A 57176-nucleotide genomic window follows, 5' to 3' on the forward strand; every position below is an offset into this window, starting at 1 on the left:
GCGGCGCGGAGCGCTTCGCCATAACGACAAGCTATCTCTGACGTAACTTTGTGTTGCCAGTCTTTGCGCTGACGGGCAACTTTGGCTTTGAGTTGCGCTTCCCACCGGTGGATTTTCTTCCACCTTCTGGAAGCCTTGACGCCCTTTTTAGGGGCACGCTTTCTGCGCTTCAGTCTGGCGACTCTGCGAATCTTCTCCTCACTCCGCTGGGTAAAGCGGGGATTAGTAATCTCCCGAAACTCCGCCCCATCAAACAGGGTCAGGGCGGTCTCTGTACCCAAGTCATAGGCAACGATGGACTCATATCGCAAATCCGACTGCGACCCAAACTTAGGCTCTGGTATGGCAACCTCAACCGTCAACGAAGCGAACCACTGCCGCCGGGACGGCTTGTAGACGATAGTCAGCGTTGTTGGCACGCCCCAATGCTTGGCTTGACCGCGCATTTTCAGGGTCATGCCCAAGTCATTGAGTGTGACCGTGCCATGCTTCCCCGTGCTGTTGACCTTCCACCCCGACCGGGCAGGATACGTCCAGCCCGAATACCGGCGAATGGACTTGAACCTCGGCTTCCTACTCAGTCCTCGAAAGAACCGTTGGTAAGCATAATCCACCCGCTTGACGGTGGCTTGCAGGGCTTGGGAGTTCAGTTGGGCAAACTCCCCCCACACCTGCTTGAATTCGGGGAGTAGGTTCTGCTGTTCCAGGTAGGTCACCGTTCGGCGGTGGAGGTGGTACTCGGTTTCCCGATGGGCAATGCAAGCATTGTAAAGATAACAATGCAGACGACGAGCCTCGAACAAAGCCTTTTCCTGGGCTTTGCTGGGATACAGTCGAAAGGTCTGCCTTCTGGTTGCCATGTGCGTTATCCTACCCCCACCTGTCCTAGTTCTGAGTGCTCCACAAATCCAGTGGCGCTATCCATCCCCACCCTACAGAGGGTGGGGAATTCCGCGCGTTTTGTTAACTTTCGAGCGCAGAGATTTTGAGCTGGCGGGGAACCCTTTGGGATTGGAAGGGTCAAAATGGATGCTCGCGAAGCGGGCCGTAGGTCGCTGGGGATCCGGCATCTGTTAAGGTGCTTGAAGGGTGGGTTCTTCTGCACAAGCATTCTTCGTGAGGTTGGGCTCATGTCTCCCGTGCTGTGGCAAGCGATTGGGTACGCCTGTGGGATCTCGCTGGGGATCCTGGGGTTGATTGTCCTTGTCAACGTTCTCGTGGAATGGCTGGATCGGCGAGAGACCCCGGCGAAGCCGACCGAGTCGCCAGAACCCTGCAGCACAACGGAGGGATCCCCGTCGGCATGAGTGACAGGGTTCGCGTTCACGTCTGGATACGGGGGCGGGTTCAGGGCGTGGGGTTTCGAGCCCACACCGAAGCGATGGCTCTCCATGCGGGTGTTCAAGGGTGGGTGCGCAATTTGCGGGATGGTCGTGTAGAGGCTGTTTTTGAAGGATCCCCTGCTGTGGTGGAGGCGATGCTGCGCTGGTGCCAACAGGGCAGCCCCGGTTCGGTTGTGGAGGCCATTGAGCAACGTTCCGAGCCGCCGGAAGGTCTACCCACTTTTGAGATTCGCCCTACCGTTTGAGGAAGTTTCGCTGTTCTGAGGATCTGCTTCAAGCTGGGCTGCTCCGGCCTCGTCCTGGGTTCTGGGCTGCCGTCCCCAGAAACTGTCTGTGAGCTGGGATCCCTGCAAGGTCACACTAGAATGGTTACACCGCCAGTTTTTCCTATCCCATGACTGTTGCTGCCCCCGCCAAAGTGCAATACGAAGCTGTGATTGGGTTGGAAGTTCACTGCCAGCTCAGCACCCGCTCCAAGATCTTTTCCAGCAGCGCGACAGCCTTTGGCGCTCCCCCCAACACCCAGATTGACCCCATCTGCATGGGCCTGCCCGGCACCCTGCCGGTGCTCAACGAAAAGGTGCTGGAGTACGCGGTCAAAGCGGGTTTGGCCTTGAATTGCACCATTGCCCCCTACAGCAAGTTCGACCGCAAGCAGTACTTTTACCCCGACTTGCCCAAAAACTACCAAATCTCCCAATACGACCTGCCAATTGCCACCCACGGCTGGATTGAGATCCAGCTCAGCGACGGTCGCACCAAGCGCATCGGCATCACCCGTCTGCACATGGAAGAAGACGCGGGCAAGCTGGTCCACGCTGGCAGCGACCGCCTATCGGGATCCAGCTACTCTTTGGTGGATTTCAACCGGGCGGGGGTTCCCCTCATCGAGATCGTCAGCGAGCCGGACATCCGCAGCGGGGAAGAGGCAGCCGAGTATGTGCAAGAGCTGCGCCGCATCCTGCGCTATGCCGGGCTGTGCGATGGCAACCTGCAGGAGGGATCCCTGCGCTGTGATGTGAACATCTCGGTGCGTCCGCTGGGATCCCAGACCTTTGGCACGAAGGTGGAAATTAAAAACATGAACTCCTTCAACGCCATCCAACGGGCCATCGAGTACGAGTTCAACCGCCAAGTCAAGGCTGTGGAGGCAGGCGAGCGGATCGTGCAAGAGACCCGCCTTTGGGAAGAAAACAGCCAGCGCACCATCAGCATGCGCAAGAAAGAGGGATCCAGCGACTATCGGTATTTCCCGGAGCCGGATCTGCCGCCCATTCGCGTTACCGAAGCGCAAAAGGCCCGCTGGAGGGCAGAGCTGCCGGAATTGCCCGGTGTGAAGCGGCGACGTTACCAGGAGGTGTACGGCCTCTCGGTGTACGATGCCCGCTACCTCAGCGACGAGCGCAATACTGCCGAGTACTTTGAAGCCGTGATCGCCGCCGGTGCCGACCCGAAAGCAGCCGCCAACTGGATGATGAGCGACATCGCCAGCTACCTCAACACCCACAAGCTGGACTATCCCGACATTGCCCTGAAGCCGGAAACCCTGGCCGAGCTGATTGGCCTCATCGAGCAGGGCACCATCTCCAGCAAAATCGCCAAGGAGATCCTGCCGGAACTGCTGGAAAAAGGGGGATCGGCCCGCGCCCTGGTGGAAGCTAAGGGCATGACCCAAATCTCGGATAGCGCTCTGCTGGGGCAGATGATCGCCGAGGTGCTGGCAGAAAACCCCGAGCAACTGCAGCAGTATCGGGGGGGCAAAACCAAGCTCTTCGGCTACTTTGTCGGGCAATTGATGAAAAAAACTCAGGGACGGGCAGATCCAAAGCTGGCCAACGACCTGCTCAAGCAACACCTCGACGGCTAGCTCCAAGCATCTGTGAGGGAATAGCCCAACTCCTGCATCATGCGCCGCAGCAGGGGCAAACTCAGCCCGATCACATTGCCGGGGCACCCCTCGATCCGCTCCACAAACAGGCTGCCGCGGCCATCGATGGCAAAACAGCCAGCACAATTGAGCGGCTCACCGGTGGCCACATAGGCGCGGATTTCCTCGTCGCTGGGCTTGGCAAAAAACACCCGCGTCACCGCATAGTGGGTGAGGCGGCGGTTCTGCTTCGTGTCAATTAAGGCATGGCCTGTGTAGAGCTCTCCCACTTCGCCCCGCATTTGCCGCAGGCGCCGTTCCGCCTCTAGGGCATTGGGCGGCTTACCTAGGATCTCGCCATTTAGGTAGAGCACAGAGTCGGCCCCCACGACCAAGACGGGCTCCCGTTGCTGGGCCGCCACCACTTCGGCTTTCGCCGAGGCCAGCTTCTGCACCAGCTCCACGGGATCTGAGCTTTTGATTTGGCTTTCGTCAAAATAGCTGGGCTGAACGCGAAAAGGGATCCCGGCAGCCTTTAACAATTGGCGGCGGGCAGGGGATTGCGAGGCCAGTACGATAGGAGGCAACATCGACTCAACACCTAATTAACACCCAAAGCCTGGACGTTTGCTTAGGGGAAGTTCGCTCTGTGAGCTAGTTTCCATTAGCTTAGTTAGTATGCGCCTGATGGGCGTTGAAAGGAAACTCTCTCGATATCTTCCCAGCTGGATCCCGTTTGTGACCACTCTCCCCACCCAAGCTGATCTCGATCTTGCCCATTCTGGGATCCTCCAGCGCTATTGGGGGGATCAAGACACTCCGGAAAGCCGCTGGGTGAACTTGCTGGTGGCGGCGCTGGTTTTCTGTTCGTCCACCTTCTTTGTGGTGGAAACCTATCCCGTTCCCCCTGAGGTGCGTCTTGGGCTGGAGCGGGTGGATCGCCTCATTCTCGGCCTGTTTGTGGTGGAATATCTGCTCCGCCTGGCGGCGGCCCCGCAAAAGCTGCGCTACGTCTTCAGCCTCTATTCACTCATCGATTTGCTGGCCATTTTGCCCTTTTTTGCCGGGCTAACCGATATTCGCTTCATCCGCCTCTTGCGCTGGTTTCGCATCCTGCGGCTGCTGCGCTTGGTGGAGGGCAAAACCCTGTTTGGGCAAGTGATCTCCGCCGATAGCCGCATTTTGCTGCGCATTTTCTTCACCCTCTTTGCCATTGTTTTCGTCTACTCTGGGCTGATCTACCAGGTAGAACATCCAGTGAATCCTGGCGCTTTTGCCACCTTTTTGGATGCTTTCTACTTTTCCGTCGTTACCATGACCACGGTGGGGTTTGGGGATCTCACCCCCAGTTCTGAGCTGGGTCGGTTGCTGACGGTGCTGATGATCCTGACGGGGATCGCTCTAATTCCCTGGCAAGTGGGGGAGCTGATCAAACAATTGGTGAAAAGCGGCAACTCGGTGCAATGGGCCTGCCCAGGGTGCGGTTTGTCCCAACACGATGGGGATGCCCAATTCTGCAAGCGCTGCGGCACACTGCTCTATCCAAGGGATTGAGGCTGTTGGCCAATTTGGGGCAAAGACAGGATAGGCTAGGACGGGTTGCAGGAGGATCTGCGATGTTGGCCCACCCCGAGCTAACCATCCCCGGCAAGCTGAACGTGAAGGCGGGCGTGGCGATGCTAGTTGCCGCCATTGTCCTCGGCTGGATCCTCAGCCAAGTTCAGCCGTTGCCGCTCGCCCCCCAGGAGGCTTCGGGGATCCCTGCCGAGCCCCTCCTCTGGCAGGAGGTGCCCAAACAAAAGTACGCCTGGCACATTTGCTACGCCTTTTTGGGCAACATGGGGTTGATCAACATCGGCGGCGGACTGGCCCTGGTGGTGCTGGGATCCCGCTTTACGGCTGGGCAAATGCTCTCGCAAATTCTCCTGTTGGGGGGAATGCTGCACCCGGCTTCTTGGGCTTTGGTGGCCCTGACGGGGCTGGAAGGGTGGGGCTGGCTGGGTAATGCCGGAGCCGCAGCGGTGGCGGTGGTGGTGATGGTGTTGTTTGTTTACCTGGTCTTGGCCACCTGCCGTTCCCTACAAGCCGTCCGAAGGCTGACCCAATCCCGAACCTGCCGTTAGCCCCAGTTGGGGAAAGCTGAGAAATCGTTTAAGATCGTTAACGGCAACACTCTAAACAACCGGACGGTGCTCTGCATGGCGGTGCAAGAGGAGGTTTTTTTTGAGGGCGGCCCCCACAGTGGCGATTTGGTGTTGAACTCCTTCATTGGGGCTACACTTGTCGGCTTGCCTCTGTTTGTGGGGGCACTGGTGCGTAAGCTGTGGGTACACTATCGGATTACCAATCGTCGCATCACCGTGATTGGGGGATGGGGCGGCAAGGAGCGCTCAGATGTAATCTACGGCGAGATTGCCAAGGTGGTTATGGTGCCCCGTGGCTTGGGCGTGTGGGGAGACATGGTGCTCACCCTCAAGGACGGCAGTCGCCTGGAGATGCGGGCCCTGCCTCGCTTCCGCGAGATCTACAACTACATCAATGAGCGGATCGACGAGAAAGCCAAGCAGGTGAGCGGCCCAATTGGCAAAAAGCGCCGCTCTGCCAAGTCCTGACAGTGCCTGAGCCTTGGGGATCCCTTCCTGTGGCTGTCCCCACTCTTCCCAGCCGGGATCCCGCTTGGCCTGAGCGCCTGGCCCTGGTGCACGAGTACCTGATCTGGCCGGGGGGATCGGAAAAGGTTCTGCAGGAGCTGGTGGCTTTTGCCCCCCAGGCCCCCCTTTACGTCAGTCTCTTCTCCGCTCACACCCTGCCGCCGAGCTGGCAGGAGCTGACAATTCACACCTCCTTTTTGCAAGGCTGGGCCAAGTGGCTGGGGGTGTTGCGCCCTGACTACCACGCCCGCCTCAAGTATCTGCTGCCCTGGATGCCGTTGGCCTACGAGAGCTTCGACCTCTCCGGCTATGACTGTGTGATCTCCAGCAGCCACGCCTTTGCCAAAGGGATCCTGACGGGAGCCTCTACCCTGCACCTGAGCTACATCCACAGCCCCACCCGTTACCTCTGGGAGAACCGGGAGCTGTATCTGCAGCGAGAAGGGCTGGGGAGAAGCGGGCCTGTTGGCGCAATTGGCCAATGGCTGCTGCACCGCTTGCGCCAATGGGATTTTCTGGCAGCTCAACGTCCAGATCTGTTGATCGCCAACTCCCAGCACATTCGCCGCCGCATTGCCAAGCTCTATCGCCGCGAGGCTGTGGTCATTTATCCGCCCGTTCCGCTGCAGGGGTTGGAGCCGGTGGCGGATCCCAGCGCCGATTATGACCTGGTGGCAGGCCGACTGGTGCCCTACAAACGGGTGGATCTGGCGATTGCCGCCTGTGAACGGCTGGGTCGTCGGCTGCTGGTTGTGGGCGAAGGGCCGGAGCTGGCTCGGCTCAAGCGACTGGCGGGGCCGCAGGTGGAGTTTTTGCCCCATCAGCCCCCCGATCGTTTCCGGGAACTGCTAGCCAATTGCCGGCTGCTGCTGTTCCCCTGGGAGGAGGATTTTGGCCTAGTGGCAGTGGAGGCCCAGGCCTGCGGTCGCCCCGTGGTTGCCCTCAACCGGGGAGGTGCCCAAGAGACGGTCATCCACGGCCAAACCGGCATCCTCATTCCCGAGGCCAGTGTGGAAGCGCTGGTGGAAGGGCTGCGGCAGGCGGATCGACAGGAATGGGATCCGCAGCGGATTCGGGCCCATGCTCTGCAATTTGCCCCAGAGCGGTTTCATGCCCAGCTGGGAGCCCTGTTGCGCTGGGCTTGGCCTCGTTTTCAAGCTGGAGAACGGTTGGATCCCCGAGAATGGAGCGCTCAGTAGGGCCGCCGCTGCACAAAAGTCGGCAACTCAATCCGGTTGCGACTGCCCGTTTCCCCTCCTGCCCGTGAAGCGGCCAAAGCGGAGCGTTTCAGGAGCCTTTCTGTCCGTTGGCGCCAGCCGAGCGGGGCACTTTCTTCCCGCTCGTCCAGGGTGAGCGGCGGGATCCCTGGGGTGGGTGTTCTCCAGGTGGTGGCCGGGGAAGGAGCAGACTCGTCAGCCGCGGCAGGAATCCGTTCCTGGGCCCGATGATTCGACCTGGGCTCGACAACCGCTGGCTGAGGGGAAGCGGAGGCCGACTGACGCAGTGTGGCCAGTTGCTCTTCCAGTTCTTGATTGCGCTGCTGCAGCAGGGCCACTTCCTTTTCTTGGGTTTGCGCGTAGGCGTGGGCCTGCACACACTCGGTTTTCAAAGCCATCACCTGCTGCTGCAACTTCTCGATTTGCTTTTGGCTGACCAGATGATGGGCCTCGGCCAGTTCTCGCCTCCGCCGGGCTGCTTCCAGGCTTTCTCGGGTGTCCTGCACCTGCTGCTGAACTTCCTGCCACTGGGCAAGGGTGGGACGCTGGGCCAACTCTTGCATGAGCTGATCCCGCTCGGCTCGCAAAGCACCAAGCTCGCGGGTCAAAGCCTGCACCTGCTCCTCCAGGGCAAGGATTCGCTGCGCCTGTGAGGACTCTGTTTCCCTGAGGTGGGCGGCCTGGGCTGCTTCCGCTTCCAGCTTGGCAATCTGTTGGGCTTGCTCGGCTTGCTGCCGCTGACTCTGCTGCAGCTCTTCCAGCAAGGTGGCCCGCTCGGCCTTGGCAAAAGAGGCCTGTTGGCGCAGATGATCCAGCTCCGCCTGCAAGCGTGCCCATTGCTCTGGGGTAGGACGCTCTTCCAGTTCGCGAATACGTTGCCGGGCGGTGTTCAGGTCAGCTTCCATGTGTGCCTTTTCGGTTTCCAGATGGGTCTTCAAACGCTGCCATTCGGCTTCCGCTTGGCGGTGGGCAGCCTCTAGCTCCGCCCGTAGGGTTTCCAGTTCTTGTGCAGAAGGTCGAGCAGCCAACTCTTGGATTTGCGCTTGCAATTGTGCTTTTTCCTCCTCTAGCTGCTGTACACGGAGCTGCAGTTGGGCTTGCAAAAGCTGCACCTGCGGCAACTTGACGGCGTATTCTCCCAATTGGTTGGCCTGCTGTTTCAGCTCCAGGAGCTCCTGCTGCAGTTGGTAAAATCGGGCCGGATCGACGCGCCGCTGCAATTCCGCCTTGAGGGTTTCAATTTCCGTCTGACTGGTTTGCAACTGCTGCTGCAGAATGTGGTAGTGCTCCAGCGTTGGACGGCGCTCCATTTCCCACAGGAGATTCTGCAGTTCTTCGATGTGCTGTTGCTGAAGCTGAAAAGCCTCTGGGGTAGGGCGCTGGGCCAGCCGCGCTTTCTCCTCTTGACACGCTTGCAAAGCTTGATCCCGCTCTTGAATCTGGGCCTGTGCTTCCAGCAGTTGATGTTCCAGGCGATGGATGCACTCAATCTGCTGCAATGACAGCGCTTCCGATTCGGCGAGGGATCGCTCTAGGTTGCGCACCCGCGCCCGCAAGGCTTTTAGCTCCTCTTCCCCTTCCATATCCAGGCTGCTCGACAGGTTATGGGCCTTACTGTAGCAGATGGTCTGGATGAAAATCCAGCTCGCCACTATCTGTAGTGTAAATTTTTAGCTTTTCCCAGAACCAACACTAACTCTGTTGCCCCCGCCCTCTATACTGAGAAGGTGAGTTTTCAGATGAACCCTGTGATGAAGCTGGGATCCAAATCCTGGGGATGGGCGCTGGGCCTGCTGGGCGTGGCCTTGGTCGGTTGTGGTGCCGATGCGCTGACGGCCAGTACTCCGCCGCCGCCTTTGATCACCAGCAGCGATATCCCTTCTGTGGTACATCGGAACGGCTTTTTGGAGCTGGGGGTTTCGGTATCGGTGCCGGGCCGGATCCCGGCGGAGCTGGCGTTTCAGGTGTCGTGGTCGGGGATTGAGGTGCAGACGCTATCGGCAGCCCAGGTGAATTGTGTGTCGGGAGAGGTGTTCTGTACAACCCGCTTCCGCATTCGCCCTCCCCTGAGCTTGGTGCCCGGCTCCTACCTGCTCAGCTTGCGGGTCTTCGACCGGTTGGGTCAAAGCGCTGTGGTGACCGGGACGGTGCTGCTCAGGGATCCCTGAGGTCGCCCTATCCTTGCCCAGCCTTGAGAAAGCGGTGCGGTTCCCGTTCCCATAAGCATTGCGTAGTAGTAGGTAGCAGTATGAGGTGCCGTAGGCATAGCACCTCTGCCCAAGCTTTGAATGGGTAAGGGATCCCTTCAGCGGGGGGGAAACACTTTTTGGCGAACGTCGTCGGCGAAAGCTTCCACCGCTTCTCGGATCGCCTGTCTCAAATTGGTATAGGCCTTGGCAAAAGGGGGGAGCCGCTCGCTCAGCCCCAGCAGGTCGTGGGTGACCAAAATCTGCCCATCGCAGGCCGGCCCGGCTCCAATGCCCAGGGTTGGGATCCCCACCTGGGCTGAGATTTGGGCAGCCAATTCCGCCGGCATGTGCTCCAGAACCAGGGCAAATGCCCCTGCTTGTTCCAGGCTGAGGGCCTCTTGTCGCAGACGCTCCGCCTCCGGAGTGGTTTTTCCCTGCTGGCGATAGCCTCCCAGTTGATGTTTGGCCTGCGGAGTGAGGCCGATATGACCCAAAACCGGGATCCCCCGCTGCACCAGAAAGGCCACCGTTTCCACCATGTCAGGGTAACCCCCTTCCAGCTTGACCCCGTTGACTCCTGCCTCCTTCATCAACCGCCCTGCTGAGAGGAGAGCTTGTTCTTTGTGGACTTGATAAGTCAAGAAGGGCAAGTCGGCCACCAAAAAGGCCCGTTCTACCCCGCGGCGCACCGCCTGGGCGTGATGGAGCATCTGTTCCAGCGTCAGGGGCAGGGTGCTGGTATACCCCAAGTGGGTCATGGCCAAGCTGTCGCCCACCAGGATCAAGTCGATCCCAGCCTGATCCAAAATCTGAGCGGTGGCGTAGTCGGCAGCCGTGAGGGCCACCAAAGGTTGACCCGCCTGTTTGGCCTGGCGAAAGTGGTGAATGGATAAAGCAGCCATATCTCCATGATCTCATCTGGGCGTTCCCGCCAGCGGTGCGGAGCACTTTCCCATCAACCGCATCCCGTGGGGGAAGCAAGCTTGGCTTTGAGGCTGGGAAGAAGCAGGAGACTCGGTTTGCCGTTAAGATGGTAAAGCCCCACAGCAGACTGGAAGGGTGACAGAGTGGTTGATTGTGACGCTCTCGAAAAGCGTTGTGACTGCAAGGTCACCGTGGGTTCGAATCCCACCCCTTCCGTCTTCAGGCATACAGTTTTAGAACGCCTTGCCCAGCTAGGGCCTCTGGGATTTTTGGGGATCCCACCCAAGCCCTTCGCATCAGCGGTGCGGTTCCCCCATAACACTTTGGCATGGAGCCAAGGTCAAGGTTGGATGGGGTTCTTGGCCTTTCTTCTAGAGTCTTATGTTCACCGCTCCTGCTCTCTCTGCCCAACTGCATCCGCTCATTCAGGGCTTATCTGAGGCAATCCTGAACGTTTGGGGATCTACCCTCACCCTAGCCCCCTATCCTCTGCCTGAAGATCTGGGCTACGTGGAAGGCCGCCTAGAGGGTGAGAAATTGCAAATTGAAAACCGCTGCTACCAAGGGGATCCCTTTCGCAAACTGCACCTGGAGCTGGCCCAGGCCGGGCAAAGCCTGGACATTCTCCATTGCGTTATGTTTCCGCAGCCGCAGTACCCGCTGCCGCTGTTCGGTTGCGACATTGTGGTCGGTCGCGGACAGGTGAGCGCCGCCATTGTCGATCTCTCGCCGGTGACCCCCAGCTTGCCCGATCTCTATATCCAAGAGCTGGAAGCGTTGGGATCCCATCTGGCCCCTTTCCAGCATCGGCGCCGGTTGCCGGAGTGGGGCACGATTTTTTCTCCCTACTGCCTGTTCGTCCGTCCTGCCGACGAAGCAGAGGCCGACCGCTTTTTGCACTTTGCCCGCCGTTACTTGGAAATTCACTGTCGGTTGGCGCAACAGATTCCCCCGCAGACGGATCCCGACCAAATTTTGGCCCACTACCAGGGGCAGCAGCGCTATTGCAGCCAGCAACAGCAGAACGACCGCACCCGCCGCGTTTTGGAAAAAGCCTTCGGTCCCGCCTGGGCAGAGCGCTACATGAACACCGTCCTTTTCGATTTGCCTCCCAGTCCTGTGCAGATCTAGACGGGATCCCCTTGCAGCCGCTGCTGGATGCTCAACGCCAATTTTTGCCCTAAGAACTCCGGCATGGTTGGAGTTGAATCCGGCCCTAGCAAGTAAAAAATGAAGCGCGTTTGCTTGCGGCGGAGCATCAAATTGAGGTTAACAACGGTCAAATCCTCCTGCGCAAGAACCGTCATCACCCGGTAGAACACGCCCGGCTGGTTGTCCACATCCACCAAAAGTGTGGGCAAATGAAACACCGGGTCAAAATAAAAAGAAACCTGCACGTCTTTTAGTCCGGCCTTGAGATCAAACTCCAGCGCCAAGGTTTCATGAACGCGAAACACACCCGCCAGGCATTCGTGAATAGCCCGTTCTAGGCTGAGCTTGGTTTGGGAAGAAAGGCTGTGGCCATCGCGGGAGACAATGGTGCGGATAAACACCAGGTGCGGTGAGTAGATCTGCCCATAGAGATGAATGCCATGCACCGAGAGATTAAAAGCAGTGAACACCCCAAACAGATCGCTGAGCAGAGAAGGTCGGTTGCGGTAGGCCAGGCAAACCACCGTCTTGCGACCTTCGTCCTGCATCTGTACCACCGCCTTGCGGGTTTGGTAGAGGGCGTAGGCCAAGCGCAGATTTTGGGCCTGCACCTCGCTGCTGACAAACTGGCTGTAAAAAGGCGGAAAGCTCTGGTTAAAACGCCGCATCAGAGCGGATCGCGTCAGCGGGACGGAGTTCTTGCGGGTGCTGACTTTGAGCGGCTGAAGATCTTCATGGGCAGCCCTTTCCCCTCTGGTAATCCCCCAAGGAGCTACCTTCGGCTGCTGCCCTGACTGCTCAATTGACATCGACCTCGCCACCTGCGTTGCTCCTTCTCCATCGTTGCTCAGTACGCCCTAGCCAAACCCCATCTATCCGCAAAATCACTGAGGCTCGGAACGAATGTCAACGCTGCATCCAATTCTTGTTCAATGCTTTTGGACTTAATCTATCTCACAGGGCTGAGCTGGTCATCCAAAGAGCCGCTGAGGGTCATCCCCCAATTAGGGGGGCTCCCCCCCTTTTTTCGCTGCTGAACCGACGCTGTGAGCCTTTCAATCCCAGAATAGCCAGAATAAGCCTAAACTATGAATTGAGCAGAGCGCTGCAATTTTTGATATAAAGTGCCGCATTGAGTGCTGGCCGGCTGGGTGACATGAAGCGCTATCTTGTTGGCCATCACTTTGGTTTTTCCCTAGGTTTGTGAAGGGATCCCTGTGAGCAGAACTGTTGCCAATCCCACTCCGTTTTCGCCCGCACAAGCGCTGGACCCCGCTGGTGCTTGGTGGGATCTCAGTCTCATCGCCTCCCCTGCCCAAGAAGACCTGATCTTTTGGCGGCTGGAGAATTTTGGCTGTCGGGGCATGACCAGCCAAGCCTATGGCGAAGATCAGATTTGCATTCACGCCTATTTGCCTTGGCCTCACGTCAGCCTCTTGGATTTGGCAGCCCTCTCCCTGCGCCTGCAGCAAGATGCCCTCATTGCCGGTCAGCGGGTTCCGAAGCTGCGCTGGGAACGCATAGAGGCGGAAGATTGGAGCAGCAGTTGGAAGCAGCACTGGCAGCCCCAACCCATCGGGGATAAGTTGCTCATTTGTCCGGCCTGGCTGGAGCCGCCCCCTCACCCCGGTCGTCACCTGTTGCGGCTGGATCCCGGTATGGCCTTCGGCACGGGCACTCACCCCACCACGCAGCTCTGTCTGGAGTCGCTGGAGATGCGCCTGGAGGGCGGCGGGGGTGCCGAGGGAGTGACTGTGGCCGATGTGGGCTGTGGATCCGGGATTCTGTCGTTGGCGGCGGCCCTGCTGGGGGCGAAGCGGGTGTTTGCGGTGGACATCGACCCCCTGGCGGTGCAAGCCACGATGCACAACCGCGATCTCAACGGCCTGACGGATCGCATTGTGGTGGCTCAGGGCAGCCTGGAGCAGATTCCCGAAATGGTGGATGGGCTGGTGTGCAACATCCTGGCAGATGTGATCCTGGATATGATCCCGGAGTTTCGGCTGGTGGTGAAGGAGGGGGGATGGCTGATCCTCAGCGGCATCCTCATCGAGCAGGCCAAGTTGGTGGCGGAGATGCTGGAGGCCAACGAATGGGTGGTGGCAGCCCTCTGGCGACGGGGGGAATGGTGTTGTCTGAACGCACGCATGACCTGAACGCTTTGCCCCGATTGGCGATTGACCCGGCGCAGCGGGATCCCAGCGGTGTTCTCCATTTAACTGGTCTGCAACAGCACTACTTGCAGCGGGTGCGCCGCCTCAGGCCAGGGGATCTCTTTTTGGTTTTGGACGGCTCAGGCAAGCTGTGGGCGGCCCGTTGGCAAGCCCAGGGATCCCAAATTGTGGGCGAGGTGGAGGTGCTGCCGCGGGAATTGCCTGTTTCTTTGCATCTGGGCTTGGCGGTGGTCAAAGGGCAGGGGTTTGACGAGGTGCTCCGCCAGGTTACCGAGCTGGGGGCGGCGCGCATTACTCCCCTGCTGACGGAGCGCACCGTGTTGGAACCGGGATCTGGGCGGCAGGAACGCTGGCAAAAAATTGTGCGGGAGGCCGCAGAACAATGTGAGCGGTTGCGCTGGCCTCAGGTCGATCCCCCCACCCCTTGGACAAGTTGGCTGGCGGAGCTGCAAGCCGTTCGCGCTACTCGGACGGAGTCCTTCTGGTGGGGTATAGCCGTGGCGCGCGAGAACGCCCCCCTGCTGGTGCAGGCCCTGCCAAAGCTCAGGGATCCCGTCTTGGCCATAGCCATCGGCCCAGAGGGGGGCTGGACCGTTGCCGAACGTCGGCAGGCTGAGGAATATGGGGGAGTGTCCGTCTCCCTTGGCCCTACCATCTTGCGAGCTACCACCGCCGCTGTTGTTGCCACCAGCCAAATTGCCGCCACCTACTCCTGGTTGGACTCGAGCTTGGATCGGGGTCATTTGGCTCCGCTAGCGACGGGGAGTGTTGTCGCCGATAATCAATAACTAGGCCGTTTGCGTCAGCGGGACGGAGTCCTTTGACGAGAACAGCCATTGGCATAGCAGGCGGCCAGGCCCACCCCAGGGAGGGAGAACGAGAATGGAGATGATCCAGGCGGTGCGGGGCACCCGAGATATTCTGCCGCAGGAGGTGCGGCTCTGGCAGCAGGTGGAAGCCAGCGCCCGAGAGATCCTGGGACGGGCCAACTACCAAGAAATTCGCACCCCCATCCTGGAGTTGACGGAACTCTTTGCCCGCAGCATTGGCAGCGCCACCGACGTGGTGGGCAAGGAGATGTACTCCTTCAGCACCCGTGGCGAGCAAGAGGTGAGCCTGCGTCCCGAGAACACGGCGGGCGTGGTGCGGGCCTACATTCAGCACGGGCTGCAAATGGCTGGAGATGTGCAACGCCTCTGGTATTGTGGGCCGATGTTTCGCTATGAGCGTCCTCAGGCGGGGCGGCAACGCCAGTTCCATCAGTTGGGGGTAGAGCTGCTGGGCAGCCGGGATCCCCGCGCCGATGCGGAAGTCATCGCCTTGGCCTGGGAGCTGTTGCAGGCGGTGGGGGCGGAGAACCTGAGCTTGCGGCTCAACTCCTTGGGGGATCCGCAGGACCGGCGGGCCTATCGCCAGGCCCTGGTGGACTACCTCACCCCCTTGCGGGAAAAGCTGGATCCCGACTCCCAAGAGCGCCTCACCCGCAACCCGCTGCGCATTCTAGACAGCAAGGATCCCCGCACCCGCGAGATTGCCGAGGGGGCCCCCAAGCTGCCGGATTACCTCAGCCCAGAATCGCGGGCTTTCTTCGAGCAGGTGCAAGATCACCTGCAGATGTTGGACATTCCCTACCAGTTGGATCCCTACTTGGTGCGGGGCCTGGACTACTACACCGACACCGCCTTTGAGATCGTCTCACCTGACTTGGGATCCCAGAGTACCGTCTGTGGGGGCGGTCGCTACGACGGCTTGGTGGAAGAGCTGGGCGGGCCTTCAACCCCAGCGGTGGGCTGGGCCATCGGCATGGAGCGGCTGGTGCTGCTGTTGCAAAAGAAGCAAGGGGAGATCCCGCCAACATCGGTCGAGGTTTACGTGATCTCCCGTGGGGCGAAGGCTGAGGCCCAATCCCTCCGGATCGCTCAAGCGCTGCGCCGAGCCGGTTTCTGCACCGAGCTGGATCTGAGCGGCAGCGCCTTTGGCAAGCAGTTCAAACGGGCCAGCCGCAGCGGCGCAACTTGGGCTGTTGTGCTAGGGGATGCGGAAGCTGCAGCCGGAGAGGTACAGCTTAAGCACCTGCCTACAGGGCAACAGCAAACCCTTTTGCAAGCCGATCTGGTTAAGTATCTGGCATCCCATTCGGGTCAGCAGTGCGGAGCACCTAAGGTGATGGAGCCATGTTGAATTTTTGGGTTCGGCGCGACGGCCAAGAAGACTGGCAGCCGGTACCAGCCGAGGGCGCAGTTCTGGAAGAAGATACCTACACCATTGTTGCCCGTTCGCCTCAGCCCCACTTCACCATCACGGTGGAAGTCCGGCAGCGTCCTCTGTCGTCGCAGAATCAGGGCCCTGACACCGCCCCGACTCCCCCACAAGTCCAAACCCGTTCTGTGCGCACCAACGATGAAGGGATCGGCATTATTTTGCCTGCCAGCCGCCTCACCCCTGGGTTTTGGGAATTGCACTGCCGAGATGCCGACTTGATCGCAGAACTGTTCGGTGAAACCGAGTTGGACAATTGTCTCCGTTTTCAGGTTGTGCCTGCCCCTCTGGAGCCGGAACGAGGGATCCCTGCCCCGGTGGCTGAAGAGGCCGGGTTTGAGCCCCCCCAGAAAAAAGAGGTCGCCATCCCGCCAGAGCTGTTTTCCCTAATGCACAGTGAATTGGAGGGATCCCCGGAGGAGGTGCTGGTGTTGACGGGGCGGATCGGCTGCAGCGGCGAGCTGCGGGTACAGGTTTGGCCAGAAGGGGAGGAGAGGCCGCTTTTCCAGGGACAACGGCAAATTCAACTCCCGGCGGGGGCGCGGACGGCGGTGTTCAGCATCCCCATCACCCTGCCCAGCCAAGTGTGGGCCCGTCCTTTACGGGGAGAACTGGCCCTTACTCCCTCCTCCTGGTGGGATCCAGAGCCGTCGCCTCAGACCCTGACCATCCCCTTTTCCATTCGCTGTCGCAGCCAAGAGGCAGGACTTCTTGGCGCAGGGATCCCCCTCCCGCAGCAGCAAGAGGAAGAGAGGCTGGCCGATGCTGCCAGTCCTGCCTCGACCGCAACCCTGCTCTCTCCCGAACGAACCTTGCAAAAGCTGCTGCGCATCTGGCAGCACAGTGCTCCTGCTGGAGGGGATCCCGGCTCGACTCAGCCGGCAGAGCCCTCTGCTAAGGCCGCACCCGAACCTAACCCCCAGCCTGCGGCGCCGATTTCCCCTCTTCCCTCACCCCCCCAAGCTGAGCCAATGGGCGAGGATGCCGCCCTGCCAGCCCCAGCAGGGAGCCCGGCCACCCCACCTCCGCCTGCATTCGCCCTGCCTGCCACCAGCAAGGACACCAAAAACTCGCCCCCGCCGCCAGAAGTGTGCCCGGCGCCACAACTGCTGGTGCCTGAGCAATTGCGAGCGGGCGACAATTTCGATGTGGTGCTGCGTTTGCCGGCCTTGGCCCCTGCCTCCGCCGCCGGCGCCGCCTCCCAGCCACCTTATTGGATCAAGTTTTGGGTCAAGCATGGCCGCACCCGCTCGTTGGTGGATGGCCCCCGCTGGTTGCTGGACTTCTCCCGCGACGATCAGGGGCAGTGGCAAGCTTTAACCCGCATGACCATTCCCCCAGGCGTCCCCGAGCTGATCTTTGAAGCTTGGGCCGTCAGCCCGGATCGCCAGCAGCAGAGCGACCGAGTTACAGAGCACCGCTCTATCTTGCCTTAGGGATCCCTCGCTCTTGAGTCCTGTTTAGTCTTGGACGGAGCGCACCATCAGCACTGGGCAGCCGATGTGCACCCGCACATAGTCGGAGATGGAACGCCCCAGCAGCCGATCCAGGTCGGGGATGCTGCGGGCAATGCTGGGCCGGCGATCCGGGGATCCCATCACCAGCAGATCGGCCTTGCTTTCTTCAGCCAGGCGGACAATCTCCGTAGCCGGATCCCCGACAGCCGTCAACACCTGGTGGCCGATTTGCCGGTTTTTGAGGATGTCGATTGCCCGATCTAGAGCCTCATCTCTACCTGGGTTGTCGGCATCCAACTGCACAGAGGCCAGGAAGATCTGGGCCCCTTGAATGCCGGAGATCAAGTCAAGGGCCGTGGCAAAGGCGGCCTGGGCAGCGGGGGAGTTGTTGAGGGCCACCATGACATGGCTGGGGTATTTGACGTAGGCGTCGTCTTTGACCAGCAGCATTGGGCAGGAGGCGAGCTGGAACACATATTGGCTCACCGAGTTCTGCAAAATGGCCATGATGCGGTTGCGCCCCCGGGATCCCATCACAATCAGCGGATTGGGCAGGGACTCGGCCACCTGCAGCACCACCACCTTGGGATCCCCTTCCACCAGTTGCGTGCTGATCTTTAGCCCTGGGCGGGGGGGGAAAGTCTGCAGGGTTTGGGCCAGCAGTTCCTGCCCCTTTTGCCAGGCAGCCCGCATCTCCTCGGCAGAGGTCTGGGAAGGCACCGCATGCAGCAATGTCACGTGGCACTGGGCAAAGGCCGGCAGAGACAGAAGGGTATGCACCATTTGCTCAGTGGGGCCGCTGCCATCGATGGCGGCAATGAGGTTCTCAAATCGAGACATGGGATCCGTTCTCCGGGCCGTAGTTTGCCAAGACTCATCCTAGATCTGCCCCTGCGGATCCCTGTTACCGTAGGGGATATCCTGCAACATTTTGTTGGGTTTCAGTAACTTAGCCACACATAGCCGGTAAAGCCGCCGCCGGCATTGGTGTTGCGACCGGCCAGGAACTGAAACCCCCCCAAGCCCAGCGTTAACCCTCCCTCCAGCCGCCAGTTGAGCTGGCCCGAAAGCTTGAGGTTGTCGTAGTCGGGATCCTGAACGGCCAAATCCCCGAACAACAAAGGCGCGCCGTTGCCCAACGTAAAATCCCCATCCAGGGCCAGGATGGCCTGCAGCTCAGGAGTCAGGTCTGCCCCGAAGGTCAGGTTGGCCTTGACCCGATCCCCGGGATAGCCCAAGTAATCTCGGAACGTGAGGCAGGAGTCGAAAAAGGCGGGCAGGGATCCCAACTGGGTATTGGCCGCCACCCCAACTTTGAGATCGTAGCCGAAAACACCGTACCCCAAGGGCAGGGGGATGTCTCGGGTGGCGTATCCCGGCGGGATCAAGGCCGTTAGCTGAGCCGAGAAGAAGGGATCCCCGTTCCCCCAAGTATGGCGCAGGCCCAGTTCCAGATCCCGCAGGCCCTGGTTGCGCTGGGTAACGGTGTCAGCCCCGCTGGCAAAGCGGTTTTCCAGGAAAACGTAGCTGGTGTTGAGGTTGAGAGTGAGCTGATCGCTAAGGCCAGTCTCGGCGAAAAGGTTGAGGCGGGTTTCCCCATATTCTGAGAGAGCAGGCCCCAGTTGCCCCCCCTGGTCAAAGCGGGTGCGAGGCCGATAGACCTCCGGCTGCAGCGAAAAGAAAGTCTTGCCGGCACCGCGGGGAAAACCGCATCCTGCCCAGGCCGGCAGCTCCGGCGGCATTGCACTAACCACTAGACTCGCCAGCAGGCTTGCCCTTAGAAATCTCAGCTTCTCCATGGCAGGGATCCCGGCAGCTTCAGGGGGATTGTATCCCTAGGATCAAGATTTGGGTCAAGATCCGGGACAAAACCAGCTCTAGAACGACTGCTAACTGGCGGTGGCAGCCGGTAGGCCCACCTGTGCCCGGAATTGCCGCGCTGCCGTCAGCGCCCCATAGGGATCCCCTTTGTAGAGGCCGTAGTGCATGAGGGAAAAGCGCCGCAGCCCCAGTTGAGACACTTCCTGCAGCCACTCCGGCTGGCTCATGAGCTGAAAGTCTGTATGGACGGTGTCGGCCCGTCCGCCGCTGGGGTGCTTGTCCTTAATCGATGGCTCGTAGTGGGCCAACATCAGGTTGGAGTGGATGGGGGAAAACAGGCGGCAACAGAGGCGGATCTGCTCCGGGTTACCGGGATCCGGGCCGTTCAGCTCTGGGTTAAACTCCCCTGGCCGCCGCTGGCGCATCGACTGGAAGGCGATCCCGTCCATCCGGCTCATCGTCTCGGCAAAGGGCTCCACCATGCTGCGCCCCGACCCGCGCTGGGGATCGTCGAAGGTGGCAATCCACCCGCCCCAACAGAGGGCCACTTCGGCCTCTGGCAAACGCTCCTTGATGGCCTGGCGAGCTCTTAGGACGTTGCGCATGAGAGCCTGGTAGTAGGGGGCAGTGTCGGCGTTGTAGGTATCGGCAGGGATCCGCCAATAGGAAAACTCCGTGGCCAGGCTCCAATAGGTAGGGCGGCCTTGGGGGTTGGCTTGAGCGATATAGCCGGCCAATTCGGCTACATCCTGGACAAACTGCTTGGAGATGTGGTAGTCGCCGCAGGGGCGGTGGGTGTCGTCTTCCCAGGTGATGATGTGGAGGGTATAGCCCCGCTCAAACCACTGCCGCAAAAGCCCGGCCTGGTGCCAGTTGCGCCAAAAGGAGAGATCCCCCTGGCGGTGATCAAAGCTGTTCAGCCAGCCGCTCAGGAAATGGGGATCCCACCCCTGCGCCACTGCCGCCACCTGCGGATCCGACTCGATTTCCCAGAGGAAGCGACCGGGATCCTCGCCAATGCCCACCTGCCAGCGGGCCAGCAGCTCTGACAAGTTCATGCTTCCCGTCTCAGCATTTTCCGGGCTGCGACTCCCCTGCTGACTCAAAAACTCCTGGCCACAGCCGGCAACCCCATAGGCAGCCAGCAGCGCTCCGCCCGCTTGCAGCACCTGTCGCCGCTGCCAGGATCGTCTCCTTTTCATCTCCTCTCCTCCTGCGGTTCCTCTTGGTGTTGGCGAGCCCACAGCCGCACTTGGGGGGAGCTATAAACCTCCCTGAAGCCCGGCAGCCCCTCAAAATTGAGCTCAGGCCAAAATTGCAGGATGCGATCGGCGCTCCGCAAGGGATCCGCCAGCCCCGCTACCAAGAGGTAGTCCACCCTTTCCTGGGGATGCTGAAGGGCCAGGGCAAACTCGTACTGGTGAGGAGTAAGGAAAGAGCGGGGATCCCTTGCCCAAAAGATAGCCTCAAAGTGGATGTCGTCGTCCACCAGCACTTTTTGTCCGGGCAACAGGTGGCGATAGAGATACTGCCCAACCTGGCGCTTTTCCTGCCGCAGCCTCCGCCAGTCTTCTAGGGCTTGCCCAGCAGAGGTTACTTCATACAGGTTTTGGGCAGCTTCCAACTCGCCACTAAGGGGCACTACCCCTGCCACCAGCCGCTCCCAGAGATCCCGCTCCTCGGCCACCAGGGGCATGAGGAAACCCGGCTCTTGGCTCACCCCATAACCGGCAGTGAGGCAGTTCAACCCCAAGAGGGCAGTGATCAACAGGCGCTTAGCCCAGCCAGGGCCGGCTCCGCGACACAAGTAGGCGCCCATCAGCAAAGGCAGCGGCACCCAGAAAAGGCCAAAGCGGCTCAGCTCTCGCAAAAACAGCCCCTGCCCTAGAGAAGCCAGCAGGATGACCAGCGGCATCCCCCAGACCAGAGCCCATACCCAGCGACCCGGGCCTCGGCCCAGCAGGGATCCCAGCCCCAACAGCAGATAGGCAGGGGCCAGCACCGCCAGCCATTTCCCAGCCTCCAGCACCCCCCGCCAGCCACCCGCCTGCTGCAAGTCTTCCCACAATTGCGGCAGCCGCAGACCGCTGCCCACCTGGTAGGTGAAAGCCCAGGGATCCCCTGCCGACAGCCAGTTCACGTACAGCCAGCTCAACATCAGGGCCAGGCTGATAAACCCTGCCACCAGCAGCGAAGCCAGCCGAAAACCCCAGGACTGTTTGCGAAAAGCCAACAGCAGCACCCCTGCCACCCAGGGCAGCAGCCACCCACTTTCCCAGCGCAGCACCATCAGGGGCCCCAGCGCCAGCCCAACGAGCAGCAGCCTCAGGGTAATAGGCAGCTCATCCCCTGCCGCCACTGACTTCCCCGCTGCTCGTTTCTCGTCAGCCAGGGGAAACAACAAGGCCATGTTTACCCCCAGCAAAAGCGAGGTGGCTGTCCAAACAGGGCTGCGCAGCAGCATCAAGATCAAAGTCGGCTGCACCACCATCAACAAACCCCACAGCCAGCGCCATCCCACCTCCACCGGCAAACGGCGCAACTGCCGCCACGTCCAGCCCAGCAGCAAAGAGCCCAAGATGGTTTGCAGCAACAGCGGGGATCGTCCCAGAATGGCCGTAGCCAGCACCAGCAAGGGAGGAAAGGTGGTGCCCACAATGGGCAGGCGCGGATCCGGCCCCAAAACCGCCACGGATCCCTTGTAGCCGAGAAACTGCATCTCCAAGCTCACCCAGCCCCAGCCCTCCTTCAGACCCCAAAGAAGAATGGCCAGCAGCAGAAACAGGATCCCGGTAGACCCGAAGAGCCGCAAGAAAGCCCTGAGCTTGGTGAGAAACATGGGTTACTTCAGTAGCTTCAAGAATTTAGAATTAATTGGAGATTAATTGGAGGGTAACTGGTTAAATCGCCAATCGAGCCTCAAGAGCTATTTAGTGTTAATGAGAACATGTCTCAAGTAGGGCGTGGGGATGGGCTGACGTGTCTAGGCACTGGACACAGGGATAGACTAGCATTCCCTGGCCTGAGAGACTTTATCTACGAGTTTTGGCGTAGGCCAATTCAGCCATATTGTCGATGAGGAGGTCTCGGACGCTGAGAGAGAATGAGGGTGACTTTGCAAGGACATGATCTTATGTTGCAGGCTGTGCGGGGCGTGAATGATGCAGCAGTTCCAGCGCTTGAGCTGGTACCCTCTCAAGCAGAAACCCGTCCCTGGGGATCCTTCTGGGTTTTGGATGAAGGCCCGATGTACAAGATCAAGCGCATCGAGGTGAAGCCTGGCCATCGGCTCAGCCTGCAGATGCACTACCACCGCAGCGAGCACTGGATCGTGGTCAGGGGCACAGCGAAGGTTACCCGTGGAGAAGAGGTGATGCTGCTGAGCTCCAACGAGTCCACCTACATTCCCCCCTGCACCAAGCACCGCCTGGAAAACCCCGGCACCCTTCCCTTGGTGTTGATCGAGGTGCAAAACGGGGAATACCTCGGGGAAGACGACATCGTGCGCTTTGAGGACGACTACGCCCGCCAGTAGAGGGATCCCCTGGGCATCCGAATCCACGATTTGTGCGTACAGACCCCGAAAGCTTACAGATTTCTGCATGTTGGGCAAACTTGGGTCAGGTGGGCCAAGGGGCTTGCCTGCCTCAAACAAGTTAGGGATCAACAAGAGGGGGTCAAGGTGACGCAGAAGGCAAGGCAGTGGGCTTTGTGGGTTGCCGGTTTGCTTTGGTGTTGCGGGCCGACGGCTGTCCAGGCAGCGGAAACCATCTCTCTGCAAAGGTTGGGCTACGACCGCTCGGTGCTGCTGCAGGGATCCAACCCGCGCCTGGATGTTACTGTCCCTGCCCCCCTCAACGGCCTTGACCCTGAGGCCAGCTTTGTGCAGTTGCGCCTGGATCCCTCGCCGGTGTTGAAACCTACGTCCACGGTGCGGGTGCTGATCAATGACGAGCTGGCGGGTATCTTCCTGGTGCAAGATCTGCGGCAGGAGCCGGTGGTGCGGGTGCCCATCCCCAGCTTGGCCGCTGGCGAGCGCTTTATCACCTTGTCGGTGCAGCCTTTTTTGAGCATTACCGACGACATCTGTGCCGACTTGAATACCGGCAACCTGCTGCTGACGGTGGGGCGGGACAGTTTCTTTGAGCTGGCGCCCCTCGTTCCTGATGCCACGGTGGCCGGTTTTCTGGGCCGGCTGTATCCTCAGGTTACTTTGGTAGTGCCGGCCAATCCTTCCTCTGAGACGGCGGAAGCAGCTCTGTGGCTGTACAGCCTCCTTTCTCACCTGTTTCCGCAAACGCCCATCCTGTGGAGCAACCGTCCGAAGCAGGGGGCACAGGTGATCTTAGAGCCGGCCAATTTCACCCCCCACTTGCAGCATCAAATTACCCCAGAGGGATCCCGCCTGCGAGTGGCCGCCCGCCGGGAAGCTATTCTTGCTCTCTATGAAGAATGGAAGCGGGCGGGGCTGGTCAGCCGCGGCATCCAGGTGACAAGGGTGGCGGATCTGGAGAGAGCGCTCAGGGCCAACCGCCTTAGCTTGCGGGAGTTGGGTATTGTGGATCCGCTGCTGCGGGGGTTTGGCAGCCAGTCTTTGGTCTTCAACTTCAACCTGTCCCAATTGGGGGGGCGGCCGCGGGATCTGGCGGCGCAACTGGATGTGATCATGAACCCGGTGGATGGCCGAGTGGGGGATCGCCTCACCGGCTACGTGTTCTTGAATGGCGTTCTGTTGCGCACCTACAACCTAACCGGGCGCACCCAGCTCAACGAGACCGTAATCCTGCCCACCCGCCTGCTGCGCCGCTTCAACCAACTGGAGCTGCGCTTTGATTACGGGGCCAGCCCCGGCAACTGCCAGGGATCCCTGACCCCGCTGACTTTGCAAGTGCGTTCCGATAGCTCTGGCCTTCTCTGGAGCGGCTACCAAGCCCCTAGCGGCGAGCTGCAGGAGATCCCGGCGGTGCTTCGAGGATCCGGCCAAGTGTGGGTAGGGGATCCCCAGTTGCTGCCAGCTACTGCTTATCTCTTGGGTGCCCTTGGTCGTCTGTCGGCACAGCCCTTGTTGCCCACCCTCCAGTTTTTGCCGGAGGGGAAATCCCAACTCCAAGCAGAGAACTTTGCCTGGCAGATAATCGTGGCTGGGCCAGATCAGGTGGAGCTTAATAGCCCCATCCGGCTGGGATCCCAGTTTGAAATCATCAATCCCCTCAACCAGCAGGTGGCCTTGGCCGCTCAGCCTCAAGAAAACCTCGGCCTTTTGCAATACTTTCTCCTCCAAGGCAAGCCCACCCTTTGGCTTTCCTGGTGGGGATCTGACCCGGCTTTGGCAGAGCGCCTCAGCCGCGGCCTTGCCGATCCGCGCACCCGCCTGGCCAACCAGCTACAGGGAAACGTGCTCACCGCCTATGCCGCTGCCCCCGATCTCACCCAAGTACAGAGCTGGGATCTCACGCCGGCAGGCTATCGAGTGCGCTACCCCGGTCGCTTCAGTTGGCAGCTTTTGTTGTGGCAATACCGCTTTTGGCTGGTGCTTTTGCTGGCCATCCTGCTGGCTGTGGGGGCATGGGACACCTATCAACGTTTGGCCCGGCGACCTGAGCCGCCAACCCCCTCTTAAGCCAAGCGAGAACCTAAGATTCGCCTAGAATTAACCTGATTTTGAGCTCATGTTAACGCTGATCGAATACTGGTTGGTGCGCACAGGCTGTCTAACCCAGGAGCAGTTGGCAAAGGCTTATCGCTATCAAAAACAAGCTGATTGTTCCCTGCCGCGGGCCCTCTGGAGCTTGAGGGCAATGCACCCCCGTCAGTTTGCTCGCCTCTGCTGTCAGATCTTGGATCGGCCCAAGCTGAGGAGTTGGTTGCTCGAGCATCCCCTCGACCTAGAGCTGCCTTGGCTGATCGAGCCTATCGATCTGGTGCCGGTGCGCTTTCTGCCCTGTGGCTGGCTCGACCCGCAAACCGTAGTGGTTGCTACCGAGGAGCCGGGCCATCCCATTGTCTGGCAAAATGTCAAGCGCCTCTGCCCCGAAGCCGATCGGATGTGGGAGATCCCGGCCACCGAAAAACAGATTCTGACCGCCCTCATTGAACGCAGGCTGACGGCAGAGCTGGTAGGCAGTCGGCTTACTCTAAAACAATGGCAGGATCTTCTGGCCATTCGTCGCCGCACCGGATCCAGCCTAGGTCAGCTTTTGACCCGGCTCAGCTACCTTTCCACGCCGGAGTACCTGAGCATTCTCACTCAGTTGTTAGGGTATCCGACAGTGTCTGAATTGATAGGGACAGGGCTGCTTCATCGAGATCCAGCTTTGAGCAAACAGTTTGATCCTGAGGTGATGATGCGTCACCTGTTCTATCCCTTGGCCTGGACGGATCAGAACACTCTCACGGTGATGGTGAACGACCCCCTGGACTGGGCGGTGGATGAGATCCTCTACGCTTGGCGGCCAGGCTTGCGTATTGAAAAAGTTCTGGGCACCGAGCAGGATATCACGCAGCTTCTCAGCCAGGATCAGGGCTCCCAGTTTAGCCAAGAAGCGGTGTACAAGCTCATGGCCCGCCTGCCAGAAGAATCGGCCTCGCGGGTGTTTACCCCCTCCCAGATTGCGGTGGGCTATGGCCTGCTGCTGCTGTTGCTTTGGGGATTGGCCACTGCTCCCTGGACGACTCTGACCATTTTGGTGCTGCTGATCAATCTTTTTTACGTCGCTTCGATCCTGTTCAAACTGCTGCTCAGCCTAGTGGGATCCGCCGATCGCTTCCACCAGATTACCGATGAGGAAGTAGCCGCTTTGGATGATCGCGACTTGCCCATCTACACCATCCTGGTGCCGGTCTACAAAGAGCCGGAAGTAATGCCGATTTTGATCAAGTCTCTCTCTAAGCTGGATTACCCCCACGAGCGGTTGGATGTGCTTATTCTGTTGGAGGAAAACGACCGAGACACCATTGAGGCAGCTCGAGCTGCCAAGCCCCCCCGCTACGTGCGCCTGCTGTTGGTGCCCGACAGCAAACCCAAGACCAAGCCCAAAGCCTGCAACTACGGCCTGGCTTTTGCCCGTGGCGAATACCTCACCATCTACGACGCTGAAGACATTCCGGATCCAGACCAACTCAAAAAAGCAGTCATTGCCTTCCGAAAAGGGGATCCCAGCTTGGTTTGCGTCCAGGCTGCCCTCAACTACTTCAACCGCAGCGAGAACTTCCTCACCCGCATGTTCACCCTGGAGTATTCCTATTGGTTTGATTACCTTCTGCCGGGTTTGGAAACTCTCAGAATGCCCATCCCCTTGGGTGGCACCAGCAACCACTTTCGCACTGACCGCCTGCGGGAGCTGCAGGGATGGGATCCCTTTAACGTCACTGAAGACGCCGACTTGGGCATCCGCGCCAGCCAGCACGGCTATACCGTGGGCGTGATCAACTCCACCACCTACGAAGAGGCCAACTGTGCCGTTAAAAACTGGATCCGGCAGCGCTCCCGCTGGATCAAAGGCTACATGCAAACTTGGCTGGTCCACAACCGCAACCCCCTGCGCTCGTTGCGCAAGCTGGGCCTCAAGAACTGGCTATCCTACCAATTTTTTATCGGGGGCAGCTTCTTTACCTTTCTCACCAGCCCCATCATGTGGCTGCTGTTTATTTACTGGCTGCTCACCCGCGCCCATTGGCTGCAAAACATTTTCCCCAGTTGGCTGGTTTATCTGGGCTTGTTTAACCTCCTGGTGGGCAATGCCATTGGGATTTACCTCAACTTGGTGGCCGTTTTCCGGCGAGGGTACTACGATCTGGCCTTCTATGCCCTGCTCAACCCCATCTACTGGCAACTGCACTCTATGGCAGCTTACATGGCCCTGTGGCAGCTCTTTACCAAGCCCTTCTACTGGGAAAAGACCATCCACGGCCTGAGCAAGTTTACCCACGCCAAAGTCCAGGAAGCTGCTCACAAAGCAGCCTAGGCTACGGACTGAGTTCCTAAGCAGTAGCAGAGAAGTGAGGACAGCCAGCACCCTTCTAGAAGCTGTAGTCCGAGTCTACGATCACAGCGCAACCACGGGGGTGGAGACAGCTAGCCATAATCACCTTGACGGAAAAGTTGCCCTCGTAGGGCGCCTGCACGATGGGGAAATCGTCCAACAGTTCGTCTGCAGCCACCACCTGACCGCTGGCATCGTAAAGCACCAGATCCACATCGAAGCAATCCTGGTCGCACTGCGCCCAGATGTTTTCACCTCGGTAGAAATAGCCTGTAACTACGGTCGATTGTCCATTAAGAAGCCACAAACTACGGCTCTGAGCCCAGGCGGCAGCGCCCCCGATAACTGTGGCCGCTCCTATTAAGCTTGCCACCAACCAGCCCCGCACCGAAGCCATAAGACTGCCCTCCTACTGAAAAACGGAGATAGATTTTCTACAGGGATCCACCTCAACGCCCACACTCTAGCACCCAGATCCGTTTCTCCCGAATGATTCAGATCACGTTAAGGATCTTAAGAATCTCATGCTGAAAATCGCGAAAAAGAGTTACAAAAAAAGGGATCCCAACCGAAGCAGGGATCCCTCAATTCTGACCAGAAATCCGGCGAAGCTCCCGCATCGGTCTGGCCGACTTCTCATTGCGGCAAATTCAGTTCCCCCCTTCGCCCTAAGGGATCCGTCAAAACACTGCCGGTAGGGCCTTTGATTTGAATGGTGCAGCGGCTGCCGGACACTTCAATAACGTTGTAGTTGGGCACCGCCAGCTCCAAAAAGCGCAAGTTGCCCGTCGTTACCCCTGGGATCCCGCTCACCTGGGGATTGGCCGGGTTCACCGGTGCCAAAAAGCCGTTCACAATCCGGTAATACAGGCGGCTGGCATTGGGGATCCCCAGTTGATTGCCCAGCTCGTCAATGCTGAGGGCCGTAACGCTCCGCCCGGTGGGGCCAGTCCACACTTCCCAGATGGGGTTGCTGCTGCCGGGGTTGACCTGTCCGATGAAGCCGGCATGGTTGTTGCCGGTCAAGAACACCACGTTGCGGATGTTGTTGCTCTCGATAAAGTCAATGACTTCCTGCCGCTCCAGCCAGTAGCCTTCCCAAACATCGTTGGAGCGGAAATAGGTCACCGTGATGGGAAACTCGCTGACGATGAACTTGTAGGTGGCGGTGGAGTTGCGCAGGCCGTTGAACAGCCACTGCTTCTGCGGATTGCCCAAGAGGGTACGGGGCGTGCGGCGCAGCAGGTTAAACAGGGCTTGTTCGGATCCCGGCGGGCCAAAGAAGAGGGTCTCTTGTTCGGGCGTAAGACGAATGCCAGCCAGCTCCAAAAAGCGCTGCCGGGTCAGGCCGGGAGGCAAAATGGGCAAAATGGGGGTCACGGCGGCCAAATCCCGGTACTGGCGCAGATCCAGGATGAAGACTTCGGCATTGGCCCCGTAGCGGAAGCTGCGAAACAGCCGATCCCGGCTATCCACACCGGCCACATCTGTCAGGTTGGGGGTAATGGGGTTGTATTCAAAAAAGGCTTGGTAGCCGAGCACCTTGAGATCTTCCACATCGCGGGTTTGCCCGGTGGTGTCGTTCAGCTGAGTGGCCCGGCCACCGCGGGCCTTCTGGCCACTGTAGTTGTCAATCACCTCGTGATCGTCCCAGTTGACAACAAAGGAAGTCCGGCCAAACAGTTGCGCGAACTCCCGCCCGGCATAGTTGGGATCCCGCTCCCGATAGAGGCTGCGGTAGAACTCCAGATTGCCGATGGGATCTAACCCCAGCCAGAAGCGATCGGCGTAGACGGTATCGCCGTTAAAGGAAATGAAATCGATGTCGCCGCGGCTAACTTCTGCCAACATGGCTGCCCTAATGGGAAAGGGGGGCTCGTTGGCGCAGCTAATGTGCAGAAAACGAACAGGCCGCCCATCCCCAGGAGCTGGCAGGGTGCGAAACTGGCCTACAGGGCTGGTAAACCCCTCGCTGACAAACCGGTAGAAGTAGCGCTGCGCTGGCCTTAGCCCAGTGACGACGGCGCGGGCAATGTAGTCGCCTGGCTCAGTGCGGTAGTTGCGGCCCGCCACACGGCGAGCAGTAAGCGAAACTTGTTGCGAAATGGGGTTGAACTCGGAATTCTCGGCCACCTGCAACGTCACCGCAACCGTATCTGTCGCGCTGGCCGGGATCACCCGCGTGGAAAGCACCGCCCCTTCCGAGGTGGGATCCCCGGCAAATACCCCTTGGGGAAATCCAGGCTCTCCCAGGGGGGGAATGGAGGAACTGGAGGTGCCCCCACAGGCAGCCAGGGCAGCTGCCCCACCTCCAAACATAAGCAGTTGCAGGAAAAAGCGACGGGAACGCAGGGAACTCATGAGACCCACCTCAGGGACGCAGGCAAATGTAAAGGGATCCGCAACAAAGGCCAATCGCCTTTTTAGTCAAGCACTTTTGCCCCCAAGCTGAGGTTGTGGGCAGGTGAAGGCTGGGTTAGGGTTGGTTTAACGGCTCTGACCCCTGCGCCCAGGTTCCCCACGGCCTTTTCACAGAGCTTGCTGAGAAGGCTAAAATTTCATTACAGTTTTTCCTGCTTTTGCCCCATTTTTGCGGTTTTGCGTTCCTTAGACTTCTTGTTGACCCTGCCGAAGGAGGGATCGTCGTGGCTACGGAGACTCTGGTCAAGCCTTCTGTAACCCCGAAGCACATGCCCATGTACCGGGTGTTGCTGCACAACGACGATGTCAACACCATGGAGTACGTGGTTCAGGTGCTGGTGAAGGTGATCCCGGCGATGATGCCGCCGCAAGCCACTGAGATCATGCTGGAAGCCCACCACAACGGCGTTGCTGTGGTGATCGTGGTGCCGCGGGAGCATGCGGAGTTTTACTGCGAACAGTTGCGGCAACATGGCCTGACCAGTTCCATTGAGCCGGAACGCTAGGCGGGGCGGGTTGGATGGGCCTGCCGATCTCCAAGCTGAGGGCTTGTCCATTTCTGCTGCGTCTGCTGCTTTTCTTGGCGATCCCCCTCCTAGCCTGGCTGCCGTGGGTCGGGCTGGGGGGGTGGTTTTTTCCGGAAGCGCGAGCCTACCTGTGGCTGCCCCTGTATGCCTTGCTGCTGGTCTGGCTGGGGCTGTGGGGATCCGGGTTTGCCGCCTATGGACTGGATGGCAGTTGGCCTTGCCGAGGCGGGATCCTGTGGGGCCTGGGGATCGGGGTCGGGGGGCTTTTCTTGCTTTTGGGCCTGGAGGGATCCCTGGGTTGGCTGAGTTGGAGGCCAGTGGACAGGGGATCCCTGCTGGTCTATGGGTTGCTGGGGTTGCTTTTGGGCTTGGGGGTGGCGCTGGCGGAGGAGCTGTTTTTTCGCGGCTGGCTGCTGCAGGAGATGCTGCTGGACTACGGTTGCAGCACTGCGGTGTGGGGATCCAGCTTCCTCTTTGCTGTGGCCCATTTCCTGAAGCCTTTGCCTGAGATTCTCGCCACCTGGCCGCAATTTCCCGGACTGTGGCTGATGGGGCTGCTGCTGGTGCAGGCGAGGGTCTGGAACCAAAACAAGCTGGGCCTTAGCCTAGGGCTGCACGCCGGTTGGGTATGGGGCATGGCCTGGGTCAACAACTTGGCCTGGATAGACTACACCGGCAGGGCGCCAGCGTGGCTAACGGGGATTGGTGGCAACCCCTTGGCGGGCCTGATGGGCTTGCTTTTTCTAGGAGGGACTTTCGCATTTCTCAACGGCCTGGCTCAAGCTGGCTGGCTACCGGCAGACCTGGAAAAGCGTTGATTGATCTGATCGATAAAGAAAAGAATAACCTACTCTCCCCAAGGCCCTTCCTCGTAGTAGGCGGTCACCTGCTCCTTGGGCGGCTGGGTAAGCAAGCTTACGCCAATTAACACCCCACTGCCGATCACCACTGCCGGGATTACGGGTAACCAGCCCCCTGTCCAAGCCCGCGGCAACAGACCCGACAGCCAACCTAAAGTCAGGCCACTGGAGACGAGGGCCCCGGCTACTGCCCCGGCGCGGGTAGCCCGCTTCCAGTACAGGCCGGCAATTAAGACAGGGAACAGCATGGCGTTGCCCTGAAAGCTCCAGGTGGCAATCTCCACAATCAGCCCCGGCGGGTTAAGAGCAATCACAAAGGAAGCTAGGCCGATCCCCAGCACCACCCAGCGGCCTAGCAACTCTTCTTGGTGGGGGGAAAGCTGGCGCCTGAAGAAGGTAACCACCAGATCCCGCGTCACTAGGGAGCTGGCGGTGAGAAGCTGGGAGTCAGCTGTAGACATGAGAGCAGCCAGGGCCGCCGTAATCACCACCGCTGCTACGCCGCTGGGCAGGGTTTGCAACATCATGGGCATAATCTGATCCGTTTTCTCCAGGCTGGGAAAAGCCAGGCGGCCCCAAACCCCAAGAAGAGCTGCTGGGAAAAAGACCAGCAGAATCAGCAGCGGCCAGACTACCATCAGGGTCTGGAAGGGCCGGGCACTTTTGGCCATGTAGAAGCGCTGGAAAAATTGCGGGAAAAGGGGCGTGGCCATGAAAAACAGCAACTGGTTGCCAAATAGCCCCTGCCAGCTCCAGCGCCCATTGGGGCCGGGCAAGCTCAGCCAGGGATCCAACTGCCCGGCAGCCTCCTGGCCCACCCCCAAGGCTAGGGCAACAAAGGCCACCCCCATCCCCAAAATCAGGATGATCCCCTGCACCACGTCCGTCCAGACCACCGCCTGGGATCCGCCAAAGAGCACATACCCCAAGATCACCAGCGCCACCACCACCGCCAAGGGCCAGTAGGGGATCCCCTCCCCCAAGACAGCCGCTAGGGTTCGGGCCCCGCCAATGATCTGGATGCTGATGTAGGGGGCTGTAAACACCAAAGCGCTCAGGCAATACAACAACGCCAACAGGGGGCTTTGAAAACGATGGCCGAAGAACTCCGAAGGGGTGATGAAGCCAAAGTGTTGGGCTGCTAGCCATACCCGGTAGCCCACCCACAAAAACAGCCCCGAAATGAGGGCGGTGGTCACCCCCACCCCCAGGAAGATTCCCAGGCCATGGGTATAGGCATCTGCCGGCACCCCAATGAAGGTAAAGGCACTGAGCAGCGTCGCCAGCGTCGTCAAGGTTAGAGCCAGGGATCCCAACCCCCGCCCTGCCAAAAAATAGCTCACCGGATCCTGGCCGCTGTGGCGATAGCTCCAGAAGCCGATGGCTGCCAGCAGCAGCAAGTATGCCCCCACCACACCCAGACTCAAAACCGTGTTACTCATCTCCGCCTCTCGGCCAGCAAACGCGCACAATGTAGAAGTTAAGAGGTACCAACAGCAGGACAGCCAATCCCGCCAGCCAATACCAGGCCGGGATCCCCAAAAACTGGGGCTGGGCCGAGCGGGATCCCACCCAGGTCAACAGCCACAGCAGGGGATAGGCCCCCCACACCCAAGCTTGGCGCATCCGCCCAAACCGCAGCTGCCTTGATCCTTGAAGGTTACCGGCGGGATCCAACCCTGACATCTACCCATCTCCTGCTTTTTTGCCAAGCGTTCCTTTTGCCAATCATTTAAGATACAGCCACTACTGCGCAGAGCTAAATTGTCTTTTCCCCTTTCCCCTTCAGATCCTGTTGGCAAGAGGGAGCCTTCCCGTGGGCCAGGCCATGAAGAACGAGAGCGGCCCTACTGGCTAGCTTGGGCCCGCATCAAAGGGATTGGCCCCCACCGGCTCAAGCGGCTGGCGGAGTTTTTTGGATCCCTGGAGCGGGCTTGGCAAGCGGATGCCCCGGCCCTGCAGCAGGTGGAAGGCATTGGCCCCACCCTGGCCCAGGCTATTGTCTCTGCCCGTCCTGGCCTTGATCCCGAGCAGATCCTGGAGGAAACCCTCAAAGCGGGGATCCCCTTTCTCACGCCTGCAGATCCGGACTATCCGCCGCTGCTGTGGGAGGTGCCAGATCCCCCGCCCATTCTCTATGCCCTAGGAGAATGTCCCAATTGGCAACAGCCGGCTATTGCCATCGTCGGCACCCGCGCCCCTACGGCCTACGGTCGACAGTGGACCCAGAAAGTCAGCGCTGCCCTGGCGGAAGCTGGCTGTGTGGTGGTCTCGGGGCTGGCAACGGGGATCGACGGCATTGCCCACCAGGCCTGTCTGGATGCCGGCGGCCAGACGGTGGCCGTGGTGGGAACGGGGGTGGACAAAGTTTACCCAGCTCACCATCAAGCTCTCTACCGGCGCATCCTGGCCCAAGGGGCCATCCTCAGCGAATATCCCCCCGGCACGCCACCGGCCAAGGAGCATTTTCCCCAGCGCAACCGCATCATTGCCGGCCTCTGCCGCGCCACTTTGGTGATGGAGGCTCCGGAAACCTCGGGAGCGCTAATTACTGCTCACCTGGCCAACCACTACGGTCGGGAAGTGTATGCCCTGCCGGGGAACATCGACACGGCAGCAGCCCGTGGTTGCCTGCAGCTCATCCGCGACGGCGCCGGCATGATCCTGGGGATCGAGGAGCTGTTGAAAGACTTGGGCTTAGTTCAGGGATCCCCGCCCAAGACAGAACCCCAACCCACTGCCCCCACCGATCCCCGGCAGCAAATCCTATGGCAAACCATTGGAACCGAGATCCTCAGCATCGATGCCTTGGCCCAGGCCACCCAGATGGACATCACCACCCTCTCCAGCACCCTGCTCTTTATGGAATTGGAAGGCTGGCTCGTGCAACTGCCGGGGATGCGCTATCGTCGAGCGCGCTGAAGTCGGCCCCCCGCACTGCCTCTCCTGTGGGAGCGCGGCAAGTGGGATCCTCGTGGCGGGGATTGTTCACATGGGTGCTGACCGGATAAGCCACCATGGCCTCTGCCGGGTAGGGGCGAAGCAGGGGCAACAGCAGCTTGGGATCCTGCACCTGGGGATCCAGCCAAAGGTCGTAGTCGTTTTCCGTCAAAATCACGGGCATCCGCTCGTGAAAAAGCCGCATCAGGCGGTTGGCAGCGGTGTTGAGGATGGCACAGGTTTCCACCTCCACTCCCTCTGGGCTGCGCCAGCGTTCCCAAATCCCGGCAAAGGCAAATACCGGTCGATCCACCAGGTGAAACCAGTAGGGTTGTCTGCCCTTCTTGCCTGTACCCTGGTCGGCCCACTCGTAGAAGCCATCTGCCGGGATCAGGCAGCGACGACGGCGGAAAGCTTCGCGGAAAGAAGGCTTCTCGGCCACCGTTTCAGAACGAGCATTGATCAACCCGGCCTTGGCGGCTTGGCTCCAAGCGGGGATCAGGCCCCAGCGAAAATGGGTTGCCTTGCGCTGAAGGGATCCCAGCTCAATCATCGCCAGCACGGGCTGAGAAGGGGCGATGTTGTACCGGGAGACAACTGCCCTTTCTTCTGCTGCCACCGGCAAGCCGAAATGCTGCATCAGCACTTCTGGGGCCACTGCCAGGCTAAACCGTCCACACATGTTTGTCCCCCAGTCGCTCACCCCAAATGGCCTGCCGACAGGATCCCCTAAACCTTGGTGGAAATGCCCAGCAGTTGCAAGATCCCGCGCAGGGGAATCTCCACCCACTCGGGGCGGTGGTTCAACTCATAGCCCAGCTCGTAAATGGCTTTTTCCAGCAGATAGGCGTCCAACAACACCTCTATCTCTTGCAGGCTGCGGGGCAAAAAAGCCGCTTGGGAAGCCACCTGCAGATATTCGGCCAAAAAGCCCGCGCAGACCCAGCGGTGCCAAAACTGGGCCCACCGCATCATGTCGGGGCAGTGGTCGGCGCAGACCAAGCCGCTCTCCAGTTGCTGGCGCAAAGCTGTGTGGACAGCATAGTGGAAGGATCGCAGCATCCCCGCCACATCCCGTAAGGGGCAACGCTTGAGACGCCGTTCGCCCAAAGAGCGGGCCGGCTCCCCTTCAAAGTCGATGATGACAAAGTCTTTGCCGGTAAACAGCACCTGGCCCAGGTGATAATCCCCGTGGCAGCGGGTACGCAGGGCGGTGATCTTCCGCTCCAGGATCAGGCGGAAGCGGCTCATGATTTCCCCTTCTTGGTCGCAAACAGCCCGAGCCAAGTTGGCCTCTGCTTCCGGCAGCTTGGGGAGCTGCTTATAAGGACTCCGTCCCGCTGACGCGAACAGCAGCGGAAACACCTGCCCCACCAAGTTGCGCATGGACTGGTAAACGGAGCGCTGGTACAGGCTGGAGAAAGGCTCTGGGGCAAAGTCTTTGTTCTCCGTATCGGCAGCCAGGGCGATGTGCAGCTCGGCGGTGCGCTTGGCCAAGATCCGCACCGATTCTAGGTAGCTGCCGATGGTGGCGTAGGCCAGCTCCGGCAAGGGCTGTTGGGAAAGCTCCAAGAAGGATCCCTGCGGCACGGGCACGGGATCCACCTCTTGGTAGTGAACCAGCACCGCCTCAAAAAATTGCCCCAGGCTGTCCAGGGTGTAGTGCCAGGCATCTCCCTCGTTGGGGATGTACTCCTGCAAAATGGCCAGGGTAATGGGCTGATCGGCGGGATCAAACCCACGGGCCCCGCGACGACGGCGATACTCCAGGGATCCCAGCAGCCGCGGCACCCGCACTTGGGGATGGTGCTCCAGCAGGTAGCGGCCAATCTCCAGCTCGGGATTCACCCCTTCGGCCACCTTGCGGTAGACCTTGAGGATGTACCGGTTGCCGTAGACCACAGAGGTATTGCTCTGCTCGGCCTTGAGGATACGGGGTTCCAGGCTGGGGTCATACTCAAAAGCGCCAGAGGTGGTGGCCCAGAGCTCCCCGGAGCTGTGGCGCAGGCGCCCCTGCTGGGCGATGATCTGCAAGGCTAGGGACAAAAAGGTTTTATCCGCCAAAGCGTCGAAAAGAACCCCCGGCGGATCCCCGGCCACTTGCACAGGGGCAATGACCGCTTGCGGCATCTCCCTGCGCAGGTGCAGAGCCATCTCCTGAGTGGCGTAGCCTACCGGAAGGGAGTAGACTTCCGCTTCCCCCTGAGTGAACTCAGTTTGCAGAAGAATGATCTGGCCCCGAAAGGGGGGATCTGCCTCCCGGTTGCAGGGAATGGCATCCAAGATCTGGGCCGACTGGATCTGGCGGGCTTTGGAGCCGAACCAGCGACAACGGTAGAGATAGTCCCCCAAAAGCGCCTCCACCTGCTTTTGGCTTTCCCCTTGAAAGAGGCTTTCCCAAGTGCCGCTTGAGGGGATCAGGGTGGGCAGACGATCCAGCTCTTCCGGCTTGCTGTGGCTGGGGTGGATCCGCTCCGTTTGGGGCTCAAGGGAGAACCAATAGAAAGAATGGGGGCCTAGAGTCAAAAAATAGGGCAGTTGTCCGATGGGGGGAAACTCGGTGCGCCCGAAGATCTCCACCGGAATTAGTCCTTCCCACTCCGCCAAGTCCAGCTCCACGCACTGCACATAGCGGGAGAGGTTGGCCACCACCAAGATGCGCTCATCGCCAAAGGCCCGCATAAAGGCAAGCACCTTGCGATTTTCCGGGTGGAGCAGCTCAAAGGAGCCGCGGCCAAAAGCTTGGAATCGCTTGCGCACGGCGATGAGCCGCTTCATGGTCCACCACAGGGAATGGGGGTTGTTTCGCTGCGCCTCCACATTGACAGCTTCGTAGTGGTACTCGGCGTCGATGACGATGGGCAGATAAAGCTTTTGCGGGTTGGCCCGCGAAAAGCCGGCGTTGCGGTCGGCGCTCCACTGCATGGGGGTGCGCACGCTATTGCGATCCCCCAGGTAGATGTTGTCTCCCATGCCGATCTCGTCCCCGTAGTAGATGACCGGGGTGCCGGGCAGGGAAAACAGCAGGCTGTTCATCAGCTCGATGCGGCGGCGGCTGTTGCCCAGCAGGGGGGCCAAGCGCCGACGGATGCCCAGGTTCACCCGCGCATTGGGATCCTTGGCGTACACCTGGTACATGTAGTCCCGCTCTTCGTCGGTGACCATCTCCAAGGTGAGCTCGTCGTGGTTGCGCAGGAAGATGGCCCATTGGCAGGTTTCGGGGATGGGCGGGGTTTGCTGCAGGATGTCAATGATGGGGAAGCGATCCTCCATCTGGATGGCCATGAACAGCCGCGGCATGAGGGGGAAGTGAAAGTCCATGTGGCATTCGTCCCCGTCGCCGAAGTAGGCCACGGCATCTTCCGGCCATTGGTTGGCCTCGGCCAGCAACATGCGGTCGGGATAGTTGCGGTCGATGTGTTGGCGCAGGGCCTTGAGGAAGGCATGGGTTTCCGGCAGGTTCTCGCAGTTGGTGCCTTCCCGCTCGTAGAGATAGGGCACGGCATCCAGCCGTAGGCCATCCACCCCCATGCTCAGCCAGAAGTCCACCACCTCAAAGATGGCTTTCTGCACGGCGGGGTTATCGTAGTTGAGATCCGGCTGGTGGGAGTAGAAGCGATGCCAATAGTAGGCTTTGGCCACCGGATCCCAGGCCCAGTTGGAAGTTTCAAAGTCTTGAAAGATGATGCGGGCTTCTTTGTACTTTTCGGGCGTATCGCTCCAAACGTAAAAGTCTCGCTCTGGGGTGCCGGGAGCAGCCCGCCGAGCCCGCTGAAACCACGGGTGCTGATCTGAGGTGTGGTTGAGGATCAGCTCGATGATGACGCGGATCCCCCGTTGATGGGCGGCATCCAGAAAGATTTTGAAGTCTTCTAGGGTGCCCAAGGTGGGGTTAACGTTGGTGAAATCGGAGACGTCGTAGCCGTCATCCCGCAGGGGCGAGGGGAAAAAGGGCAGCAGCCAAATGGCCGTGATGCCCAGATCCTGCAGGTAGTCCAGCTTTTCCGTCAGGCCCTGGAAGTCTCCCACGCCGTCGCCATCGCTGTCGGCAAAAGCCCGCACCGGTAGCTCGTAGATGATCGCGTCTTTGTACCAGAGGGGGTTGTGGGTGAGGGGGGAGATGATGCTGCGCAGAGAGGTTCGGATCATCATGCTGGCAACAGAGACAGGATTGGGACACCTTGGCAACCCTAACCGTTGAATGGGGATCCCCTCAATAGGCTACAGCCTTTTCTTGGGTGCCAGGGATCCCCAGGGTCAGTGCGGGCTTTCTCGGGCTCAGGCAATGCCACTCCGCTTCTGGGCTTCCTTGCGAGAGACGGCTACGTGGCGCAGGCCGGTGCGGATCAGCTCCTGCTCGATCAGGGCAAAGAACCGCTGCCGATCCCCGCTCCTCACCACCGCCAAATGATGGGCTTCTGCCAAGGCGATGGGGTAGCCAAAGCCTTTGTGCACTTGGCTCAGCACGCCTGCCAAGGCCCGCTGCAGCAACTCCGCATCCTGGGCCACCCAAGCGGGAAACTCCAGGCGGGCAACCTCGGGTTCGCCCAGGGATCCCTCGCCAACATTGAGGTAACAACAGTGGACGTGGTGTTCCCCGAAGGCGTCCAGCACGCTGGCTCCGCAGCGCCAAAGGGGGCTGCGCTCTCCCGGCTGCAGCAGGGATCCCCAAAAGACGCGGTCTGCCAGGGGGGCGAAGGGATGGCAAGGGGGGGTTTTGTCGGCAAGGCAGTAGCGATAACATTCACAGCCCAGGTAGGGGCACAGCCCCAGGCGCAGGTAGTTAAGGGTTTCGCTGCTGCGAGAGGCGCTGATGTAGCCCACGAGAGGGATGCGGGCCGCCCGCAACTGCTCCAAGGTCGCCAGAATGGGATCCAACCAGGGGCGCCGGGCCGGCTGGGACAGAGGTTCCAGTCCCCAGGGGATCAGGGATCCATCCAAGAGCGCCAGCGTGATGCGGCGACGGGGCACCGACAGGGCCAACTGCGCCAGCTCCTCCAGTTCTGCTCGGGAGCGTCGTAAGGCCAGCACCTCTTCCGGCCCCAACGAAGGCTCCGTTCCGCTGCCGGGGTTGCGTTCACCTGGGGTGCGCCGTGGGCGAGAGTCTCGCCGGTTAAGGGGGGCGCTCGGCAACCCTTCTGCCCTCCGCTCCGGGGAAGAGGAGTCTGAGTGCCGGGCAAAGGATTCATCTCCATACAGCAGCAGGGGCTGGCTGTCCAACAGCGGCCACTCCTGGGTGCCGTAGTGGAGAACCACGCGCCCAACATTGATCAGCGAGCAATAGGCAATCTCGTGATGGCTGGGCAAAATCTGGGATCCATCCGTGGCCACCACCGTGTGTCGCCCCTGCAGAGGTTCAACCTTGGGCAGGGATCCCCAAGCTTCCGGCGGCTCGGCAGGGCTGGCGCAAACAAACGACAGATGGGATCCCCACTCGGCCCAGCGGGACTGCCAAACCTGCGGCTCCTGCTGCCAGCGCTCGAAAACTTGCCAGGCTTGGCGCAGGCGTTCTTGGCCGGCTTTCGACTCCTGTTGCAAGTGCCGGGTGAAGGCAGGAATTTGCCCGCTCAGCTTAACCAGATCCAGCATGGTGGTCACATCAGCGTTGCGTGGCAATAGGGCTGCCAGAAGCGGGGGGAGCCACATCTTGTCCTTCTGAGGAGTTGAGCAGCTCTTCCAGCGGAAACTCCCCATAGACCTCGCTGCTGTTGTTGGGGCTCTCCTGCAGGCGAACCCGGTGCAACTGCACCCCTAGCTCCCGAATGGGCAGAGTCAGCAGCCGCTGGATGTAGAGGGCAATGTTTTCGGCGGTGGGCACCACCTGGGCAAAGTAGGGGATGTCTTTGTTCAAAAAGGTGTGATCCAGAGGCTTCACCACCCACTCGTCGATCACCTGCTGCAAGGCTGCCAAGTCCACGATCATCCCCGTGCGCGGATGGATGGATCCCTTGACGGTGATCTCCAGGCCGTAGTTGTGGCCGTGGCCGTGGGGACGGGCACAGAGGCCGTAGATGGCGCTGTTTTCTTCAAAACTCAGGTGATCCAGAGCCAAACGGTGGGCAGCGCTGAAATGGGTGGCAACCGTCAGGTAGGCTTGCATGGCTTCTCCTCGGTAATCGGCCCAAAGTTCGGGATCCTCGTACAGACGGACGCTGGTCAGGGGCAGAGCCTCGGCCAGGCGTTGCCAAATCGCGTAGGCGATAAACTCGGTGGTGGGCAAGGTTTGGGCAAATTCCGGCCAAGCTTGATTCAGATAGGCAAAGTTGAGATCTTGAATCACCCGCTGCCGGATCACTTGCTTTACATCCGAGAGGTTGAGCACCATCCCGTAGTCATCCACCTCGCCACTCATGCCCACCTCCAGCACGTAGTTGTGGCCGTGGCCGGGAAAACGGGCATTGGGGCCAAAGCGGGCCAAGTTCTCGGCTTCTGAGAGCTCGGGCAACCAGTACCGGTGGCTGGCGGCAAATTGCGCCCGACGGTAGATTGTGCAGGTTCTGGGCATAAATGGAGAGGAGAGTACCTGCCAGGGGATCCACCCTTTCAGCTTGGCACACTCCCCGGCCCAGAGGGTGGAAATTCTCGGCGGCCCTCAGCCTGCCCTCCCAGTGGTCTTGCCGTCATCTCCGTCCTGCGCCAGGCCAGGCATTTCCCCTGCCGACCGAGTCGGCCCGTGCATACCCTCTGCATCCCCTCATTTCCCGGAAAGCATTCCAAGCAGGGTTTTGGCAGCGTCTTGCCCTGAGAGCCAAGCCCCCTCTATGCGACCCCCGGCGCACCAATCGCCGGCACAAACCAAAGGCAATCCCTCAGCGGCGGGAATACGGGTGCTTAGGCTGGCCAATCCCGTGGTTTCCAAAGGCAATGCGTAGCGCCAACGGTGCACCTGCATCCATTGTGGCGAAGCCAGCCAGGGATCCAGCCGTTGGGCCGCGTGGGCCAGCAATTCTCGACCGGCCTTTTCCAGCTCAGGTGGGCTGGCCTCCAGGTACAGAGATGACCACTCCGCCCCCCCATGCAAGACCACCACGGGCGAGAGTGGCTGTAGGCGCTTGCTGCTGTCCAGTCCCAGCCAGGCCAACATTGGATCTTCCAAGCACTTGATCCCCTTCCAGGGCGGTGGCGGTATGTTCTCGGAGTAGCCCGCCAAAACCGCAAGGCAGGGTTGATACTGGGCGGATCCCAGCAGAGACAACAGGTTATCAGCCGGGGGGATCCCTTCGCGGAGCAAAGGCAGCAACTGGGGGGCCGGGATTGTCGCCACCAAGGCAGCAGCCTCGTAGCATTGGCCGTTCTCCGCTTTCAATTGCCAGGTGGTTACCAAAGGTTTGAGGCTGACCACACGAGTTTGGGTGTGTACCGACAGCGGGGCAGCCAGGTGTTTGGCCAGCGTCGTCATGCCCTGAGGGCAGACATAGCGCGGTTTTTCATCGTTGGGATCCTCCGGGCGCAGCCCTTCTCGATCCAGCACATGCAGCGAGCGTGTCCATTCCGTCAGCAGCCCCAGGCCCAGCAGCTCCTTCACCCAGCGATGAAAGCCATCCGAGTCGGCGGTCAGGTATTGAGCTCCATGATCCACCGGCACCGTTTGTCCAGCATGTTCAACTCGACGGGTGGCCATGCGCCCGCCCAAGCCTGCCGATTTTTCCAGCACCAGAACCTGGAGCCCTGCCCGCAGCAGTTGCCTTGCACACACCAAGCCGGCCACTCCGGCCCCAATAACAATCACATCAGCGGATTTTGGGCTTGTCCCCTCGGAGGGCGTTACCGCTGCCTGGGTCTCCTCACCTAGCATACTGAGCCTGCCGGCTGTGAGCGGATCCGCACGTTCAGCTCCCCCCTCTGCCAAAGGGGTTGTTGCCTCTTTCGCCGAAGAGCTTGGCCTCCCCCTTGATGGCAGCCTTGATGATGTTGTAAGCAGCCCAGGCAACCACCAAAACAATGGGCGACAAAACGATCAGCGGACGAAGATCAATGTCCATGGTTTTCATCCCCCCCTAACATAGATTTACCGACTGCTCGGAACAAGAGCCTCCAGGGTTGGCAACTGCCGGAATCCCGATAGGGTGAAACCATTTTCGACTCTGGATCCCGCACAAGCTGAGGTGCAACTCTGGAAAGATGGCTAAGTCCAGAATAAACCTAAATGGGGATCCCTACCGGACAGACTTTGCCCCATCTGGACTGCTGAGGCGGGAGCCAACAGGCCCACACCGAGAATCGCGTCCAGAACTAGCGTACCCAGCAGGGGCGTACAATCGACCCCGATCAACCGCTAACTGCCGCCAAAGCCAGCAACCGAGCCAGTTTGATATTGCTGCCCATGAGAGGATCCCTGTTTTGGGGAGTTCCCCGGAGCCCATCTTGGCGCCCCTCTGCCTTTCCGAGGGTTTCTAAGCTGTTTCTAGACCATTTCTAGACTGCGGTGTTCAGTCTAGGGTGAGATGCCTGGGCCATTGAGGAAAGCCTTTGGCCGAGTGCATTACTGTTCCGCAACGCCGACGCGACCAACGTTTTAGGTGTGGGTGCAGTGTCCTAGTTTGAATCGAGATGACCATCATGACTGTGCGCTAGAAAGGGTTGTCTCTCGGCTCTCTTTCAGTTGCTGTAGATTTTGCCCAGGGCAGCCGGCGGGCGGGTTTGGCGGGTGCGGCTCAGCACTCCCGATAGAACCCCCATCGTCAACACAAAGGGCAAAGCCTGGATCAACACGGGCGGCATCACATCTCCTCCCTGCAGTTGGATGGCCAGGGCGTCGGTGGCTCCAAACAACAGCGTTGCGCCCAAGATCCCGAAGGGATGCCACTTGCCGAAGATCATCGCTGCCAAGGCGATAAAGCCCTTTCCTGCTGACATGTTGCGGACAAACTGGTTCAAAAAGCCGATGGAAAGATAAGCCCCCGCCAGGCCCCCCAACAAGCCGGAGAGCAGCACCGCCGCGTAGCGCATACCCAGGACGTCCACCCCCATGGTGGCAGCAGCCTGAGGATGCTCTCCCACCGCTCGCAGCCGCAAGCCCCAGGGCGTTTTGAACAGCAACCACCAGGAGATCGGCACCAACAGAAAGGCCAGGTACACCAAGGGGCTAAACCCATGCCATAACGGCAGCCGATTGACAATTTCCTGAGAGTTGGTGGTGTTGCCGTAGAAGGATTGCAGCACCAGCGAAGGCACGCTCATGGCCAACAGGTTGATGGCGGTGCCGCTGACAATTTGATCAGCTCTGTAGCGGATGCACATCAGCGCATGCACAAAGGCAATGGCCACTCCCCCCAAGGCGCCGGCCAACAGACCCACCCAAGGGATCCAACCCACCTGGGCTGCTGGAGTCTGGGCCAGAAGGGGAGCCTCCAGGCGTTGGGTGGTCACTGCCGCCGCCAAAGCCCCAAACAAGATGATCCCTTCCAGGGCAATATTGACCACGCCGCTGCGTTCGGAGTACATGCCCCCCAAGGCCGTGAGCAACAGAGGGGTAGTGGAGCGCAGGGTAGCCGGGATCAAAGCCCAAAACAGAGTTGCCATATTGCTCCGCAGCGCCAGCGCAAACGAGATCTCCGCTCAGAGGTACTCAAGTTGAGCGTTCATCGCAGTCCATTTCCACCTGGGCTGCCTGCAAGGGATCCGTGAAATAGCCGGGCAACAGGCCACCTGCTGCAATGAACAAGACGATCAAAGCTTGTAGAGCGGTCACCAATTCTCGGCTGATCCCCAATTCCAGATTGAGCCGCAGCCCCCCCGTCAAGAGTACCCCAAACAGCAGTGCTGTGAGGACGATGCCCAGAGGAGAGTTTTGCCCCATCAGGGCCACCGCAATGCCATCAAAACCGACCTGGGCAGGCAAGGATTGCTTGAGGCGGTATTCTTCGAGGCCGGCCCCCAGAACATAGTGGGTTGCAGCCAGCCCCGCCAAGGCGCCGGAGATGGCCATGGCCCAGATTTGCTTTTGGCCCAAGTCCACCCCGGCATATTCTGCCGCTCTGGGAGAAAAGCCCATGGCCCGCAGCTCATAGCCCTCCAAGGTTCCCCACAGATAGACATTCACCACTGCCACCGCCAGCAGCGCAATCAAAAAGGCCCCGTTCAAGCGGATGGCGGCCAACCCTGTGGGCACCTCCACCGGCCAACCGGGCAAGATGCCCCCCAGCAGATATCCCCCCAGCCCTGCCGCCAGGGATCCGATGCATCGTCTTTGCAGGGGCCAGCCTCTGCAGAGCAGGTAAAACCCCACCCCGGCCAACAGGGCCAAGGGCCAAGCCCAAGACAGCGTCCCGGGGCCGGATCCCTGTAGCCCCAGCAACTCCAGCAGCGAGGGCAGCCGCGATTCGGGGCGAATTTCGTAGCTACGGGCTTCTGGGCCGGGGGCCTTGAAGGGCAAAGTGACCGGATAGCCGAAAAAACGGTACTGGTTGGCCGAAATTAAAAACAAGAAGATTGAGGCGGCAATGTAGTTCATCATGATCGTGTTGATGACCTCGTGGGTGCCGAAGCGGGCCTTGAGCCAACCGGGGATCCCACCCCAAAGGGCTCCACCGGCAGCCGCCGCCAAAACCGAGAGGGGCAAAGTCAGCCAACCTGGCCCCGGCAGGTATACCCCCACCAGCATGGTGGCAATGGCTCCCATCGTCAGTTGTCCCGGCGCGCCGATGTTGAACAAGCCCGCGTGAAAGCCAAAGGCCACCGCCAACCCCGTAAAAATCAGAGGAGTGGCCAGCAGCAAACTCTGGAACAACCCGGGCAGATGAGTGATGGGGCTAAACAGCACCTGAAAGGTGTAGGTGATCAAGTCCAGTTTGGTGCTTAGCTTTACAAAAAAAGGCGAATCGGGCGAGGAGCCCAGGCCGGGCCGCAGCAACCCCACCACCACCGCCCCTGCTGCCACCGCCGCCCCCAAGGCAGTCAGGGGGACGATGATCTGCCGCCGCCGCACCAAAAAGGCTTTTCCCCCCGGCAACTGCAGCCGCCCCAGCAGCAACAGCAGCAGGGCATAGGCAAAGCTGGCATAGCTGGCCAAAGAAGGGCTGAACCGCCGCAACGGCAACCGAGTTGGCGGGATCCCTTCCGCCAGGGCCGCCCTGTTCACCGCCCCCACTGCCCCATAAAACCAGAGCAAGCCCAGCCCAAACAGAACTAGACCGCCCACCCCCAAGCTGTACAGCCAGCGGGCCCGCACTTGCCGCTCTTTGATCCCCAGGGCCAGACACGACAACAGCGCCAACAGCACCCAGGCCCAGCTCAACCCTGGGATCCAACCCACCGCCAAAGTATCCGGGATCCCCAACTGCTGCGGGTCGATGAGGCCAAAGGTTCCTGCCAGCACCCCTGTGCCGCCGAACTCCCGCCTCAGCACCCACCAGGGGCAGAGCAAAAACAGCAAAACGGCGCTCAGATTGGTCAGCAACAGCAGCATGGGCAGAGATTCAGCAAAACCAAAGGGAATAATCCGAAAAGATAGCAGCCAGCCCTCTTCTCAGCTCCTCAGCTCAAGACACTTCTCACGGGAAAGTGCTCCGCACCGCCGTCGCGAACGAGGCCAGTTGGATCCGTTCTGGCCTCAAGTCTCGAATCAAAGTGGTGCGTAGAGGTGCTGGGGTCAGGGATTCGGCGTAGGCAGAGTTGAGATAAGTCGAATACTCAGAAAACCCGCCGGAGTCGGATCCCGCCGCCAGGTAGGTTTTGAAAAAAGCAGTGGCCAAGCCCTTGAGCAAGGGGCGAGCTGACTGGGGATCTGGCCCGATCAACTCCTGCGGCACCGGGAAGGCCCCCTGGCCACCCCCACCCAGGAAGGTGAAATGGGTGGATCCCTCCACTATCGCCAAATAGCGCTGCTGGGATCCCAGCCAGGTAAAGGGTTCAATCTGCTCTGCTAGGGCGGGGGTAAAGTAATCTTCGCTGCCCGACATTATCATCACCGGGATCCCCACTTGGCCTAGCCCTTCTGGGCCAAACACCGTGCTGGTGAGGGGGTTGAGGGCAAACACCGCCTGAATGCGCGCATCTGCCAACTGCCCCGCCTGCGCGGCCAGGTTGGAAGCCTGGAACACCTCTATCGCCCGACATTGCAACAACAGAGAAACATTCAGGGTCAGCTCCAAGGAATGGGATGTCTGGCAGTTCTCTTGCAAGCGGGCTGGATTGAGCGCAGCCCCTGCTGCCGCCAACACCGTGTATCCCCCCAAAGACTGGCCGAACAGTCCTGCCGACTTTACATCCAGCCTGCCCCAGCGGCTGGGATCTTGCTGTGCCCTGAGTTCCAGCTCGTCCAACAGCAGAGAAATATCCTGGGGCCGCGCCACCCACTCATAGGGCCCCGGCAAAGAGCCAAACCCTGACAAAAAGCTGCGCACCCGCTCCACATCGGTGCCCGGATGCTCCAACACCGCCACCGCAAACCCCCAAGAAGCCAAATGGCGGGCCAAGTAGGCAAAGGTATTGCGGTCAGAGGCAATGCCGTGGGAGATCACCACCAAGGGGATACGCCCCTTCCCCTCCGGCAGATAGACTTCCACCGACACAGGCGTATCGCGCCAAGGGTTGACCAACTGGAAGCGCTCCACCTGCCACTCCAACTCACCCGGCTGCTCGGGGCTAAGGTGAGGTTGAGCTGAGTCTTGGGCTGCCATGCTGAGAGAAGCGCTGGAAGATGCCCACTCAGCTTTCCGCCCGGCCTCTTCTCGCAGCCTTGCGATCACCAGATCCCGCTGGCGGAAGAGTTGACCGGCCTCTCGCACCAAGCGAATGCTCATATCCAGATCGATCTGCAACTTCTCCAGCGGGTAGCGGCGCAACACATTCACCAACGTCAGCCCCTCGGGATCCCCTGCCGCCAGGATCAATGCCGCCCGCAATGCATAAAACTCTGCTTCTCCATCTCCGTGCAATACTAGGGTCAACCGCCGCAGCAGATCTTCGCCAATCGCAGAGTAGGTAAACTGGCTGACCGTAACCTGGTCAAGGTCAAAATTACGTGTCAGCAAATCCGCCAAAGCTGCCTGTTGCTCTGGCGTGAGCCGCCGCAGATAAAAATCCAACTGCCGGCTTACCGCGCCATTGTGGGCAAACCGGGCCAGATCCTCCACGGGCAAAGAGAACTCAATCAAAGGCGGCAGAAACACCCACAAGCGCTCTGCGCTCCACGCCCGGCCCGGCCCAGCCAAAACTGTCGCCAGTCCTAGGCCCAAGGCAAACACCCCCTGCAGCCACCGCACGGCTACAGAACCCCCTTGGAGCTAGGGATCCCTTCTTGTCGGCGGGGATCCCGTTCTACGGCCATGCGCAGGGCGCGGGCAAACGCCTTAAAACTGGCCTCGACAATATGGTGGGCATTGAGGCCGGCAGCCTGGCGAATGTGCAAAGTGAGCTGGGCGTGGTTGACCACCGCCTGATAAAACTCCCGCACCAACTGGGTTTCGTAGCGGCCAATGCGCTCCGTGGGCAGCTCCAGGCCATAGCTGAGGTGAGGACGCCCGGAGAAATCCAGCACCACCTGCACCAAAGCTTCATCCAAAGGTGCCCAAAAATGGCCGAAGCGATGAATGCCACGCCGATCCTGCAGAGCCTGCGCCAGGGCTTGTCCCAGCGTGATGCCCACATCTTCGTTGGTGTGGTGATCGTCGATGTGCAGATCCCCTATGGCCTTGATCTGCAGGTCGATCAGCCCGTGGGTGCTGAGCTGGGCCAGCATGTGATCCAAAAAGGGGATCCCGGTGTCGATCTCGTAGTGGCCGCTGCCATCCAGGTTCAGACGAATTTGAACATCCGTTTCCCCGGTGCGACGGTGAACAAGGGCAGTTCTGGGGTGGAGCAGGCGCGAGGAGTCGATGGCAGTCATGGAAGTGGCCGAGAACGCTGTGGAGCAGCAGGTAGGCTCCAGCTCTAGAATTGCACAAGCCTGCGAGCATCGGCACCACACGGCCTAAGCAGTGAGGAGCGAGAAGAGAGGCTCTTTCCTTTCTCCGCCCTGCTCTTTTTTCCCTTGGAATTGCCGTAGAGTGCTGGAAGAGAGTGTTGAAGAAGGGGTTGCCGTTTGCAGGATTGGCAGCAAATCCAACAGGCCCTCAAGCAACACTGGGGTTACGAGACGCTGCGCCCACCGCAGGATCAGGTGATCCAGGCTCTGCTGGACAAGCGCGACGCGCTGGTGGTGTTGCCGACGGGGTTTGGCAAATCCCTGTGCTTTCAGCTAGCAGCTCTGCTGCAAAGGGGGGTGATGCTGGTGGTTTCACCCCTAATCGCCCTCATGGAAGACCAAGTTCAGGATCTTTGGAAACGCAAGCTGCCGGCGGCCTGTCTCCACAGCGAACTGGATCCGGCCCTGCGCAAGCGGGTGTTGAAGGCCCTTGAGGAAAACCGACTGCGCCTGCTCTATTTGGGGCCGGAGACTCTATTCAGCCCCCCCGTTTGGCAACGGCTGCAACAGCCTCAGGTGCACATCAACGGCCTGATCGTGGATGAGGCCCATACGTTGGTGCATTGGGGGGGATCCTTCCGGCCCGACTACCGCCGTCTGGGATTGCTGCGCCCGGCTCTGGCCCCGGTGAAGCCCTCTTTTCCCATCGCCGCTTTTACCGCCACGGCTGACCCCCAAACCTGCAGCCGCCTCAGCCAAATCCTAGAGCTGCGGGATCCGGAGCACATTCGCGCCGATCCCCTGCGGGCCAATATCTCCCTCAATGTGGCGATAGCCTGGAGCCCGGCGGATCGCCGTCGTCGTCTGCTGCGATTCCTGGGCGAGAATCCCGGGTCGGGTCTGGTCTATGTGCGCACCCGACGGGATGGGGAAGAGCTGGCCGAGTGGCTGGGCCGACAGAACCTAAAAACCGCCACCTACCATGGGGGACTGGAAGCGGGATCCCGCCGTCGGCTGGAACGGGCCTGGCTGCAGGGGGAACTGCGCTTTCTGGTCTGCACCAACGCCTTTGGCATGGGCATCAACAAGCCGGACGTGCGTTGGGTACTGCACTTTCATCCCCCGCCCAGCTTGATGGATTATTTGCAAGAGGTGGGGCGAGGTGGTCGGGATGGTGGCCCTTGCCGGGCCCTGATGCTGGTCTCGGAGCCGGCGGGCCTGCTGGATCCCAGCGATCGCCGGCGCCAAGCCTATTTCTATTCCCAGCAGGAGCGCCTTCAGGCCCGAGCACGCCACCTGCTGCAAACCTTGCCTCAGCAGGGATCCTACGCCGACCTGCCGCCTGGAGAGGCACGGGTGGCCTTGGGTCTGCTGCAGGAGATGGGCTGTTTGCGGTGGCCGGATCCCTTTCACTTTCAGGTGTTGCACCGCCGTTGGCAGCCTTTAAGACGAGAGGATCCCTGGCAAGGGATGGAAGCCCTCATCCACGCCCGCGGCTGTCGGTGGCAGGCGATCTTGCCCTATTTTGGCTACCCTGGGGAGCAGCCCGGCCTGCCCTGTGGCACCTGTGACCGTTGTCGGCTTTCTCGTTAGCCCTCAACAGCCCGCTGCGAGCCGCAACCGGCAGGAGTGGCTATCATGATCTGCGTTTCTGCAAAGGGAGCAGTTCCCCTTGCTGACGAACTTTCGGCTGTGCCTATGAGTGTTTCCGGATCTCCGCTCGAGGAACTGGATCGACCCTTGTCCCTAGCCCGGCAGGTGGCGCAACTGTTGGTGGTGCCGGTCTCGGCCCGTCTGGGATCCCCAGCCTGCTGTCGAGACACCCTCAAGCGACTGATCCAGGAAGTGGGGATCGGGGGCATCTGGATCACCGAAGGACACGTAGCAGAAGCCCTGTTGCGGGTGGAAGAGGTGCAGGCATGGGCTGCTCTGCCCCTTTTGGTGGCGGCAGAGGCCGGTCGTGGGCTGGCCCTACAGGGGGCTACCTCTTTTCCCCATCCCCTGGGGTTGAGCCGTCTGGGATCAGAGGCAGAACGCTGGGCGGAACAGTGGGGTCGGATTACGGCGCGGGAGGCGGCAGCCATCGGCATCAATTGGCTGCTCAACCCGGTGGCAGAGCCACTGGGGGAGCTGGCTTTGGCGGAGGATCCCCTATCTGCTTTGCAACTGGCGCGAGCTTTCGTGCGCGGATGTGAGCAAGCGGTTCCAGAAGGGATCCTGACCACGGCCAGCTCCTTTCCGGGCAAAGGGGGATTCAAGTCGGTTCAGGCCGGAGCGGAGCGGGTTCCAGCCGCCTTGGCGGGCCGTAGGCCGAAGGCAGCAGATATCCCCTGGTGCCCCCGATTAACCCTGACCCTAGCCCAGCTCCAAGAGGGACCTTGGCTGCCTTTTCGAGGTTTGGTGGAGCAGGTGGGGGCGATCTTGGTTTCCCACGTGGTGCTGCCGGAGTGGGATGAGCGCTGGCCTATCACCCTGCTGCCGGGGCGGCTGACCCAACTGCTGCGCCAGGAATGGGGGTTTGGTGGGCTTATCGTCGTGGATAGCCTCGATCAAGGCTTTCTGGCAGAGCTGGCCGTTCGCGTTAGCGGGACGGAGTCCTTTCCCAACTCATTGGCCGTGCGGGCTTTCCAGGCCGGTGCCGACCTAATTTTGGCCCCCCCCGATCCAACGGCATCCTTGGCAGCCGTTTTGGAAGCGGTGCAACAGGGATCCCTCAGCACAGACCAGCTTGCCCAGTCGGTGACGCGGGTGCTGCGGGCCAAACAGCGACTCCTACCCGCCGCCTCAGCTCTCCTCCAACAGGTGTGGCCGGCCCTGGCAGAAACCGACTTCAGCGCCCTTGGCGGATGGATGGGAGCCAAGGATCCCACGGATCCAGCCCTCAACCGTGGCTCTCCCGCCGAGCAACTGAAGCCTTTGCTGTTGGGGGATCCCATCTCCAAGGACAAGGACTCCGTTCCGCGGACGCGAACGGCGTTGGGAAAGTTGTTCAACAGGCGCTCCCACCTGACCTCTGCTCTGCACAGAGCCGCACAGCTGGGATCCCTCTTGGCCGAGAAGGATATCGCCCCCTGTCAAGCGGCTATGGCCCGCGGTGGCGTGGAAGGAGGCCGGCCCCTCAGCCCGCCCGCAGAGCCCGGATGGTTGAACTGGATCTGGCAGGATCCCCCCTTGGGTGCTGCCGATGTGCAGTTGCAATCTCCCGCCCTGCATGTTCCGGCTGCCTTAGGCATGCTTCCTGTGCTCAGCGATGCTCTTACCCCCCTACCTTGGCTGGAAGCTGCCCTAAACAACGCCCCAGGATTCATCTTCCAAGGTTTCCTTCGGGATCCCTTGCCCAACTATGTGCTGGATTGGCTGCAACAGCATCGGGAGCGGGTGGCAGCGGTCGTCATTTATGGTAATTTATCTCTCTACCGCCGCCTGCAGGCGCACTTTCCATGGGCCAATGCCATCCACAGCCTCAACCGGGATCCCTGGGCCCAAGCGGAGGTGATGGGGCGGCTCTTTCCCAACCGTCCCCCCTCAGAGGGATCAAAGTCTCACGTGGCCCAGCCAACCATTAAGAAAAAGTAAATGCCATTACAGATTATTGGCAGGAAAGGGCTCCTGGGTTATCGTGTTGGTTGAAATGTAAAAAATGTAAAAGGTTGAAACGGTTTCTCTCAGCGTTGTCTGTGCCTCCCTCCCTCTCAGACACTCCTCAATCCTGCAGCAGCCAGTCGTCAACTGGCAGTTGGGTTGAGTTTGAGCAAAAGCGACTTCAACCTCCATCCCAACGACGTTTACAACCCTTCCTCAAATCCTTGCAGCAGTTCTTTACAAGTGTCTGGTCTCAAAAAACTCGGCTGGGTCTTGCCCTCCTCAGCCTGGGGCTGGGGATATTCGCTTGGGCTTGGCTGGGTGCCGGGGCTCGTCTGGATCCCTATACCGAAGCCGTCCTCAGCTTACAGGGGCAGGTTAGCCATGGTGCATCCTTGTTTGCCCTCAACTGTGCCGCCTGTCATGGGGAAGAAGCGGATGGCCGGGTAGGGCCCAGTCTGCGGGGGGTGAGCAGCCGCCGCTCGGATCGGTTTATCATTCAGCAAGTGACCGGTGGCAAAACGCCTCCCATGCCCCAGTTCCAGCCGGATCCCCAGGAGATGGCGGATTTGCTCAGCTACTTGAAAACCCTCTGAGGCCGTTTCATGGGCCTGCCTCAGCAGCTTGCTTGCTATGCTCTCTGGCTGGCCTCCGTATTCGCTTTTGCGGAATGGTTGCGCTCCCGCCAGGTGGACGGGGAATGGGTGCGTAAGGTCATCCACATCGGCGTGGGCAATATCATTTTGTTGGCTTGGGCCTTGCAAGTGCCCCGCTGGCTGGGGGTGGGATTCTCTCTGGTGTTCGCCGGCTTGGCGCTGCTCTCCTACCGAGTGGCCATCTTGCCCAGCTTAAATGGGGTCGGTCGCCGCAGCTTTGGCACCTGTTTCTACGCCATCAGCATTGGTCTGTTGCTGTTTTGGTTTTGGCGGCCACAGCGACAGGTTTTCGCGGTGATCGGCATATTGGTGATGACGTGGGCCGACGCCCTGGCGGGCTTGGTGGGCAAAACTTGGGGCAAACACCCCTACCAACTGGGATCCATTCAAAAAAGCTGGGAGGGATCCCTGACCATGTGGGTAGTGAGCAGCTTGGTGATTGCAGCTCTGCTGCTGGGGTACTTTGGCTTCTCTCTCCCTTTGCTCGGAGTGAGCCTTTTGGTGGGAGGGATAGCTATGGGACTGGAGGTGTTCTCTTGGTGGGGGTTGGATAACCTGACCGTGCCCCTGGCCAGTGCCGGCCTCTGTTTCGTCTTGATCCAGATCCTCAATTATTTGTAACGCTTGCTACAAAACGTTCCTCTCCCGTCCCCGGCGGTATAGCGTGGAAACAGCCCTTTCTTCTTCTCCACCATGGCTGCAAGTCCTGCGCTGGCCTCTTCTGCCCCTCCCTCTCCCGCCCATATCTGTCCCCTTGCCCAGGCCTGCAGCTACCTAGATTGGGCAGCTCGCGAGCTGAAACTGGATCCCGGCTGGGTGGCAATCCTCAGCACCCCCCGTAAAGTGGTGACGGTGGCGATCCCCGTGCGGCTGGATAACGGACAAATCCAAGTGCTGGCCGGCCATCGGGTGCAGCATTGCAACGTTCTCGGCCCCTACAAAGGGGGGATCCGCTACCATCCCGCGGTCACCCTTGAAGAGGTATCGGCCTTAGCGATGCTCATGACCTGGAAATGTGCCCTTATGGGCATTCCCTACGGTGGGGCCAAAGGGGGGATCCCCCTCGATCCCAAGCGTTATTCGGTCTCGGAGCTGGAGCGCATCACCCGCCGTTACACCAGCGAGCTGATCAAGGATATCGGCCCTGCAGAGGATATCCCCGCTCCAGACATGGGAACTTCCGCCCGCGAGATGGCCTGGGTGATGGATACCTATTCCATGAATGTTGGGCATGCGGTGCCGGGAGTGGTGACGGGCAAACCTCTCTCGATTGGGGGATCCCGAGGGCGAGAACTGGCCACCGGACGGGGGGTGATGATCACGGTACGGGAAGCCTTGGCCCGACATGGTGGATCCCTGGCAGGGGCAACGGTGTTGATCCAAGGCTTTGGCAATGTGGGCGGGGCAGCGGCCAGCTTGCTGTATCAGGCAGGAGCCAAAATTGTGGCGGTTTCCGGTAGTTCTGGGGGCCTTTATAACCCCAAAGGACTGGATATCCCAGCCCTCAAAGCCCACATGAAGGAACGGGGAGGCCGCATGGCGGGCTTTCCGCAAGCTGAGCCCATTAGCAATGCCGACCTGCTGGTGCAAAAAGCGGATGTGTTGATCCCTGCTGCTCTAGAGAACCAAATTACCGAAGCCAATGCCCACCAAATTCAAGCCCGGATTGTGGCAGAAGCTGCCAACGGGCCAACCACCCTTGCCGCCGACCGGATTTTGGAATCGCGAGGGATCCAGGTATTGCCGGATATCCTAACCAATGCCGGTGGAGTGGTGGTGAGCTATCTGGAGTGGGTGCAGGGACTCTCTTACGTCTTCTGGGATGAAGAGCGAGTTTATCAAGAAATGGAAGGTCTGATGGTACGTGCCTTTGAACGGGTGGTGCAGGAGGCAGAACGGCGGCAAGTGTCGCTGCGACTGGCTGCCTACACCCTAGGGGTAGGCCGAGTGGCCCAAGCCCTACAGGATCGCGGCCTTTACCCGTAGACGCTCCCCCACCTGGAGACCGGGAACTCTTGGCTCAACAAGCCCACTTGCCAGGGTTCGGCTGCCCAAACTCTGCTGGAGGTAGTCCTTTTCTCAAGCCCGACGGCGTTCTTGCTCCTGCTTTTCCTGCTGCTGCCATTGCTTGAGCAGCTCTTTTGCCGCCTGCGGGGTAAAGTAGTCCAGCTCCATCAGCTTACGGTAGGTCAGAATTTGTCGCATCTCCAGGGGCATATCTGCTTTTTGGTAGAAGTAGCGAATGCGATTGATGTTTTGCTCCATTTCGGTAAACTCTTGCTCCCGCTTGATCTGCCTTTCCTGCTTGAGCACTTCATGGGGAGCGGACAGGCGGCTGTAGTTAGGGATCCGTTGCGTGCCTGTGGTTTTGCTCGCAGCAGGCAGACGGTGGCCTCCGGTTTGTCGGCTGTTGGCCTTGTTGGAGTTGAAGAAGAAAGAGAGCATCGGCAAACCTTACACAAACAGATAGACGGCGGGAGCTTAACGCCAAGTCAACAATATCAAGTTTAGGTGAAGAAGCCTGTGATCCCGATCCTTCTTGGAAAAACCCGTACTGCTGACGAGGCGCTGTATCTCTCCGCCTCTCCTACCCCCTCGGATGGTTGAGGGAAAGATGAGGTTTGGCCTCAAACCAATCTATTCGTAAATTAAGCCTACCGTACTTACACGGAAATTGACCAAGATCACGTCCGAGAGTACAAGGTATTTAAGTATCTTCACGTCTTTTCGTTCGGGATCCCTGTATCGGATGTACTTTCCCGCAGGCCGCTACAGGTGGGATTCATCTCCGCTCAGCAGCCAAGTGACCGATACCCCCAACGCCTTGGCAAAGGCCACCAGTTCTTTGTCAATGACGCGCCGTTTTCCCTTTTCCACCTGGCCAATTTTGACGTAGTCCAACTGCACACCGTACTTGGCCAAGCGACCCGCCAGTTGATCTTGGGTGAGTTGCAGCTTCTCCCGTACCCAGCGCACCCGTTCCCCAATCAAGTTGGCCGATGGATGGTGCCGGTCGTTAGACTCCATAGGAGCAGAAAGCCGTAAATATTCTTTTCCAGACTGAGGAAGTTGAGGGATCCTCACATGGTAGCCTGAGCTGGCAAGGTTCCCTTTTCCTGGGATCGCACCCGGCAGCCGTTGAGCTGACTGGCTCAGGAACAATCTTATCTCAAGGTCTAGATCGAAAATCGCTTACCGCTTTTTGCCGGGCAACCCCTTGCCTACAAGGACTTGACGGATGGGATCCCTGCTGTTCCCGCATCCAAGCGGAAAAATCTCCGGACAAAAAAGAGGGTCATGATCGATTTTCGCTCGCAGCAGCAGCAGAAACCTTTTTAGACTGGGAGATGAAGTTCTCTCCTCACCTGGCCGTGGTTTTTTCTCGTCCTCATCCTGAACACTCTGCCTCTTCGCCTCAGGAGTTCGACGATCTCTGGTTCGACCCCGAGTCTGCCCCCCAAGATGCTCTTGCAGAAGTTGATCCAGAGCCGGTTGCCGGCGGATCCCGGTTGAATGAAGACGCTGTCGATCACTACCTGAATACCATCGGTCGCGTGCCCCGCATCGATCACGCTGAGGAAATCGAGCTGTCGCGCAAAATTCAGCAAAAGCTCCTCATCGATCAAGCCCGGCAGGAATGGCGGCAACAGCGGGGGGAGGATCCCAGTGACGAGGCTCTGGCCGAGGCCCTGCAGATTTCCGTATCCACCCTTCGCTCCCGCATCCGACAAGGGGAGCAGGCTCAGCGCAAGCTGGTCAACGCCAACCTGCGCCTGGTGGTCAGTGTTGCCAAAAAATACCTCAATCGGGGGGTGCCCTTTTTGGATCTGATCCAAGAGGGCAATATCGGGTTAATTCGGGCCACCGAAAAATTCAATGCCGAACGGGGGTTTCGCTTCAGCACCTACGCCCATTGGTGGATTCGCCAAGGCATTACCCGCTGCATTGCCAACCAAGCGCGGACGATTCGCCTGCCGGTACACATGGTCGACAAAGTACGCCTGCTCAAGCGCACCAACCGCGAGCTGATGAAGCTGCAGGGGAGGCGGCCCACCGAAGCGGAGCTGGCAGAAGCCTTGGGCATTAAAGTCAAGAAACTGCGCATGATCCAACAGGCTGCTGCTTTGCCCCTGTCGCTGGATGTGCCGGTCGGCCAGGAAGGAGAAAGCCGCCTTGGAGATTTGCTGCAAGATGAGCGGCAAGAGCAGCCCTTTCAAGGGATCCTCGTGCAATCGATGCAGCAGGATGTGCGTTCTGCCATGCAAACCCTGAAGCCGATTGAGAGGCAAGTGCTGGAGTTGCGCTATGGGTTAGACGGGCAACAGGCAAGAACCCTGCGGGAGGTGGGGGATCACTTCAACCTGACGCGGGAGCGGATTCGTCAGATCGAGCGGGATGCCCTGCGCAAGTTGCGGGTGGGCTATTCTTCGCGGGCTTTGGCCCAGTACATTCGCTAGTGGCTACAGGCCTGGCAGACCGATTTCCTGGCCAGCCTCTGCCCAGGGATAGCCTTTTTTCAATCTTCTTGGGTTGAACACCATAGCTCCTTGAAATGGCGATCAAGGGATCCCTTATCCCCACGGCCAGATCTGGTCAAGACGACTTTAGCGGGCAACTTCTCTGGCTGTTAACTCGGACGATCTGCTTTCTCCAGTGTTAAGGCACGATACTGCCAGCGCCTTGGCCTTTGTGCATTTCTGCCCTTGATCACCGGCATAGTAAAAAGGCTCAGGTCGTTGACCCAAGCCCGCCTCAGCATACTCATACCAGATGCCAGGAACCAGACTTGAACTGGTGACACGAGGATTTTCAGTCCTCTGCTCTACCAACTGAGCTATCCCGGCTCTGGATCTACTATCTTACGATGCCGAGAGGGCTTTCGACAACTGGTGGCGCCCCCAATTTAGCCAATCAATTTCTCCAAAGCCTCCATCTGGGGGATGCAGAGAACATCTCGAGTGCGATCCCGGCGGATCAGCTCCTCTTGCTCCAGCTTAGACAGAACGCGAGTGACCGTTTCCCGAGCCAGGCCACTGAGGCTGCTCAGCTCCCGATGGGGCAAGTTGGGGATCTCTACACCACTCCGGCTAACCCGGCCACGAGATTCGGCCAAGAACAGCAGGATATCGGCAACACGGGCCGTACTGCTGGCCTCGCGCAACTGCAGACGACGGTTGATCTGCCGCAAGCGGCGCGACATGAGCTGAGCAAGGCGGATGCTGGCCTGAGGATCAGAAGCCAAAAAAGCCAGAAAGTGCTGGGCCGACAGACAACCGACTTTGGTGGCGGTTAGAGCTACAACGTCGGT

51 protein-coding genes and 2 tRNA genes (1 of these 53 running past the window's edge) are annotated in these 57176 nt (G+C 59.8%); 26 read left to right on the top strand and 27 right to left on the bottom strand.

The genetic code is table 11. From position 1 onward, the window contains the following. Positions 1 to 860 (bottom strand): RNA-guided endonuclease InsQ/TnpB family protein (locus tag NW870_RS04675; RefSeq protein ID WP_414374150.1); only part of this gene is annotated, 860 nt, incomplete at its 3' end. A gap of 270 nt (positions 861 to 1130) precedes the next feature. On the opposite strand from NW870_RS04675, the gene NW870_RS04680 reads away from it, so the two are divergent. From NW870_RS04680 to gatB, 3 genes are all read left to right on the top strand, one after another. Beyond that, a complete protein-coding gene (locus NW870_RS04680; RefSeq protein ID WP_414374152.1) occupies positions 1131 to 1307 on the top strand; it encodes a hypothetical protein in 177 nt (58 codons plus the stop codon). After that, positions 1304 to 1588 carry an acylphosphatase gene (locus NW870_RS04685; RefSeq protein WP_414374154.1) on the top strand — a complete coding sequence of 95 codons (285 nt, stop codon included), beginning with the start codon at positions 1304 to 1306 and terminating at the stop codon, positions 1586 to 1588. Before NW870_RS04680 ends, NW870_RS04685 begins: the two co-directional genes overlap by 4 nt. Positions 1589 to 1737: 149 nt before the next feature. Further along, complete coding sequence (gene gatB / locus NW870_RS04690) at positions 1738 to 3210, top strand: Asp-tRNA(Asn)/Glu-tRNA(Gln) amidotransferase subunit GatB (protein WP_414374156.1); 1473 nt, start codon at positions 1738 to 1740, stop codon at positions 3208 to 3210. Here gatB and NW870_RS04695 read toward each other — a convergent pair. Then, positions 3207 to 3800, bottom strand: a complete 594-nt coding sequence (locus tag NW870_RS04695; RefSeq protein ID WP_414374157.1) for a Maf family protein — start codon at positions 3798 to 3800, stop codon at positions 3207 to 3209. The genes gatB and NW870_RS04695 overlap by 4 nt on opposite strands. Positions 3801 to 3948: 148 nt before the next feature. On the opposite strand from NW870_RS04695, the gene NW870_RS04700 reads away from it, so the two are divergent. From NW870_RS04700 to NW870_RS04715, 4 genes are all read left to right on the top strand, one after another. After that, a complete protein-coding gene (locus tag NW870_RS04700) occupies positions 3949 to 4764 on the top strand; it encodes an ion transporter (RefSeq protein ID WP_414374159.1) in 816 nt (271 codons plus the stop codon). Between the two features lie 62 nt (positions 4765 to 4826). Next, complete coding sequence (locus tag NW870_RS04705; protein ID WP_011432348.1) at positions 4827 to 5333, top strand: hypothetical protein; 507 nt, start codon at positions 4827 to 4829, stop codon at positions 5331 to 5333. Between the two features lie 75 nt (positions 5334 to 5408). Next, a complete protein-coding gene (locus NW870_RS04710) occupies positions 5409 to 5822 on the top strand; it encodes a PH domain-containing protein (RefSeq protein WP_011432347.1) in 414 nt (137 codons plus the stop codon). A 29-nt stretch (positions 5823 to 5851) separates the two neighbouring features. After that, on the top strand, positions 5852 to 7060 hold the full coding sequence (locus NW870_RS04715) for a glycosyltransferase (RefSeq protein WP_414374160.1): 1209 nt from the start codon (positions 5852 to 5854) through the stop codon (positions 7058 to 7060). On the opposite strand, the gene NW870_RS04720 is transcribed toward NW870_RS04715, so the two are convergent. After that, positions 7054 to 8730, bottom strand: coding sequence for a hypothetical protein (locus NW870_RS04720; protein ID WP_414374162.1), 1677 nt, complete (start codon positions 8728 to 8730; stop codon positions 7054 to 7056). The two genes, NW870_RS04715 and NW870_RS04720, sit on opposite strands and share 7 nt — an antisense overlap. An 87-nt stretch (positions 8731 to 8817) precedes the next feature. On the opposite strand from NW870_RS04720, the gene NW870_RS04725 reads away from it, so the two are divergent. Continuing rightward, the gene (locus tag NW870_RS04725) at positions 8818 to 9246 is read left to right on the top strand and encodes a hypothetical protein (protein ID WP_414374163.1); all 429 of its coding nucleotides are present in this window, start codon (positions 8818 to 8820) and stop codon (positions 9244 to 9246) included. Positions 9247 to 9383: 137 nt separating this feature from the next. Here NW870_RS04725 and panB read toward each other — a convergent pair whose 3' ends face one another. Beyond that, positions 9384 to 10169: a 3-methyl-2-oxobutanoate hydroxymethyltransferase gene (gene panB / locus NW870_RS04730; RefSeq protein ID WP_011432343.1), complete on the bottom strand. Its 786-nt coding sequence runs from the start codon at positions 10167 to 10169 to the stop codon at positions 9384 to 9386. A 151-nt stretch (positions 10170 to 10320) separates the two neighbouring features. Between panB and NW870_RS04735 the strand changes: the two genes are divergently transcribed. Together NW870_RS04735 and NW870_RS04740 are read left to right on the top strand one after the other, a co-directional pair. Then, positions 10321 to 10407: transfer RNA gene (locus NW870_RS04735), tRNA-Ser, on the top strand. A gap of 165 nt (positions 10408 to 10572) precedes the next feature. After that, positions 10573 to 11322 carry a phycocyanobilin:ferredoxin oxidoreductase gene (locus NW870_RS04740; protein ID WP_414356673.1) on the top strand — a complete coding sequence of 250 codons (750 nt, stop codon included), beginning with the start codon at positions 10573 to 10575 and terminating at the stop codon, positions 11320 to 11322. Here NW870_RS04740 and NW870_RS04745 read toward each other — a convergent pair. After that, the gene (locus NW870_RS04745; RefSeq protein WP_414374166.1) at positions 11319 to 12152 is read right to left on the bottom strand and encodes a hypothetical protein; all 834 of its coding nucleotides are present in this window, start codon (positions 12150 to 12152) and stop codon (positions 11319 to 11321) included. The genes NW870_RS04740 and NW870_RS04745 overlap by 4 nt on opposite strands. 456 nt (positions 12153 to 12608) lie before the next feature. Here NW870_RS04745 and prmA point away from each other — a divergent pair, with 456 nt between their 5' ends. The 4 genes from prmA (at position 12609) to NW870_RS04765 (ending at position 17212) form a co-directional block, all read left to right on the top strand. Further along, positions 12609 to 13499 carry a 50S ribosomal protein L11 methyltransferase gene (gene prmA / locus NW870_RS04750; RefSeq protein ID WP_414351501.1) on the top strand — a complete coding sequence of 297 codons (891 nt, stop codon included), beginning with the start codon at positions 12609 to 12611 and terminating at the stop codon, positions 13497 to 13499. Beyond that, entirely contained in the window at positions 13469 to 14305 is an 837-nt protein-coding gene (locus tag NW870_RS04755; RefSeq protein WP_414374168.1) for a 16S rRNA (uracil(1498)-N(3))-methyltransferase, read from the top strand. The genes prmA and NW870_RS04755 overlap by 31 nt, the downstream gene beginning before the upstream one ends. Before the next feature lie 94 nt (positions 14306 to 14399). After that, complete coding sequence (hisS, locus tag NW870_RS04760; RefSeq protein ID WP_414374170.1) at positions 14400 to 15698, top strand: histidine--tRNA ligase; 1299 nt, start codon at positions 14400 to 14402, stop codon at positions 15696 to 15698. Continuing rightward, positions 15692 to 17212: a hypothetical protein gene (locus NW870_RS04765; protein WP_414374172.1), complete on the top strand. Its 1521-nt coding sequence runs from the start codon at positions 15692 to 15694 to the stop codon at positions 17210 to 17212. Before hisS ends, NW870_RS04765 begins: the two co-directional genes overlap by 7 nt. A 24-nt stretch (positions 17213 to 17236) precedes the next feature. Here NW870_RS04765 and NW870_RS04770 read toward each other — a convergent pair whose 3' ends face one another. From NW870_RS04770 to NW870_RS04785, 4 genes are all read right to left on the bottom strand, one after another. Continuing rightward, positions 17237 to 18073, bottom strand: a complete 837-nt coding sequence (locus NW870_RS04770) for a universal stress protein (protein WP_414332210.1) — start codon at positions 18071 to 18073, stop codon at positions 17237 to 17239. Between the two features lie 101 nt (positions 18074 to 18174). Next, positions 18175 to 18975, bottom strand: coding sequence for a hypothetical protein (locus tag NW870_RS04775; protein WP_414374174.1), 801 nt, complete (start codon positions 18973 to 18975; stop codon positions 18175 to 18177). Positions 18976 to 19122: 147 nt separating this feature from the next. Next, the gene (locus NW870_RS04780) at positions 19123 to 20256 is read right to left on the bottom strand and encodes a hypothetical protein (RefSeq protein WP_414374176.1); all 1134 of its coding nucleotides are present in this window, start codon (positions 20254 to 20256) and stop codon (positions 19123 to 19125) included. Further along, a complete protein-coding gene (locus NW870_RS04785; RefSeq protein WP_414374178.1) occupies positions 20253 to 21893 on the bottom strand; it encodes a hypothetical protein in 1641 nt (546 codons plus the stop codon). Before NW870_RS04785 ends, NW870_RS04780 begins: the two co-directional genes overlap by 4 nt. Before the next feature lie 294 nt (positions 21894 to 22187). Between NW870_RS04785 and NW870_RS04790 the strand changes: the two genes are divergently transcribed. The 3 genes from NW870_RS04790 (at position 22188) to NW870_RS04800 (ending at position 27018) form a co-directional block, all read left to right on the top strand. Then, entirely contained in the window at positions 22188 to 22589 is a 402-nt protein-coding gene (locus tag NW870_RS04790; protein WP_414356659.1) for a cupin domain-containing protein, read from the top strand. A 147-nt stretch (positions 22590 to 22736) separates the two neighbouring features. Next, positions 22737 to 24674, top strand: a complete 1938-nt coding sequence (locus NW870_RS04795) for a cellulose biosynthesis cyclic di-GMP-binding regulatory protein BcsB (RefSeq protein ID WP_414374180.1) — start codon at positions 22737 to 22739, stop codon at positions 24672 to 24674. Between the two features lie 49 nt (positions 24675 to 24723). Further along, positions 24724 to 27018, top strand: coding sequence for a glycosyltransferase (locus NW870_RS04800; RefSeq protein ID WP_414374181.1), 2295 nt, complete (start codon positions 24724 to 24726; stop codon positions 27016 to 27018). A 55-nt stretch (positions 27019 to 27073) separates the two neighbouring features. Here NW870_RS04800 and NW870_RS04805 read toward each other — a convergent pair whose 3' ends face one another. Next, on the bottom strand, positions 27074 to 27433 hold the full coding sequence (locus NW870_RS04805; protein WP_414374183.1) for a hypothetical protein: 360 nt from the start codon (positions 27431 to 27433) through the stop codon (positions 27074 to 27076). Between the two features lie 239 nt (positions 27434 to 27672). Next, a complete protein-coding gene (locus NW870_RS04810) occupies positions 27673 to 29397 on the bottom strand; it encodes an alkaline phosphatase D family protein (protein WP_414374185.1) in 1725 nt (574 codons plus the stop codon). Between the two features lie 284 nt (positions 29398 to 29681). Between NW870_RS04810 and clpS the strand changes: the two genes are divergently transcribed. Together clpS and NW870_RS04820 are read left to right on the top strand one after the other, a co-directional pair. Next, positions 29682 to 29963: an ATP-dependent Clp protease adapter ClpS gene (gene clpS / locus NW870_RS04815; RefSeq protein WP_011432326.1), complete on the top strand. Its 282-nt coding sequence runs from the start codon at positions 29682 to 29684 to the stop codon at positions 29961 to 29963. Between the two features lie 14 nt (positions 29964 to 29977). Further along, positions 29978 to 30802 (top strand): lysostaphin resistance A-like protein, encoded by an 825-nt coding sequence (locus NW870_RS04820; RefSeq protein WP_414374187.1) that lies wholly within the window; start codon positions 29978 to 29980, stop codon positions 30800 to 30802. Between the two features lie 29 nt (positions 30803 to 30831). Here NW870_RS04820 and NW870_RS04825 read toward each other — a convergent pair whose 3' ends face one another. Then, entirely contained in the window at positions 30832 to 32286 is a 1455-nt protein-coding gene (locus NW870_RS04825; protein ID WP_414374188.1) for a sodium:solute symporter family protein, read from the bottom strand. Continuing rightward, positions 32279 to 32470: a hypothetical protein gene (locus tag NW870_RS04830; protein ID WP_238376882.1), complete on the bottom strand. Its 192-nt coding sequence runs from the start codon at positions 32468 to 32470 to the stop codon at positions 32279 to 32281. Before NW870_RS04830 ends, NW870_RS04825 begins: the two co-directional genes overlap by 8 nt. 138 nt (positions 32471 to 32608) lie before the next feature. Here NW870_RS04830 and dprA point away from each other — a divergent pair, with 138 nt between their 5' ends. After that, positions 32609 to 33766, top strand: a complete 1158-nt coding sequence (gene dprA / locus NW870_RS04835; RefSeq protein WP_414374189.1) for a DNA-processing protein DprA — start codon at positions 32609 to 32611, stop codon at positions 33764 to 33766. Here the strand turns inward: dprA and NW870_RS04840 are convergent. The 10 genes from NW870_RS04840 to hisB form a co-directional block, all read right to left on the bottom strand. Next, complete coding sequence (locus NW870_RS04840; protein WP_414374190.1) at positions 33705 to 34466, bottom strand: SOS response-associated peptidase; 762 nt, start codon at positions 34464 to 34466, stop codon at positions 33705 to 33707. The genes dprA and NW870_RS04840 overlap by 62 nt on opposite strands. Before the next feature lie 47 nt (positions 34467 to 34513). Further along, complete coding sequence (gene treS, locus NW870_RS04845; protein WP_414374192.1) at positions 34514 to 37936, bottom strand: maltose alpha-D-glucosyltransferase; 3423 nt, start codon at positions 37934 to 37936, stop codon at positions 34514 to 34516. Positions 37937 to 38062: 126 nt separating this feature from the next. Next, a complete protein-coding gene (locus NW870_RS04850) occupies positions 38063 to 39430 on the bottom strand; it encodes a DNA double-strand break repair nuclease NurA (RefSeq protein WP_414374194.1) in 1368 nt (455 codons plus the stop codon). Next, positions 39384 to 40289 carry a 6-carboxytetrahydropterin synthase gene (locus tag NW870_RS04855; RefSeq protein ID WP_414374196.1) on the bottom strand — a complete coding sequence of 302 codons (906 nt, stop codon included), beginning with the start codon at positions 40287 to 40289 and terminating at the stop codon, positions 39384 to 39386. Before NW870_RS04855 ends, NW870_RS04850 begins: the two co-directional genes overlap by 47 nt. Positions 40290 to 40478: 189 nt before the next feature. After that, positions 40479 to 41579 carry an NAD(P)/FAD-dependent oxidoreductase gene (locus tag NW870_RS04860; protein WP_414357440.1) on the bottom strand — a complete coding sequence of 367 codons (1101 nt, stop codon included), beginning with the start codon at positions 41577 to 41579 and terminating at the stop codon, positions 40479 to 40481. Positions 41580 to 41613: 34 nt separating this feature from the next. After that, positions 41614 to 41766 (bottom strand): photosystem II protein Y, encoded by a 153-nt coding sequence (locus tag NW870_RS04865; RefSeq protein ID WP_414330801.1) that lies wholly within the window; start codon positions 41764 to 41766, stop codon positions 41614 to 41616. Positions 41767 to 42382: 616 nt separating this feature from the next. Next, entirely contained in the window at positions 42383 to 43306 is a 924-nt protein-coding gene (locus NW870_RS04870) for an ABC transporter permease (protein ID WP_414357441.1), read from the bottom strand. A 46-nt stretch (positions 43307 to 43352) separates the two neighbouring features. Further along, entirely contained in the window at positions 43353 to 45191 is a 1839-nt protein-coding gene (locus NW870_RS04875; RefSeq protein ID WP_414374197.1) for an ABC transporter permease, read from the bottom strand. Positions 45192 to 45276: 85 nt separating this feature from the next. Then, positions 45277 to 46989 (bottom strand): alpha/beta hydrolase, encoded by a 1713-nt coding sequence (locus NW870_RS04880; protein ID WP_414374199.1) that lies wholly within the window; start codon positions 46987 to 46989, stop codon positions 45277 to 45279. A 2-nt stretch (positions 46990 to 46991) separates the two neighbouring features. Then, positions 46992 to 47612 carry an imidazoleglycerol-phosphate dehydratase HisB gene (gene hisB / locus NW870_RS04885; protein WP_414357444.1) on the bottom strand — a complete coding sequence of 207 codons (621 nt, stop codon included), beginning with the start codon at positions 47610 to 47612 and terminating at the stop codon, positions 46992 to 46994. A gap of 195 nt (positions 47613 to 47807) precedes the next feature. Here hisB and NW870_RS04890 point away from each other — a divergent pair, with 195 nt between their 5' ends. The 5 genes from NW870_RS04890 (at position 47808) to NW870_RS04910 (ending at position 53854) form a co-directional block, all read left to right on the top strand. Continuing rightward, positions 47808 to 49223: a RecQ family ATP-dependent DNA helicase gene (locus NW870_RS04890; RefSeq protein ID WP_414374200.1), complete on the top strand. Its 1416-nt coding sequence runs from the start codon at positions 47808 to 47810 to the stop codon at positions 49221 to 49223. Between the two features lie 105 nt (positions 49224 to 49328). After that, complete coding sequence (locus tag NW870_RS04895; RefSeq protein ID WP_414374202.1) at positions 49329 to 51206, top strand: glycoside hydrolase family 3 N-terminal domain-containing protein; 1878 nt, start codon at positions 49329 to 49331, stop codon at positions 51204 to 51206. Positions 51207 to 51436: 230 nt separating this feature from the next. Then, positions 51437 to 51808 (top strand): c-type cytochrome, encoded by a 372-nt coding sequence (locus NW870_RS04900; RefSeq protein WP_414357447.1) that lies wholly within the window; start codon positions 51437 to 51439, stop codon positions 51806 to 51808. 9 nt (positions 51809 to 51817) lie between these two features. After that, positions 51818 to 52489: a diacylglycerol/polyprenol kinase family protein gene (locus NW870_RS04905; RefSeq protein WP_414374204.1), complete on the top strand. Its 672-nt coding sequence runs from the start codon at positions 51818 to 51820 to the stop codon at positions 52487 to 52489. Between the two features lie 72 nt (positions 52490 to 52561). Further along, positions 52562 to 53854 (top strand): Glu/Leu/Phe/Val family dehydrogenase, encoded by a 1293-nt coding sequence (locus NW870_RS04910; protein WP_414374205.1) that lies wholly within the window; start codon positions 52562 to 52564, stop codon positions 53852 to 53854. Between the two features lie 93 nt (positions 53855 to 53947). Here the strand turns inward: NW870_RS04910 and NW870_RS04915 are convergent, their stop codons facing one another. Further along, complete coding sequence (locus NW870_RS04915) at positions 53948 to 54313, bottom strand: hypothetical protein (protein ID WP_414374207.1); 366 nt, start codon at positions 54311 to 54313, stop codon at positions 53948 to 53950. Between the two features lie 324 nt (positions 54314 to 54637). Further along, positions 54638 to 54895 (bottom strand): helix-turn-helix domain-containing protein, encoded by a 258-nt coding sequence (locus tag NW870_RS04920; RefSeq protein ID WP_041436246.1) that lies wholly within the window; start codon positions 54893 to 54895, stop codon positions 54638 to 54640. 320 nt (positions 54896 to 55215) lie between these two features. Here NW870_RS04920 and NW870_RS04925 point away from each other — a divergent pair, with 320 nt between their 5' ends. Next, positions 55216 to 56325, top strand: a complete 1110-nt coding sequence (locus NW870_RS04925; RefSeq protein WP_414374208.1) for an RpoD/SigA family RNA polymerase sigma factor — start codon at positions 55216 to 55218, stop codon at positions 56323 to 56325. Between the two features lie 314 nt (positions 56326 to 56639). Here the strand turns inward: NW870_RS04925 and NW870_RS04930 are convergent. Both NW870_RS04930 and NW870_RS04935 read right to left on the bottom strand, forming a co-directional pair. Then, positions 56640 to 56712, bottom strand: a tRNA-Phe gene (locus tag NW870_RS04930). A gap of 59 nt (positions 56713 to 56771) precedes the next feature. Next, on the bottom strand, positions 56772 to 57176 hold the 3' portion of the coding sequence (locus NW870_RS04935; protein WP_414374219.1) for a Crp/Fnr family transcriptional regulator. 249 nt of this gene lie beyond the right edge of the window; 405 of the gene's 654 nt are visible here — the last part of the coding sequence; its start codon lies off the right edge, out of view; its stop codon occupies positions 56772 to 56774.

The sequence above is a fragment of the Synechococcus sp. R50.1 genome (genome assembly GCF_047462115.1).
Taxonomy (GTDB): Bacteria; Cyanobacteriota; Cyanobacteriia; order Thermostichales; family Thermostichaceae; genus Thermostichus.

Coding starts and splice junctions, on each gene's coding strand:
- NW870_RS04680 (WP_414374152.1), top strand. CDS start 1,131: ATGTCTCCCGTGCTGTGGCAAGCGATTGGGTACGCCTGTGGGATCTCG.
- NW870_RS04685 (WP_414374154.1), top strand. CDS start 1,304: ATGAGTGACAGGGTTCGCGTTCACGTCTGGATACGGGGGCGGGTTCAG.
- gatB (WP_414374156.1), top strand. CDS start 1,738: ATGACTGTTGCTGCCCCCGCCAAAGTGCAATACGAAGCTGTGATTGGG.
- NW870_RS04695 (WP_414374157.1), bottom strand. CDS start 3,800: ATGTTGCCTCCTATCGTACTGGCCTCGCAATCCCCTGCCCGCCGCCAA.
- NW870_RS04705 (WP_011432348.1), top strand. CDS start 4,827: ATGTTGGCCCACCCCGAGCTAACCATCCCCGGCAAGCTGAACGTGAAG.
- NW870_RS04710 (WP_011432347.1), top strand. CDS start 5,409: ATGGCGGTGCAAGAGGAGGTTTTTTTTGAGGGCGGCCCCCACAGTGGC.
- NW870_RS04725 (WP_414374163.1), top strand. CDS start 8,818: ATGAACCCTGTGATGAAGCTGGGATCCAAATCCTGGGGATGGGCGCTG.
- panB (WP_011432343.1), bottom strand. CDS start 10,169: ATGGCTGCTTTATCCATTCACCACTTTCGCCAGGCCAAACAGGCGGGT.
- NW870_RS04740 (WP_414356673.1), top strand. CDS start 10,573: ATGTTCACCGCTCCTGCTCTCTCTGCCCAACTGCATCCGCTCATTCAG.
- NW870_RS04745 (WP_414374166.1), bottom strand. CDS start 12,152: ATGTCAATTGAGCAGTCAGGGCAGCAGCCGAAGGTAGCTCCTTGGGGG.
- NW870_RS04755 (WP_414374168.1), top strand. CDS start 13,469: ATGGTGTTGTCTGAACGCACGCATGACCTGAACGCTTTGCCCCGATTG.
- hisS (WP_414374170.1), top strand. CDS start 14,400: ATGGAGATGATCCAGGCGGTGCGGGGCACCCGAGATATTCTGCCGCAG.
- NW870_RS04765 (WP_414374172.1), top strand. CDS start 15,692: ATGTTGAATTTTTGGGTTCGGCGCGACGGCCAAGAAGACTGGCAGCCG.
- NW870_RS04770 (WP_414332210.1), bottom strand. CDS start 18,073: ATGTCTCGATTTGAGAACCTCATTGCCGCCATCGATGGCAGCGGCCCC.
- NW870_RS04775 (WP_414374174.1), bottom strand. CDS start 18,975: ATGCCGCCGGAGCTGCCGGCCTGGGCAGGATGCGGTTTTCCCCGCGGT.
- NW870_RS04780 (WP_414374176.1), bottom strand. CDS start 20,256: ATGAAAAGGAGACGATCCTGGCAGCGGCGACAGGTGCTGCAAGCGGGC.
- NW870_RS04785 (WP_414374178.1), bottom strand. CDS start 21,893: ATGTTTCTCACCAAGCTCAGGGCTTTCTTGCGGCTCTTCGGGTCTACC.
- NW870_RS04790 (WP_414356659.1), top strand. CDS start 22,188: ATGTTGCAGGCTGTGCGGGGCGTGAATGATGCAGCAGTTCCAGCGCTT.
- NW870_RS04800 (WP_414374181.1), top strand. CDS start 24,724: ATGTTAACGCTGATCGAATACTGGTTGGTGCGCACAGGCTGTCTAACC.
- NW870_RS04805 (WP_414374183.1), bottom strand. CDS start 27,433: ATGGCTTCGGTGCGGGGCTGGTTGGTGGCAAGCTTAATAGGAGCGGCC.
- NW870_RS04810 (WP_414374185.1), bottom strand. CDS start 29,397: ATGAGTTCCCTGCGTTCCCGTCGCTTTTTCCTGCAACTGCTTATGTTT.
- NW870_RS04820 (WP_414374187.1), top strand. CDS start 29,978: ATGGGCCTGCCGATCTCCAAGCTGAGGGCTTGTCCATTTCTGCTGCGT.
- NW870_RS04825 (WP_414374188.1), bottom strand. CDS start 32,286: ATGAGTAACACGGTTTTGAGTCTGGGTGTGGTGGGGGCATACTTGCTG.
- NW870_RS04830 (WP_238376882.1), bottom strand. CDS start 32,470: ATGCGCCAAGCTTGGGTGTGGGGGGCCTATCCCCTGCTGTGGCTGTTG.
- NW870_RS04840 (WP_414374190.1), bottom strand. CDS start 34,466: ATGTGTGGACGGTTTAGCCTGGCAGTGGCCCCAGAAGTGCTGATGCAG.
- treS (WP_414374192.1), bottom strand. CDS start 37,936: ATGATGATCCGAACCTCTCTGCGCAGCATCATCTCCCCCCTCACCCAC.
- NW870_RS04850 (WP_414374194.1), bottom strand. CDS start 39,430: ATGTGGCTCCCCCCGCTTCTGGCAGCCCTATTGCCACGCAACGCTGAT.
- NW870_RS04855 (WP_414374196.1), bottom strand. CDS start 40,289: ATGCCCAGAACCTGCACAATCTACCGTCGGGCGCAATTTGCCGCCAGC.
- NW870_RS04860 (WP_414357440.1), bottom strand. CDS start 41,579: ATGCTAGGTGAGGAGACCCAGGCAGCGGTAACGCCCTCCGAGGGGACA.
- NW870_RS04865 (WP_414330801.1), bottom strand. CDS start 41,766: ATGGACATTGATCTTCGTCCGCTGATCGTTTTGTCGCCCATTGTTTTG.
- NW870_RS04870 (WP_414357441.1), bottom strand. CDS start 43,306: ATGGCAACTCTGTTTTGGGCTTTGATCCCGGCTACCCTGCGCTCCACT.
- NW870_RS04875 (WP_414374197.1), bottom strand. CDS start 45,191: ATGCTGCTGTTGCTGACCAATCTGAGCGCCGTTTTGCTGTTTTTGCTC.
- hisB (WP_414357444.1), bottom strand. CDS start 47,612: ATGACTGCCATCGACTCCTCGCGCCTGCTCCACCCCAGAACTGCCCTT.
- NW870_RS04895 (WP_414374202.1), top strand. CDS start 49,329: ATGAGTGTTTCCGGATCTCCGCTCGAGGAACTGGATCGACCCTTGTCC.
- NW870_RS04905 (WP_414374204.1), top strand. CDS start 51,818: ATGGGCCTGCCTCAGCAGCTTGCTTGCTATGCTCTCTGGCTGGCCTCC.
- NW870_RS04910 (WP_414374205.1), top strand. CDS start 52,562: ATGGCTGCAAGTCCTGCGCTGGCCTCTTCTGCCCCTCCCTCTCCCGCC.
- NW870_RS04915 (WP_414374207.1), bottom strand. CDS start 54,313: ATGCTCTCTTTCTTCTTCAACTCCAACAAGGCCAACAGCCGACAAACC.
- NW870_RS04920 (WP_041436246.1), bottom strand. CDS start 54,895: ATGGAGTCTAACGACCGGCACCATCCATCGGCCAACTTGATTGGGGAA.
- NW870_RS04925 (WP_414374208.1), top strand. CDS start 55,216: ATGAAGTTCTCTCCTCACCTGGCCGTGGTTTTTTCTCGTCCTCATCCT.